General features: G+C 63.4%; 57 protein-coding genes, 1 tRNA gene and 1 pseudogene (1 of these 59 running past the window's edge). 37 read left to right on the plus strand and 22 right to left on the minus strand.

Features of this window, described 5'->3' with window-relative positions:
• Positions 1–286 (plus strand): annotated as a pseudogene (glyA, locus tag LHL23_RS05195) (serine hydroxymethyltransferase); the annotation flags it as partial.
• Between the two features lie 120 nt (positions 287–406).
• Here glyA and LHL23_RS05200 read toward each other — a convergent pair.
• The 4 genes from LHL23_RS05200 to LHL23_RS05215 form a co-directional block, all read right to left on the minus strand.
• Positions 407–694, minus strand: a complete 288-nt coding sequence (locus LHL23_RS05200) for a hypothetical protein (RefSeq protein WP_222478678.1) — start codon at positions 692–694, stop codon at positions 407–409.
• Positions 695–763: 69 nt separating this feature from the next.
• Positions 764–1,441, minus strand: a complete 678-nt coding sequence (locus LHL23_RS05205) for a PspA/IM30 family protein (RefSeq protein ID WP_226429046.1) — start codon at positions 1,439–1,441, stop codon at positions 764–766.
• A gap of 99 nt (positions 1,442–1,540) precedes the next feature.
• Complete coding sequence (locus LHL23_RS05210; protein WP_226429047.1) at positions 1,541–2,131, minus strand: TetR/AcrR family transcriptional regulator; 591 nt, start codon at positions 2,129–2,131, stop codon at positions 1,541–1,543.
• Positions 2,132–2,197: 66 nt separating this feature from the next.
• The gene (locus LHL23_RS05215) at positions 2,198–2,563 is read right to left on the minus strand and encodes a hypothetical protein (RefSeq protein WP_226429048.1); all 366 of its coding nucleotides are present in this window, start codon (positions 2,561–2,563) and stop codon (positions 2,198–2,200) included.
• A gap of 104 nt (positions 2,564–2,667) precedes the next feature.
• Here LHL23_RS05215 and LHL23_RS05220 point away from each other — a divergent pair, with 104 nt between their 5' ends.
• Positions 2,668–3,426, plus strand: coding sequence for an alpha/beta fold hydrolase (locus tag LHL23_RS05220; protein WP_226429049.1), 759 nt, complete (start codon positions 2,668–2,670; stop codon positions 3,424–3,426).
• 6 nt (positions 3,427–3,432) lie between these two features.
• Here the strand turns inward: LHL23_RS05220 and LHL23_RS05225 are convergent, their stop codons facing one another.
• The 3 genes from LHL23_RS05225 to LHL23_RS05235 form a co-directional block, all read right to left on the minus strand.
• Entirely contained in the window at positions 3,433–3,621 is a 189-nt protein-coding gene (locus LHL23_RS05225) for a hypothetical protein (RefSeq protein ID WP_226429050.1), read from the minus strand.
• A gap of 96 nt (positions 3,622–3,717) precedes the next feature.
• A complete protein-coding gene (locus LHL23_RS05230) occupies positions 3,718–4,722 on the minus strand; it encodes a sterol desaturase family protein (RefSeq protein WP_226429051.1) in 1,005 nt (334 codons plus the stop codon).
• 23 nt (positions 4,723–4,745) lie between these two features.
• Entirely contained in the window at positions 4,746–5,504 is a 759-nt protein-coding gene (locus LHL23_RS05235; protein ID WP_226429052.1) for a class II aldolase and adducin N-terminal domain-containing protein, read from the minus strand.
• A gap of 110 nt (positions 5,505–5,614) precedes the next feature.
• Between LHL23_RS05235 and LHL23_RS05240 the strand changes: the two genes are divergently transcribed.
• From LHL23_RS05240 to LHL23_RS05265, 6 genes are all read left to right on the plus strand, one after another.
• The gene (locus tag LHL23_RS05240; RefSeq protein WP_226429053.1) at positions 5,615–6,502 is read left to right on the plus strand and encodes a LysR family transcriptional regulator; all 888 of its coding nucleotides are present in this window, start codon (positions 5,615–5,617) and stop codon (positions 6,500–6,502) included.
• Positions 6,503–6,655: 153 nt separating this feature from the next.
• Positions 6,656–7,357: a 7-cyano-7-deazaguanine synthase QueC gene (gene queC / locus LHL23_RS05245; protein WP_226429054.1), complete on the plus strand. Its 702-nt coding sequence runs from the start codon at positions 6,656–6,658 to the stop codon at positions 7,355–7,357.
• Complete coding sequence (gene queD, locus LHL23_RS05250) at positions 7,357–7,722, plus strand: 6-carboxytetrahydropterin synthase QueD (protein WP_222478657.1); 366 nt, start codon at positions 7,357–7,359, stop codon at positions 7,720–7,722. The genes queC and queD overlap by 1 nt, the downstream gene beginning before the upstream one ends.
• Positions 7,719–8,426 carry a 7-carboxy-7-deazaguanine synthase QueE gene (gene queE, locus LHL23_RS05255; protein ID WP_226429055.1) on the plus strand — a complete coding sequence of 236 codons (708 nt, stop codon included), beginning with the start codon at positions 7,719–7,721 and terminating at the stop codon, positions 8,424–8,426. Before queD ends, queE begins: the two co-directional genes overlap by 4 nt.
• Before the next feature lie 17 nt (positions 8,427–8,443).
• Positions 8,444–8,908 (plus strand): preQ(1) synthase, encoded by a 465-nt coding sequence (gene queF / locus LHL23_RS05260; protein WP_226429056.1) that lies wholly within the window; start codon positions 8,444–8,446, stop codon positions 8,906–8,908.
• Between the two features lie 232 nt (positions 8,909–9,140).
• Complete coding sequence (locus LHL23_RS05265) at positions 9,141–9,827, plus strand: hypothetical protein (RefSeq protein ID WP_222478650.1); 687 nt, start codon at positions 9,141–9,143, stop codon at positions 9,825–9,827.
• Here the strand turns inward: LHL23_RS05265 and LHL23_RS05270 are convergent.
• The 4 genes from LHL23_RS05270 to LHL23_RS05285 all read right to left on the minus strand — a co-directional run bounded on the left by LHL23_RS05270 (position 9,804) and on the right by LHL23_RS05285 (position 12,044).
• A complete protein-coding gene (locus LHL23_RS05270) occupies positions 9,804–10,535 on the minus strand; it encodes a helix-turn-helix domain-containing protein (protein WP_222478648.1) in 732 nt (243 codons plus the stop codon). The genes LHL23_RS05265 and LHL23_RS05270 overlap by 24 nt on opposite strands.
• Before the next feature lie 180 nt (positions 10,536–10,715).
• A tRNA-Leu gene (locus LHL23_RS05275) sits at positions 10,716–10,799 on the minus strand.
• Positions 10,800–10,906: 107 nt separating this feature from the next.
• On the minus strand, positions 10,907–11,509 hold the full coding sequence (locus LHL23_RS05280; RefSeq protein WP_226429057.1) for a tetratricopeptide repeat protein: 603 nt from the start codon (positions 11,507–11,509) through the stop codon (positions 10,907–10,909).
• Positions 11,510–11,573: 64 nt separating this feature from the next.
• Positions 11,574–12,044: an Lrp/AsnC family transcriptional regulator gene (locus LHL23_RS05285; protein ID WP_226429058.1), complete on the minus strand. Its 471-nt coding sequence runs from the start codon at positions 12,042–12,044 to the stop codon at positions 11,574–11,576.
• 125 nt (positions 12,045–12,169) lie between these two features.
• Here LHL23_RS05285 and putA point away from each other — a divergent pair, with 125 nt between their 5' ends.
• The 3 genes from putA (at position 12,170) to LHL23_RS05300 (ending at position 16,986) form a co-directional block, all read left to right on the plus strand.
• The gene (gene putA / locus LHL23_RS05290; RefSeq protein ID WP_226429059.1) at positions 12,170–15,583 is read left to right on the plus strand and encodes a bifunctional proline dehydrogenase/L-glutamate gamma-semialdehyde dehydrogenase PutA; all 3,414 of its coding nucleotides are present in this window, start codon (positions 12,170–12,172) and stop codon (positions 15,581–15,583) included.
• A 53-nt stretch (positions 15,584–15,636) separates the two neighbouring features.
• The gene (locus tag LHL23_RS05295) at positions 15,637–16,407 is read left to right on the plus strand and encodes a rhomboid family intramembrane serine protease (RefSeq protein ID WP_226429060.1); all 771 of its coding nucleotides are present in this window, start codon (positions 15,637–15,639) and stop codon (positions 16,405–16,407) included.
• Positions 16,408–16,617: 210 nt separating this feature from the next.
• A complete protein-coding gene (locus tag LHL23_RS05300; protein WP_226429302.1) occupies positions 16,618–16,986 on the plus strand; it encodes a GFA family protein in 369 nt (122 codons plus the stop codon).
• A gap of 89 nt (positions 16,987–17,075) precedes the next feature.
• Here LHL23_RS05300 and LHL23_RS05305 read toward each other — a convergent pair whose 3' ends face one another.
• A complete protein-coding gene (locus LHL23_RS05305) occupies positions 17,076–17,861 on the minus strand; it encodes an inositol monophosphatase family protein (protein WP_019295568.1) in 786 nt (261 codons plus the stop codon).
• A 191-nt stretch (positions 17,862–18,052) separates the two neighbouring features.
• Between LHL23_RS05305 and LHL23_RS05310 the strand changes: the two genes are divergently transcribed.
• Positions 18,053–19,072 carry an NADP-dependent oxidoreductase gene (locus LHL23_RS05310; RefSeq protein ID WP_222478634.1) on the plus strand — a complete coding sequence of 340 codons (1,020 nt, stop codon included), beginning with the start codon at positions 18,053–18,055 and terminating at the stop codon, positions 19,070–19,072.
• A 97-nt stretch (positions 19,073–19,169) separates the two neighbouring features.
• Here LHL23_RS05310 and LHL23_RS05315 read toward each other — a convergent pair whose 3' ends face one another.
• The gene (locus LHL23_RS05315) at positions 19,170–20,075 is read right to left on the minus strand and encodes a LysR family transcriptional regulator (protein ID WP_174146643.1); all 906 of its coding nucleotides are present in this window, start codon (positions 20,073–20,075) and stop codon (positions 19,170–19,172) included.
• A 98-nt stretch (positions 20,076–20,173) separates the two neighbouring features.
• Between LHL23_RS05315 and metF the strand changes: the two genes are divergently transcribed.
• The 3 genes from metF to LHL23_RS05330 all read left to right on the plus strand — a co-directional run bounded on the left by metF (position 20,174) and on the right by LHL23_RS05330 (position 22,199).
• Positions 20,174–21,043 (plus strand): methylenetetrahydrofolate reductase [NAD(P)H], encoded by an 870-nt coding sequence (gene metF / locus LHL23_RS05320; protein ID WP_226429061.1) that lies wholly within the window; start codon positions 20,174–20,176, stop codon positions 21,041–21,043.
• A gap of 63 nt (positions 21,044–21,106) precedes the next feature.
• Positions 21,107–21,592, plus strand: coding sequence for a PaaI family thioesterase (locus tag LHL23_RS05325; protein WP_222478630.1), 486 nt, complete (start codon positions 21,107–21,109; stop codon positions 21,590–21,592).
• 88 nt (positions 21,593–21,680) lie between these two features.
• Positions 21,681–22,199 carry a DUF2867 domain-containing protein gene (locus LHL23_RS05330; protein ID WP_226429062.1) on the plus strand — a complete coding sequence of 173 codons (519 nt, stop codon included), beginning with the start codon at positions 21,681–21,683 and terminating at the stop codon, positions 22,197–22,199.
• A gap of 94 nt (positions 22,200–22,293) precedes the next feature.
• Here LHL23_RS05330 and LHL23_RS05335 read toward each other — a convergent pair whose 3' ends face one another.
• From LHL23_RS05335 to LHL23_RS05345, 3 genes are read right to left on the minus strand one after another with little or no spacing between them, the layout of a single operon-like run.
• The gene (locus LHL23_RS05335; RefSeq protein WP_226429063.1) at positions 22,294–23,367 is read right to left on the minus strand and encodes a DUF2235 domain-containing protein; all 1,074 of its coding nucleotides are present in this window, start codon (positions 23,365–23,367) and stop codon (positions 22,294–22,296) included.
• Positions 23,345–25,642 carry a xanthine dehydrogenase family protein molybdopterin-binding subunit gene (locus LHL23_RS05340; protein ID WP_226429064.1) on the minus strand — a complete coding sequence of 766 codons (2,298 nt, stop codon included), beginning with the start codon at positions 25,640–25,642 and terminating at the stop codon, positions 23,345–23,347. Before LHL23_RS05340 ends, LHL23_RS05335 begins: the two co-directional genes overlap by 23 nt.
• A gap of 47 nt (positions 25,643–25,689) precedes the next feature.
• Positions 25,690–26,841, minus strand: a complete 1,152-nt coding sequence (locus LHL23_RS05345; RefSeq protein ID WP_226429065.1) for a type III PLP-dependent enzyme — start codon at positions 26,839–26,841, stop codon at positions 25,690–25,692.
• Positions 26,842–26,946: 105 nt separating this feature from the next.
• Here LHL23_RS05345 and LHL23_RS05350 point away from each other — a divergent pair, with 105 nt between their 5' ends.
• Positions 26,947–27,384, plus strand: a complete 438-nt coding sequence (locus tag LHL23_RS05350; RefSeq protein ID WP_226429066.1) for an Lrp/AsnC family transcriptional regulator — start codon at positions 26,947–26,949, stop codon at positions 27,382–27,384.
• A 3-nt stretch (positions 27,385–27,387) separates the two neighbouring features.
• Here the strand turns inward: LHL23_RS05350 and LHL23_RS05355 are convergent, their stop codons facing one another.
• Positions 27,388–28,269, minus strand: a complete 882-nt coding sequence (locus LHL23_RS05355; protein ID WP_226429067.1) for a LysR family transcriptional regulator — start codon at positions 28,267–28,269, stop codon at positions 27,388–27,390.
• Positions 28,270–28,405: 136 nt separating this feature from the next.
• Between LHL23_RS05355 and LHL23_RS05360 the strand changes: the two genes are divergently transcribed.
• The 17 genes from LHL23_RS05360 (at position 28,406) to LHL23_RS05440 (ending at position 45,729) form a co-directional block, all read left to right on the plus strand.
• A complete protein-coding gene (locus tag LHL23_RS05360) occupies positions 28,406–29,407 on the plus strand; it encodes a sterol desaturase family protein (RefSeq protein ID WP_226429068.1) in 1,002 nt (333 codons plus the stop codon).
• Between the two features lie 329 nt (positions 29,408–29,736).
• Positions 29,737–32,808: a valine--tRNA ligase gene (locus LHL23_RS05365; RefSeq protein ID WP_226429069.1), complete on the plus strand. Its 3,072-nt coding sequence runs from the start codon at positions 29,737–29,739 to the stop codon at positions 32,806–32,808.
• A 184-nt stretch (positions 32,809–32,992) separates the two neighbouring features.
• Positions 32,993–33,286, plus strand: a complete 294-nt coding sequence (locus LHL23_RS05370; RefSeq protein ID WP_226429070.1) for a DUF1330 domain-containing protein — start codon at positions 32,993–32,995, stop codon at positions 33,284–33,286.
• A gap of 42 nt (positions 33,287–33,328) precedes the next feature.
• Positions 33,329–33,790: a tellurite resistance TerB family protein gene (locus tag LHL23_RS05375; RefSeq protein ID WP_222478719.1), complete on the plus strand. Its 462-nt coding sequence runs from the start codon at positions 33,329–33,331 to the stop codon at positions 33,788–33,790.
• On the plus strand, positions 33,790–34,230 hold the full coding sequence (locus LHL23_RS05380) for a tellurite resistance TerB family protein (RefSeq protein ID WP_226429071.1): 441 nt from the start codon (positions 33,790–33,792) through the stop codon (positions 34,228–34,230). Before LHL23_RS05375 ends, LHL23_RS05380 begins: the two co-directional genes overlap by 1 nt.
• The gene (locus tag LHL23_RS05385; protein WP_226429072.1) at positions 34,227–35,000 is read left to right on the plus strand and encodes a phosphate/phosphite/phosphonate ABC transporter substrate-binding protein; all 774 of its coding nucleotides are present in this window, start codon (positions 34,227–34,229) and stop codon (positions 34,998–35,000) included. Before LHL23_RS05380 ends, LHL23_RS05385 begins: the two co-directional genes overlap by 4 nt.
• A 135-nt stretch (positions 35,001–35,135) precedes the next feature.
• Positions 35,136–35,915, plus strand: a complete 780-nt coding sequence (locus LHL23_RS05390) for an ABC transporter ATP-binding protein (RefSeq protein ID WP_222478606.1) — start codon at positions 35,136–35,138, stop codon at positions 35,913–35,915.
• A 39-nt stretch (positions 35,916–35,954) separates the two neighbouring features.
• Positions 35,955–36,662, plus strand: a complete 708-nt coding sequence (locus LHL23_RS05395; protein ID WP_226429073.1) for a transporter substrate-binding domain-containing protein — start codon at positions 35,955–35,957, stop codon at positions 36,660–36,662.
• A 111-nt stretch (positions 36,663–36,773) separates the two neighbouring features.
• Positions 36,774–37,658 carry an ABC transporter permease gene (locus LHL23_RS05400; RefSeq protein ID WP_226429074.1) on the plus strand — a complete coding sequence of 295 codons (885 nt, stop codon included), beginning with the start codon at positions 36,774–36,776 and terminating at the stop codon, positions 37,656–37,658.
• Complete coding sequence (locus LHL23_RS05405; RefSeq protein ID WP_222478600.1) at positions 37,655–38,461, plus strand: ABC transporter permease; 807 nt, start codon at positions 37,655–37,657, stop codon at positions 38,459–38,461. Before LHL23_RS05400 ends, LHL23_RS05405 begins: the two co-directional genes overlap by 4 nt.
• 192 nt (positions 38,462–38,653) lie before the next feature.
• Positions 38,654–39,973 (plus strand): glutamine synthetase family protein, encoded by a 1,320-nt coding sequence (locus tag LHL23_RS05410; RefSeq protein ID WP_226429075.1) that lies wholly within the window; start codon positions 38,654–38,656, stop codon positions 39,971–39,973.
• Positions 39,974–40,057: 84 nt separating this feature from the next.
• The gene (locus LHL23_RS05415) at positions 40,058–40,738 is read left to right on the plus strand and encodes a type 1 glutamine amidotransferase (RefSeq protein ID WP_226429076.1); all 681 of its coding nucleotides are present in this window, start codon (positions 40,058–40,060) and stop codon (positions 40,736–40,738) included.
• Positions 40,738–42,096 (plus strand): glutamine synthetase family protein, encoded by a 1,359-nt coding sequence (locus LHL23_RS05420; RefSeq protein WP_226429077.1) that lies wholly within the window; start codon positions 40,738–40,740, stop codon positions 42,094–42,096. The genes LHL23_RS05415 and LHL23_RS05420 overlap by 1 nt, the downstream gene beginning before the upstream one ends.
• 105 nt (positions 42,097–42,201) lie before the next feature.
• On the plus strand, positions 42,202–43,512 hold the full coding sequence (locus tag LHL23_RS05425) for an NAD(P)/FAD-dependent oxidoreductase (protein ID WP_226429078.1): 1,311 nt from the start codon (positions 42,202–42,204) through the stop codon (positions 43,510–43,512).
• A gap of 147 nt (positions 43,513–43,659) precedes the next feature.
• Positions 43,660–44,865, plus strand: coding sequence for a DegT/DnrJ/EryC1/StrS family aminotransferase (locus tag LHL23_RS05430; RefSeq protein ID WP_226429079.1), 1,206 nt, complete (start codon positions 43,660–43,662; stop codon positions 44,863–44,865).
• Positions 44,866–44,959: 94 nt separating this feature from the next.
• Entirely contained in the window at positions 44,960–45,481 is a 522-nt protein-coding gene (locus tag LHL23_RS05435) for a hypothetical protein (protein WP_226429080.1), read from the plus strand.
• A 65-nt stretch (positions 45,482–45,546) separates the two neighbouring features.
• Positions 45,547–45,729: a hypothetical protein gene (locus LHL23_RS05440; RefSeq protein WP_226429081.1), complete on the plus strand. Its 183-nt coding sequence runs from the start codon at positions 45,547–45,549 to the stop codon at positions 45,727–45,729.
• Between the two features lie 98 nt (positions 45,730–45,827).
• On the opposite strand, the gene phaR is transcribed toward LHL23_RS05440, so the two are convergent.
• Positions 45,828–46,385 carry a polyhydroxyalkanoate synthesis repressor PhaR gene (gene phaR / locus LHL23_RS05445; protein ID WP_226429082.1) on the minus strand — a complete coding sequence of 186 codons (558 nt, stop codon included), beginning with the start codon at positions 46,383–46,385 and terminating at the stop codon, positions 45,828–45,830.
• Between the two features lie 197 nt (positions 46,386–46,582).
• Between phaR and LHL23_RS05450 the strand changes: the two genes are divergently transcribed.
• Complete coding sequence (locus LHL23_RS05450) at positions 46,583–47,452, plus strand: NAD-dependent epimerase/dehydratase family protein (protein WP_226429083.1); 870 nt, start codon at positions 46,583–46,585, stop codon at positions 47,450–47,452.
• Between the two features lie 115 nt (positions 47,453–47,567).
• Positions 47,568–49,316 (plus strand): adenylate/guanylate cyclase domain-containing protein, encoded by a 1,749-nt coding sequence (locus tag LHL23_RS05455; protein ID WP_226429084.1) that lies wholly within the window; start codon positions 47,568–47,570, stop codon positions 49,314–49,316.
• A gap of 94 nt (positions 49,317–49,410) precedes the next feature.
• Here LHL23_RS05455 and LHL23_RS05460 read toward each other — a convergent pair whose 3' ends face one another.
• Positions 49,411–49,860, minus strand: coding sequence for a phasin family protein (locus LHL23_RS05460; protein ID WP_222478578.1), 450 nt, complete (start codon positions 49,858–49,860; stop codon positions 49,411–49,413).
• A 131-nt stretch (positions 49,861–49,991) separates the two neighbouring features.
• On the minus strand, positions 49,992–51,794 hold the full coding sequence (locus LHL23_RS05465; RefSeq protein WP_226429085.1) for a PHA/PHB synthase family protein: 1,803 nt from the start codon (positions 51,792–51,794) through the stop codon (positions 49,992–49,994).
• Between the two features lie 133 nt (positions 51,795–51,927).
• On the opposite strand from LHL23_RS05465, the gene phaZ reads away from it, so the two are divergent.
• Together phaZ and LHL23_RS05475 are read left to right on the plus strand one after the other, a co-directional pair.
• Positions 51,928–53,202 (plus strand): polyhydroxyalkanoate depolymerase, encoded by a 1,275-nt coding sequence (phaZ, locus tag LHL23_RS05470; RefSeq protein WP_226429086.1) that lies wholly within the window; start codon positions 51,928–51,930, stop codon positions 53,200–53,202.
• 4 nt (positions 53,203–53,206) lie between these two features.
• Entirely contained in the window at positions 53,207–53,779 is a 573-nt protein-coding gene (locus LHL23_RS05475) for a DUF6151 family protein (protein WP_226429087.1), read from the plus strand.
• Here LHL23_RS05475 and LHL23_RS05480 read toward each other — a convergent pair.
• Both LHL23_RS05480 and LHL23_RS05485 read right to left on the minus strand, forming a co-directional pair.
• Positions 53,770–54,519 (minus strand): alpha/beta fold hydrolase, encoded by a 750-nt coding sequence (locus LHL23_RS05480; protein ID WP_222478570.1) that lies wholly within the window; start codon positions 54,517–54,519, stop codon positions 53,770–53,772. The genes LHL23_RS05475 and LHL23_RS05480 overlap by 10 nt on opposite strands.
• Before the next feature lie 121 nt (positions 54,520–54,640).
• Positions 54,641–54,821, minus strand: partial view of a VOC family protein gene (locus tag LHL23_RS05485; RefSeq protein WP_222478568.1) — the 3' end only. It continues 245 nt past the right edge of the window; 181 of the gene's 426 nt are visible here — the last part of the coding sequence; its start codon lies off the right edge, out of view; its stop codon occupies positions 54,641–54,643.

The following is a 54,821-nucleotide window of genomic DNA, read 5'->3' on the forward strand; positions in this document are numbered from 1 at the left end:
CATCGCCGACAAGGCGCTGGGCCGTGCCCACATCACCACCAACAAGAACGGCATCCCCTTCGACCCGGAAAAGCCGACCGTGACCTCGGGCCTGCGCCTCGGCACCCCTGCCGGCACCACCCGCGGCTTCGGCGAGGCGGAGTTCCGCCAGGTCGCCGACCTGATCATCGAGGTGATCGACGGGCTGGCAGCCAACGGTGAAGAGGGCAACGCGGATGTGGAAGCGTCCGTCCGCGCCAAGGTCGCCGACCTCTGCGCCAAGTTCCCGCTCTATCCGAACCTGTAAGCCCATCCGGGATTGCAAAGGAACCGCCGCGGCCCAGCAGCCGCGGCGGTTTTTGTTTGGGGGCGGCAAGGAAAGCGCCCGTCTGGATAGGCGGGCGCGGTTTCATTCTCCGGGGCTGCTTCAGTAGTCCTGCTTGCTGTCCATCAGCGCGTCTTCCAGCAGTTTTTCATTGCGGGCTTCCTCGATCTTGCGGATGCGGTCCTCGCTGGAGCGGTGGTCGAAACGGTATTTCACCACGTTGATCAGGCTGAGCGTCAGCAGCAGGACTGCCATCCCCCAATAGCCCTTGGTCGCCAGCGGCACGTCAGTCGAGAGCCACAGGGAAATCCCCAGCATCGCATAGGCAATGGCGACGCCAACGGAGTTCAGCAGAATGATCAGTTTGTTGTCGGTGTTGTCGGTATACATGGGTTTTCTCCAGTAAATTAAATAAGTTCAGGTTGGGTCGGCCGGTCGGGCTGGATCCGCAGAGACAGTTCAGTCCTTCGCCCTGAGCCGGCTCAGCACATCTGCAGCGGTGCTGCGGCTGCGGGGGCCGAAGCCCGCGTCGGCCAGATCGTCGGCAATCGTGGTGTTGTTCAGCTCGCCGTCGATCTCGCGCAGGATCTCGCCCTGCTCGAAGGGGTCGTCGCGCTGCAGCACATCGCGGATCAGCGCCTCGGCCTCTTCTGCCGGGCTGTCGCCGCCGGTGTGGCGGCGCAGGCGGCGCTGGAGGTCCTGCTCGCGCCGGGTGGCACGGGCGGCAATGGCGCCCTGCTTCAGATCGGTGATGCGGCGGCTGGCGGTTTCCACCGACTGGCGCAGTTGCAGGATCCGGGTGTCGAGCCGGTCCAGGGTCTGGCGGCGCACCGCCAGTTCGTTCTCCATGTCAGCCACCGCCTGGGCGGCGCTTTGAGCCAGATCGTCGCGGCCGCCTTCCAGCGCCTCACCGGCCCGGGCGATCAGGTCCCGGATGCGCTCCTCCAGGGTGTCTACCTGGCGCTGTTCCGCCCGCTGGCGCTGGATCAGGCTGGCAAGCGTCAGCTTCGCCGCCTTCAGATTGGCGTCCGCCTCGCGGATCTTCTGGGTGATCAGCTCGATCGAATAGGTCTCGCGCAGCTGCTCTTCCGCGCGGGCACCGGCGCCGGTGATCAAGGTCTTCAGAGTGTAGAACATCTTTTCCTCCGCAAACATGAACATCGTTCACAGAGAATCATTTAGCAGCAATATGAACATCGTTCAAGAAAAATATTGAACGATGTTCAAATCTCACTTCTAGCCGATTTGCTCCAGCACCTGGGCGATCATCTGTTCAATGCGCTCCGGCGGCACGCCGGAGATGCGCTGCTCAAGCCCCAGAAGCACGATGCCGTGCACCGCAGAGAACAGCGCCCGCACCATCAGGGACGCCTCGCCCGCATCCTTGTCCGGGAACAGTTCCCCCACAGGCTGGGCGATATTGGCAAACAGGCTATCCAGAGCCTTCAGGTACCAGTCCGGCACCGCGTCCCCGGCGGCCATCCGAAGGTCGAACATCGCCCGCCATAGGTTGGTGTTCTCTACCGCGAAATGCAGGTAGGCGTTGCTCATCAGGATAAGGCGGCGGGTGGGCGGTTCCGCCTCCCGGCCCGCAACCGAGGCCTCAACCGAGGCGCCCAGTTTCTGGAAGGTACGGCCGTTCACCGCCATGATGATCGCAGTCAGGTCGTCGAAAGCGTTATAGATCGCCCCGACCGCACAGCCCGCATCCTGCGCCAGATCACGGGCGCGCAGCGCCCCTGCCCCGTCCCGCGCGATACGGATCTCTGCCGCTTCCACCAGTCTCTGCCGCAGCGCGGCCTTGCGCGCCTCCACCTTGCCTGCCATGGCACCCTGCCTTTGTCTTGAACCGCGTTCAAAATACCGGCAGCAGCCGCGGCGTAAAGCAGGAAATCAGATCAGGCCGCGCCAGCGCAGCACCACCACCAGCAGGATCAGCACGCAGAGGATGGAAAACGCCGCGCTGCCAAGGACGCCCAGCCAGAAGTCCTTGCGCCGCTCAGCCAGGTCAATCTTCTGCAAATGCGCCTTTACCTCGCGGGCGGCACCGCGCAGCGGTTTCTCGTCGACCGTCATTCGCAGCTTGGGATGGTCCAGCAGCGGCAGCGCGGCGGCGAGTTTCATGCCCTGTTTGTAGATCCGGCGCGGAATGCGGCGGCGGACGTGCTTCAGCGCGGCAGCAAGGTCGCCAGATGCGTGCTCGCGCTCCTTCAGGAGGGTGCGGATGTCCTCAATGTCCTGGTCCAGGCTGGCGGCCATTCCGGCACTCTCCCCTCGCTGCGCTGCCCGGCCACCCTAGCCCGCCGCCGGGCCTGCCTCAATGGGGGGTGGCAAGGCTCCGCCTGCGCGGCTATCAAGGCGGCATGCTGAACACGATCACTCATGGCTCTGCCACCGGAAACACCCCGCTCCTGATTGCCCACGGGCTTTACGGCTCAGCCCGCAACTGGGGCGTCATCGCCAAGCGCCTGTCGGATGAGCGGCAGGTGGTTGCGGTGGACATGCGCAACCACGGTGACAGTCCGCGGAAGGACAGCCACACCTATCCAGAGCTGGCGGAGGACCTGGCCGGGGTGATCGCGGCCCACGGCGGACAGATGGATGTGATCGGCCATTCGATGGGCGGCAAGGCGGCGATGATGCTGGCGCTGAACCACCCTGAGGCGGTGCGCAAGCTGGTGGTCGCCGACATCGCGCCGGTCGCCTATGGCCACACCCAGATCCAGTATATCCATGCCATGAAATCGCTGGATCTGGAGACCATCGAGCGCCGCCCCGAGGCCGCCGCAAAACTGGCCGAAGCCGGGGTGGAGCCTGCGCTGCAGAGTTTTTTCACCCAGTCGCTGGACCTGCCGAACAAGCGCTGGAAGCTGAACCTGGATACGCTGGCGGATCAGATGCCGAACATCATGTCGTTTCCGAAGACGGACTCTGCCTGGGAGGGGCCTGCCCTGTTCCTGTCTGGATCGGAGTCGGATTACGTGCTGCCGGAGCACCGCGAGGAGATCCGGGCGCGTTTCCCCAATGCCCGTTTTGCCAAGCTGCCCGGCGCGGGCCATTGGCTGCACGCCGAGAAGCCGCGGGAGTTCGAGGCCGCCGCGCGGGTATTCCTGAACGCCTGACGCCCGTCAGGCGCCGCGGGCATAAAGCTGTTTCGCCACCAGCCATGCCACTGGCAGTGCCAGCACCGCCCCCGCTGCAGCGGCGCCTAGGATGGCCTGTGTGGTGACAAGCCCGGCCGCCAGCACTGCAATCACCCCGGCCCCTGCCAGGCTGCTGCCGATCAGCGAATAGAGGATGGATGTAAGGCGCAACATGGGCTTTCTCCTATGCCTTTGACTGCTTTGCGGTCAGGCATAGAGAATCGAGAATATGTACGCCTTGATCCTGATCAGTTTCCGAAACCCTCAATTCTAGCGAGTGTACATCTGCTTCTTGAAGGCCCGGGTCCGCTCTGTGGCTGCGGCGGAGCCATCGTGGTATGTGCCGAACCACTTGTCGAAGGGAATTTCGGAGGTGCCGTAGTTGCACTCGAAATAGCGGTGGTGCAGCTGGTGGAAGAAATCCCCTGCCTTGGCGGCCTCGGTCTCCTTGGCAATCACCCGCTCGAAGCCAGAGTGCGACAGAACCGGGCTGATCTGCTGGAACATCGCATGGAAGGCCAGATGCAGCGGGTGCGACGGCACGATCAGGTGGATGAAATAGGTGGTGAAGTAGAGCAGGTTTTCATACCAGTGGTTTGAAATCCCCGACCACGGCCCGATGTTGACGTTGCGGTGGTGCACCGCGTGCACGTGTTTATAGAGCCGCGGGTGATGCTCCAGCCGGTGCACCCAGTAGAAATGCAGGCCGGACCACATCGGGATGAACAGCATCCAGACCGCGCACCAGACTGGCGCTTCGGCGAAAGTCACAACCGGCACCCAGCCATTGGCCATCAGCCAGTAAATGCCCCATTGATAGGCTGTCGCCACGGTGATGGCGCTGCCGAGCGTCCACCAGATGTTGTCCCAGACCTGGTTTTTGAAGGTGAAGGTCCCGTTGCCGCGGGACAGGTCGCGCTTGTCGAACTTCTTCTGCATGCCCTGGCCCTTGCGCATGTAGAGCCACCAGTGGAGCCCCCCTGCAACCGTTGCCTGGGGCAGCAGGTTGGCGAGCCAGACCTGCAGCATCCAGCCAGGGCGGAATTCGGCCATCTCAGCAAGCGGCGGCAGCATCCAGGCGTAGATCGCCAGCGCCAGCAGGAAGCAGAGCGTCAGCGATGTGATCTCCATCCAGGCGCCGCGGTACCAGCGCAGGACCGCCGCCGGGCGCGGCGGCCAGCTGAACAGCGGGTTGAGCGGCACCGGCCCCTTGGGGTGGTAGTGCCAGCGTTCGGCTTCGCGGTCGCGTTCTGCGTTGTGCAAAGTTCCGTCCATTATGCCGCCTCCTCTGCTGGCGATCAGGTTGCGTAGTTCGCGCCCTCGTCGTCGAGGATCGCCTTCAGCTCCGCCAGGTGGCGTTCGGCCTGATCCGGGTAGTCGTCCAGCTCCTGCGCGGTTTTCTCGGCAATTTCATCGCTCAGCACCCGCAGCTTCTGGCCGGTTTGCAGGGCGCGGATATAGGTCTCCGCGGCACGCTCGAAGTAATAAAGCCGGTTGAAGGTATCGGCGACGCTGTCGCCGATCACCAGCACGCCGTGGTTGCCCATGATCATGGTTTTGACCTTGGGGTCGCTCAGCATCGAAGCGCAGCGGGCGCCCTCGTCCTCAAACGCCAGCCCGCCGAAATCGCCATCGACCACATAGCGGTTGTAGAAGGTGGCAGTGTTCTGGTCGATCGGCGGCAGGGTGCTGTCGGCCAAGCAGGCCAGCACGGTGGCGTGGATCGAATGCACATGCATCACGCAGCGTGCATGCGGGCACAGCCGGTGGATCGAGCCGTGCAGGCCCCAGGCGGTCGGGTCCGGCGCGTCGGGGCGTTCCATCGTCTTGGGATCGTTTGCATCCAGCAGCAAGAGGTCCGAGGCTTTCACCCGCGCGAAATGCACCTGGTTCGGGTTCATCAGAAACTGGGTGCCGTCCTCATTCACCGCCAGGCTGAAATGGTTGGCGACGCCCTCATGCATGTCCAGCCGCGCGGTCCAGCGGAAGGCGGCAGCCATATTCACGCGCTCCTGCCAATGGGTGAGGTTCGGGCACAGCTCCGCTTGCTTGTTCATCTTGGGCCTCCAAATTCGCTTATCCTAGTGGTGCCAGCCGCAATTCCTGCTGACAAACGATTGATTCAACCGCTATGCATTAATTGAACTAATGCATAGGTCATACATCGATGCCTTCTTCCGGTCCGCCTTCCTCCTCCCTGCCCCCGCTCACCTGGCTGCGCGCCTTTGAGGCCAGCGCCCGGCACCTGTCGTTCACCCGCGCCGCGGCGGAGCTGAACCTGACGCAATCGGCGATCAGCCAGCATGTCCGAAGCCTGGAAAACTTCCTGGGCCGGGAGCTGTTCATCCGCAAAACCCGGGCGCTTGATCTGTCGGAGGCCGGGGCGAATTACATGCCGGTTGTACGCGAGGCCTTTGACCTGATTGCGGCGGGCACTCAGGCCTTTACCGGCGGCGACCAGGGGCGGCATCTGGTCTTGCAATGCAATATGGCCTTTTCGGTGTTCTGGCTGTCACCGCGCCTACCGCGGCTTTATGCGAAATACCCCTGGCTGGTGCTGAACATCGTGACGCCGATCTGGGATCCGGAGCGGCACGCCAGTTCCGCCGGGACCGAAATTCGCTTTGGCCGCCCGAATGACATGTCAGCGGCAGTGCGGCTTACGCGGGACCGGTTTTTTCCTGTCTGCGCGCCGGGCTATCAGGATGGCGAAATTGATTTCAGCACCGCAACGCTGCTGGATTGTGCCGGGGTGACAGGATCCTGGGGGGCGTGGTTCAAATCTCAGGATCTGCCGTTTGACCGAAATCATGAGATCAACCTGGCCTCCACTTACGTGATTGCCATGACAGCCGCCGTGAACGGGGCTGGGATCTCCATGTCCCATGAAACGCTGGCAGGCGGGCTGCTGGAGAGCGGGCAGCTGGTCCGGGCCAGCGATCACACGGCGGAGTTGCTGGAGAATTACTTCCTGATGCCACCGCCCAGCCATGCCAGCACCCCTGCATCGCGGGCCTTTCTGGAATGGCTGAAGGAGGAGCTGCCGCCCGTTTAAGAAGCCCGGCCCGGCCAATTGCCACTTTCAAATTTCTTCAACAAGTCCTGCCGAATGTTCGCAATACGCCCGCGGCTTGCGCCATTCCCGCCATGCTGCTAAATGCGCGGCACCGGTCGCAGCCTACCCGGTCACCAAAACAAGGGTTCAAAAATGAAAACTATCGTTATCTGCTCGGGCGGGCTGGATTCCGTTTCGCTTGCCCATATGGTCGCTGAAGAACATCAGCTGACCCGTCTTGTCTCCTTCGATTACGGCCAGCGCCACAAGAAGGAACTCGACTATGCCGCCGCCGCCGCAAAACGGCTGGGCGTGCCGCATGACATCATCGACATGAGGGGCATCGGCGCCGCGCTTTCCGGCTCTGCCCTGACCGATGACATCGACGTGCCGGACGGCCATTACGAAGAAGAGACCATGAAGGTCACCGTGGTGCCGAACCGCAACGCGATCATGCTGACCATCGCCTATGGCATCGCTGCCGCAAACGGCGACGATGCCGTGGCCACGGCGGTGCATGGAGGCGACCACTTCATCTATCCGGACTGCCGCCCGGCCTTCACCGAAGCCTTTGACGCGATGCAGCGCGCGGCACTCGATGGCTATGCCGACGTGCGTCTCTACACCCCGTTTGTGCACCGCACCAAGGGCGACATCGTCACCGCAGGTGCCAAGCACAACACCCCCTTTGCCGAGACCTGGTCCTGCTACAAGGGCGGCGACACGCATTGCGGGCGCTGCGGCACCTGCGTGGAACGGCGCGAAGCCTTCCATCTGGCAGGCATTGAGGACCCGACCGACTATGCCGACCCGGATTTCTGGAAAGCGGCGATTGCCGCCAAGGATGGCGCCTGATGTTCCGGATCACCAAGGAGTTCCATTTCTCCGCCTCCCACCAGCTGACCCATCTGCCGCCGGACCATCAATGCGCCCGGCTGCACGGCCATAATTATGTCGTGGTGGTGGAGCTGGCGGCGAAGGAGCTGAACAGCGACGGCTTCGTCCGCGACTATCACGAGCTGAAGCCGCTGAAGGAATACATCGACTCGACCTTCGACCACCGGCACCTGAACGACGTGCTGGAGGGGTTTTCGACGGCGGAAAACATGGCGAAGCATTTCTATGACTGGTGCCATGCGCGCTGGCCGGAAGTGGCTGCCGTGAAGGTCTCCGAAACCCCCAAGACCTGGGCGGAGTACCGGCCGGAGTTCCGGCCATGAGCCTGCGCATTGCGGAAATCTTTGGCCCCACCATCCAGGGCGAAGGCGCCCTAATCGGGGAGCCCACGGTGTTTGTGCGCGCAGGCGGCTGCGATTACCGCTGTTCGTGGTGCGACAGCATGCATGCGGTCGACAGCGCCTACCGCCACGACTGGGCGGTGATGGCGCCCGAAGAAGTCATGGCTAAAGTGCGCCGCCTGTCCGGCGGCAAGCCGCTGACCGTCTCGATCTCCGGCGGCAACCCGGCGATCCAGGATTTCGCGCCGGTGATTGCCTACGGCAAGGTCGAGGGTTACCGGTTCGCCTGCGAGACCCAAGGATCGGTCAGCAAACCCTGGTTTGCGGATCTGGATACCCTGGTGCTCAGTCCCAAACCGCCCTCCAGCGGTGAAACCGTGGACTGGAAAGCCTTTGACCAATGCCTTGAGGCGGCCCGTGGCTGCGGACAGGCGGTGATGAAGATCGTGATCTTTGACGACAAGGACTACGCCTGGGCGAAGGCCGCGGCAGAGCGCCACCCGGAGCTGCCGCTGTACCTGCAGCCTGGCAACCCGGAGGTCGACCCGGAACAGCCCGTCGATCTGAACCAGGCCACCGAGCGCCTCTTGTGGCTGATTGAAAAAGTGACCGGCGACGGCTGGTTCACCCCCCGCGTCCTGCCCCAGCTGCATGTGCTGGTCTGGGGCAACAAGCGCGGCGTCTGAAGACAAGGAACCCTGATATGTCTGACAGCATCTACAGCAACCTTAAGCAGCTGGGTGGCGACACCATCGTGCCGCAAAGCCCGGAACAGGCGGAATTGGAGCGCGTCCAGAACCCGCAGGCCGATGTTGCCTACAACGTGCGCTTCACCGCGCCGGAATTCACCTCGCTCTGCCCGATGACCGGCCAGCCGGACTTTGCCCATCTGGTGATCGACTATGTGCCGGGCGAGTGGCTAGTGGAAAGCAAGTCGCTGAAGCTGTTCCTTACCTCCTTCCGTAACCACGGCGCCTTTCACGAAGATTGTACCGTTTCCATCGCCCGCCGCCTGGCGGACTTCCTGGAGCCGCAGTGGCTGCGCATCGGCGGCTACTGGTACCCGCGCGGCGGCATTCCGATCGACGTTTTCTGGCAGACCGGCCCGATGCCCGAAGGCGTCTGGATCCCGGATCAGGGCGTACCCCCCTACCGCGGCCGCGGCTGACACAACCCTAAGGCCCCACCACATGCTTCAGCCCGGCAGCACAGCTGCCGGGCTTTTCTTTTTTAAAACAATCCATGAACCGCCTCCGCGCGTGCTTTGCGACGAATTTCAGCCACACCGGTAAAACAAACAATTTACCGCAAAAGTAGTTTTGAGTTTAGTGATCCTGCACTCCTTGGCTGAAACGGGAGAGTATCCGGGACATCCGGGTGAAAAAAAAACGGGGAACCTGATGAACTCACTGGACTTGGGGAAAGCACTTTCGGGCTATCTGCACACGCTTGCACAGGCCGGGCTGCAGGTGGAAATGTTCACCGATTTTGAGAAGGTGCCGGAAACGGCCGCGGCCACCGGCCGCCAGTTTCAAATGCCGGGATTTGCCATCGAACGGGCCGACCATACATCGAACTCGGCCTTCTGGCTGTTTCTCAAGGAGGGGGACACCTATATTGGCGGCGCAGCTTTGCTGCTGCAGGACCTGGGGCGCGAAACCCTGGCGGACTACCTGATCCGCACATCACGCCACCAGTTCCCCAACGACGCCGGCGGCGGAGTGGAAAGCGTTGCCGAACCGCTGGCACGGGAGGTGAGCGGGCGGCTGGCTTATATCGGCGAGCTGAACTTCCTGCCCGGCCACCGCGGCAGGCGGGCCGAGCGCCTGGAGCCCTTCATGCGCATTCTCCAGGTTCTGGCGATCCAGAAATGGGATGTGGACTGGATCTACGCTTTCATCCCGGACCGCCACATGCAGGCCCGGCTGGATCTTGTCTACGGCTTCAGCCGCGCCATTCCGCGGGCGCAGAAATGGCGCGACCCGGAACCCGAAGTGCGCAGCAGCACCGAATGGTTTGTCGGCTCTTCCCGGCTGGAGATGGAGCACATGCTGCACAGCGACTTAGCCAAAGTTGATGTCCTGTGAGAAGTTGACCACCAGCAGCTTGCCACCGGGCAGATAGACCGGCGCCAGAACACGCCGGTACTGGCGGGTGAACCGCCGCCCGTTCAACAGCTTCACGTCAATCGACGGGTGGGTTATCACCGGCTCGCCCCGGCTGATTGCCTCGCTGTGGGCCATCACCAGGTCGGCGTTCAGCTTTTCGCTGAATCCGTTCAACGTGTTCCGCAGCTGACCGCTGTCGGATATTTCGAAACAAATGGAGGCCAGGCTGGCCGGGCCGGAGCGGATCGGCTGGATGCGGTTTTGTTCCGGGTCTGGCGGGTCGAACATGTCCACCTTGTGCTGCAGCCTGTCGAATCCTTCCAGACGGCCGCTGTTGGCATACCACCAGTCCAGAAAATCCTGCAGCGACACGTCGCAGCCGCGGTACTGGCGGGTCCGCGCTGCCGCCTGCATCCGGTCATTGAGGATCTCAAAGGCTTTCCGCTCCGATTCCCTGCCAGGATGGCCGGGCAGCAGCTCCAGTTCCGCGTTGTCTGACGAGAAATACTGGAACGACACCCCCAGCCCCCGCGCCAGGGCGTCCAGGGTGCTCCATCCGATCTCACGCTCGTGCTTCAGCGCGCTGTTGAAGGTCCCGTAGGGAATGCCGCACTTCAGCGCCGCCTGCCGGTTGGACAGGTTCATATCCGCCAAGAGAGCTGCAATTTTTTCGTGGATCAGCGCCATATGCACAAAATCTTTTACATTCCGCGAAACATCTTGCATAAAACCACTGTTACAGCAACGCAATCCTGCCGTATCACTGCATGCCTCTCCGCAGCCCCTGGGCCCGTGAGACCGCCGAAACCGAAAGCAAGGCCAAGGAAATGCCCGGATACCGGCAGGTGTTGCAGCTGATTTGAGATGTGGTACGGGCGGCGGGACTCGAACCCGCATGGCCGAAGCCGAGGGATTTTAAGTCCCTTGTGTCTACCATTCCACCACGCCCGCGGTGTGCGCCAGCACACGGCGCGATGGCTGCAGGTCTAGCCTCCTGATTTCACGCGGACAATCAGTTTTCGGCAATCCTGCAAATTTTTCGCTTCAGGCGGGCAGCCCTACAACTCAACATCGCCAGCGCCGGGCGGTGCCAGCGGCCCGCCAGGGTCCGCCAAATAGCGTTCCGGCAGCCAGGGGTTCAACGCCAGCGCCTCTGCCAGCGCCTCCCGCGCCTCCCCAAGTCGGGACAGGCCGTAGAGCGACAATGCCCGCCCGCTCATCGCGGCGACATGGCGGGGCGAAAGTTCCAGCGCCCGGTCCAGATCGCGCAGGGCAGCAGCGAAATCCCGGCGCAGATAATGCACAAAGGCGCGCTGGTTGTAGCCCTCGGCATAGTCCGGGCAATAGGCGATCAACTGATCGAAGTCCGCCAGCGCGCCGAGGAAATCGAAGGCGGAGCGCTTGGTCATGCCGCGGTCGAGGATGGCTTGGGCCTGCGCGTTTGGCGCATCAGCCCAATACTCCCACATGCGGTTGGCGATTTCCCGTGCCTGGGACTCGGTTTCCGCCGCCTGCACCTCGGTCAGCAGCGCCTCTAACGGTGTGCTGTGGTCGGGAGCGTCGGGGCATTCCGACGCCTGCACCGGAAAAGCTGCTGCAGCAGCAAGAACCGCAGCACAGCCGGCGAAGGAAAACGGGGCGCGAAGAAAGGCGAACAACATGCCCCATGCTCGCACAATTGCAATTTCAATCAAGTCAACTGGGCGTGCGCACTTGCTGAAAGCCCTACAGCGGCCCCAGCGCACCGTCCTCCTTGACCGCCTGCATCGCCACATAGGTGGAGGTGGAGGCCACATGCGGCAGCGAGGATATCTTCTCTCCCAGCACCGCCCGGTAATCGGTCATCGAACGGGTGCGCACCTTCAGGAGGTAGTCGAAATGCGAGGCCATCATATGCGCCTGCTCGATCTCAGGCAGCCGCGCCACAGCGGCGTTGAACTTGGCCAGCGCCGCCTCGCGGGTGTCATCCAGCTTCACCTCGACAAAGGCCACATGGTCAAGCCCCAGGCGGATCGGGTCCACCAGCGCCCGGTAGCCGGTGATGATGCCCTCCGCCTCCAGCCGCCTGAGCCGGGTTTGGGTCGGGGTTTTCGACAGTCCGATCCGCCGAGCGAGGTCCGCGATGGAGATGCGGCCGTCCTCGCTCAGCACATTCAGAATCGCCCGGTCGAAGCGGTCAAGATCGAAGGAGTTCATTTGGACTTCCCGAGACAAACATTTCACGCATTTGACCTTCTGATACCACATCTTCAGGCGATTGTCCTTTTCGAAAGGGTGTACTCTTAACAAAAGCCCTGCACACCCTTTGTGGAGTTCCCTTCATGACCGCTCAAACCAAGCTGCGCTACCTGATCGACGCCGGCACCTATGCCGATCAAGCCGCGATGCGCGACCAGCTGGTGGCCCAGGCCGCCCTCACCGACGCAGACCGCGAAAAAATCTGCGCCAACGCCGCTGCGCTGGTGCGTGACATCCGCGGCCATTCGGCGCCGGGGCTGATGGAGGTGTTCCTAGCCGAATACGGCCTCTCCACCGATGAGGGCGTTGCGCTGATGTGCCTGGCCGAAGCGCTGCTGCGGGTGCCGGATGCCGACACCATCGACGCGCTGATCGAGGACAAGATCGCACCGTCCGACTGGGGCAAGCACCTGGGCAAGTCGACCTCCTCTCTGGTCAACGCCTCCACCTGGGCGCTGATGCTGACCGGGAAGGTTCTGGACGAGGAACGCAGCCCGATCGGCGCCCTGCGCGGTGCCATCAAGCGCCTGGGCGAGCCGGTGATCCGCACCGCCGTCAGCCGCGCGATGAAGGAAATGGGCCGCCAGTTCGTGCTGGGCGAAACCATCGAAAGCGCGATGAACCGCGCCGCCGGGATGGAGGCCAAGGGCTACACCTACTCCTACGACATGCTGGGCGAGGCTGCCCGCACCGAGGCTGACGCCTCGCGCTATCACCTGGCCTATTCCAAGGCGATTTCCGCCATTGCTGCCGCATGCAACCGCGACGACATCCGCAAGAACCCCGGTATCTCGGTCAAGCTGTCGGCGCTGCACCCGCGCTATGAGCTGGCGCATGAGCACAGCGTGATGGAAGCGCTGGTGCCGCGCCTGAAGGCGCTGGCGCTTCTGGCGAAGGCGGCCAGGATGGGCCTCAACGTCGACGCTGAGGAAGCCGACCGCCTGTCGCTGTCGCTGGAAGTGATCGAGGCGGTGGTTTCAGACCCGGCGCTGGCCGGCTGGGACGGCTTTGGCGTGGTGGTGCAGGCCTATGGGCCGCGCACCGGGCTGGCGATTGATGCGCTGCATGAGATGGCGGAGAAATACGACCGCCGCTTCATGGTGCGGCTGGTCAAGGGCGCCTATTGGGACACCGAGATCAAGCGTGCCCAGGTCGAGGGCGTGGACGGCTTCCCGGTCTTCACCTCCAAGCCGCTGACCGACGTCTCCTATATCTCCAACGCCCGCAAGTTGCTGGGCATGACGGACCGGATCTATCCGCAGTTCGCCACCCACAACGCCCATACCGTCGCCGCCATCCTGCATATGGCCGAAGGGGTCGGCAATGAGCGGTATGAGTTCCAGCGCCTGCATGGCATGGGCGAGACCCTGCACCAGATGGTGCTGGAGCAGAACAAGACCAACTGCCGGATCTATGCGCCCGTAGGCGCCCACCGCGACCTGCTGGCTTATCTGGTGCGCCGCCTGCTGGAAAACGGCGCCAACTCCTCCTTCGTGAACCAGATTGTCGACGACAACGTGCCGCCGGAGGAGGTGGCAGCCGATCCGTTTGCAGCCATTGCAGATGTGACCCGCAAGATCCCGACCGGGCCGGAGCTCTACGCGCCGGAGCGCCCCAACTCAAAAGGTTTCGACTTGGGCCACGCGCCGACGCTGGCAAAAATCGAAGAGGCCCGCGCGCCCTGGCGCAGCCACCAGTGGCAGGCTGCACCACTACTGGCGGGCGACGCCCAGCCGGAGGCCGCCAAGGATGTGACCAGCCCCACCGACCAGAGCGTGGTTGGCACCGTCGCCCAGTGCAGCCCCGAAGATATCGAACTGGCGCTGGCGCTAGCCGACCCGTGGGACGCCCCGGCAGATGAGCGCACTGCTGTGCTGAACAAAGCCGCCGACCTCTATGAGGAAAACTTCGGCGAGCTGTTTGCGATCCTCGCCCGCGAGGCAGGCAAGACCATCCCCGACGCAGTGGCCGAACTGCGCGAGGCGGTGGATTTCCTGCGCTACTATGCGGCCCGCATTCCCGATGCACCGCCTGCCGGCATCTTCTCCTGCATCTCGCCCTGGAACTTCCCGCTGGCGATCTTCACCGGCCAGGTGTCGGCCGCCCTGGCCGCTGGCAACGCTGTACTGGCCAAACCCGCCGACCAGACCCCGCTGATCGCCCACCGCGCCGTGCAGCTGATGCATGAGGCCGGTGTGCCGCGCAGCGCCTTGCAGCTGGTGCCGGGCCGCGGCAGCGTGGTCGGGGCCGCCATCACCTCCGACCCGCGCGTCAATGGCGTCGCCTTCACCGGCTCCACCGCCACTGCCCTGCGCATCCGCAAGGCAATGGCCGACAACCTGCAGCCGGGCGCGCCGCTGATTGCGGAAACCGGCGGGCTGAACGCGATGATCGTCGACTCCACCGCACTGCCGGAACAGGCAGTGCAGGCGGTGATCGAAAGCGCCTTCCAGTCGGCCGGTCAGCGCTGCTCGGCGCTGCGCTGCCTTTATCTGCAGGACGACATTGCCGACAACGTGCTGAAGATGCTGAAAGGCGCGATGGACTGCCTGCAGCTGGATGACCCCTGGCACCTGTCCACCGACAGCGGTCCGGTGATCGACGAGGGCGCCCGCGCAGGCATCCTCGCCCATATCGACAAGGCCCGCGCCGAGGGCCGGGTGCTGAAGGAAATGCGCGCGCCGCAGGGCGGCACCTTTGTGGCGCCGACGATGATCGAGGTGCCCGGCATCAGCGCGCTGGAAGAGGAAATCTTCGGCCCGGTCCTGCACGTTGCGCGGTTTAAGTCGCAGCAGCTGGACCAGGTGATTTCCGACATCAACGCGACCGGCTATGGCCTCACCTTCGGCCTGCACACCCGTATCGACGACCGGGTGCAGCATGTCTGCGACCGGGTGCATGCAGGCAACATCTATGTGAACCGCAACCAGATCGGCGCCATTGTTGGCAGCCAGCCGTTCGGCGGCGAGGGCCTGTCAGGCACCGGCCCCAAGGCAGGCGGCCCGCTCTACCTCAGCCGTTTCTGCGCGCCGGACCGGCAGTCCAGCTCCAGCGGCTGGGAGAGCAGCATCACCGACCTGAAGGCGCCGAGCGGCGTGCCCAGCCAGCCGGTCACCACCTCCCTGCCCGGCCCGACCGGGGAATCGAACCGCCTGACAGTCTCTGCCCGCCCGCCGCTGCTGTGCATGGGTCCGGGCGCCGAGGCTGCGGCGGCGCAGGCCAAAGAGGTCATCAGTCTCGGCGGCACAGCGATTGAGGCGCATGGTCTTCTGGACCTGAGCCAGCTGGAAAGCATCCGGGGCATCGCCGGCGTCATGTGGTGGGGTGATGAAGCCACCGGCCGCGAGATCGAACAGAGCCTGGCACAGCGCGACGGCGCAATTGTGCCGCTGATCCCCGGCAAGCCGGACCGCGCCCGGGTGCTGGCGGAGCGGCACGTCTGCGTCGACACCACCGCCTCCGGCGGCAATGCGCAATTGCTGGGCGGCATGGCCTGAGCTTTCCGCGCTAAGCACTTGACGCTGGGCCGTTTCCGGCCCAGCGTTCCCCCATGTTTCCGATCCGCGACCACAACCCGTCCGGCCGCAGGCCCTATGTCGTCTATGCGCTGATTGCCGCAAATATCCTGGCCTATTTCTACTACACCGCCAGCTATGCCTCGCCCCGGGCGCTTGCCTATTTCTATGACGCCTATGCCGTTGTCCCGGCCGAGATCAGCCACGGCTACGGGTTCGAGACTCTGTTCACCTCCCTGTTCATCCACGGCGGGCTGATGCACCTGGGCGGCAACATGCTGTTCCTGTGGATCTTTGGCGACAACCTGGAAGAGGAGATGGGCCACCTGCCCTTCCTCCTGTTCTACCTCATCAGCGGGTTCGGCGCCGGGCTGATCCACGTGCTGTCGGCACCGGGATCAATGGTGCCCACTGTCGGTGCCTCCGGCGCTATTGCCGGGGTGATGGGCGGCTACCTGCTGATGTACCCCAAAGCGCGCGTTGATATCCTGCTGGTGCTGATCATCTATTTCCGCATCTTCACAATCCCCGCTTTTGTGATGCTGGGCGTGTGGCTGGCGATGCAGTTCTTCGGAGGCCTCGGCGCTGATCCCAACCAGGGTGGCGTCGCCTATTGGGCCCATGCGGGAGGCTTTGCCGTCGGGCTGATCCTGTGCCTGCCCCTGTGGCTGCGCCGCGGCGGCCCGGCGTTCTGGGACCGGACGCATGGAACACCTCCGCATCCGGAGAACGAATATGAGTATTCCGTCAGCCGCATTCCAAAGCTCCCGCGCAAGAAGCGCAATCCGGGACCTTGGGGGAAGTGAGCGGCCTCGCAGAACGAGGTTTCGGTTTCAGTTTTGGAGAGCAAAGACGGCCTGCGGAACCATGGGAACAGGCTACCGATTAAAACGCAGGCCGCCGCCCCGACGGGCATCGGGGTAAGGGAATGGTAGATCCGCTCCGGAGAAGTTTACGGGGAATTATCGAAGGTTTTACTCAATGTTTGCCAAGCAAGGGGAATACCCGTGACAGTATTGAAAGCCACCTGCCACTGCGGCGCCGTTGAGATCGAGGCGGAATTTCCGGAGGGCCTCGCCTCTGCCGCGCGCTGCGATTGTTCCTTTTGCCGCCGCCGCGGGGCGGCTGCCGTGACGACCCTGACCTCCAGTCTGAAGGTGCTAAAAGGGGCGGAGAACCTCAGCCTCTACACCTGGGGCACCCATACGGCGAAGCACTACTTCTGCAAGACCTGCGGCATCTACACCCACCACCAGCGCCGTTCCGATCCCAAGGAAAGCGGCGTCAACTTGGGCTGTATCGAGGGCGCTAATCCGCGGACACACCCGGAGACCTATGGCGAGATCCCGTGGAATGACGGGGTGAACCATCCGTCGGATAAGTGATCCTGCCGACAGGCCGGGCAGCGCCGCCCGTAAAATCAAAAAACGCGGCTCAATGGCCGCGTTTCCGATGCTCAAAGTTCCGGGCGAATTCAGCCGCGGATCACCTTGGCGAAGTTCTCGAAGATCGGCTCGTTGGAGCAGACCACAGAACCGCTGTCGATGATACCTGCTTCCGGGTCGATCGCCTCGGCCAACCCGCCGGCCTCTTTCACGATGATGATGCCAGCAGCCAGGTCCCAGGGGTTCAGGCGGCGTTCCCAGAAGCCCTCGTAGCGGCCTGCGGCCACATAGGCCATGTCCAGCGCGGCAGAGCCCCAGCGGCGCACGCCGGCGCAAGCGGGCATCAGGCGGGCCAGGTCCTGCAAGGTCAGCGGCAGGTCGGCGCGGCCGCCGAACGGCACGCCGGTGGCAAAGATCGACTCGATCATCCGGTGACGGCCAGAGACGCGGATGCGGGTGTCGTTCATCCAGGCGCCCGCGCCCTTCTCAGCAAAGAACATCTCGTCCTTGGCGGCGTCATAGACCACGCCGGCGACGATCTTGCCCTTGTGCTCCAGCGCGATGGAGATCGCCCAGTGCGGCAGCCCGTGCAGGAAGTTGGTGGTGCCGTCCAGCGGGTCGACGATCCAGCGGCGGGTGGGGTCTTCGCCCTCGATCTCGCCGCCCTCTTCCGCGATCCAGCCATAGGTCGGGCGGGCGTTGCGCAGCTCTTCCTTGATGATCTTCTCAGCAGCGATGTCGGCCTTGGAGACGAAGTCGCCCGCGCCTTTCATCGAGACCTGCAGGTTTTCCACCTCGCGGAAGTCCTTCACCAGGGAACGGCCTGCCTTGCGGGCGGCCTTGATCATCACATTGAGGTTTGCGCTGCCAATCATGTCTGCAGAATCCTGTCACGTCGGGGAGATGCCGGGTCAATGCGTGCCTATACGCGCCCTGCCCCCGAATGCCAAGGGGTTATGCCGCAAACTCCACATCCCGCCTGACGCCGCGGCGCGGGGCACGCGGGCGGTTGAAATCCGCCGCCGCCGCGCCCAGTGTTTGGTGCAAACAGAACAAGGAGTGCCCCATGCCCGACCAGATGCAGCGTATCGTGCTGTCCAGCCGCCCCGAAGGCCAGGCCAGCGAGGAAAACTTCCGCCTTGAGACCGTGGACCTGCCCCAGCCCAGCGAAGGAGAAGTTGTTGTAAAGGTTCACTATATGTCGCTGGACCCCTACATGCGCGGGCGCATGAACGCGGGCAAATCCTATGCCCCGCCAGTGGAGATCGGCGAGACCATGACGGCGGGCGGCGTCGGGGAAGTGATCGCCTCGAACAGCCCCGGCTTCCAGCCCGGAGACTTTGCCCTGGGCATGTTCGGCTGGGCCAGCCATGCCTGCGCCAAGGCCTCTGAATTGCGCAAGCTGGATCCGGATATGGCCCCGCTCACCACCGCGCTTGGCGTTCTTGGCATGCCGGGGTTTACCGCCTGGCATGGCTTGGACGCCTATGGCCGCCCGCAGGCGGGCGAAACCCTGGTGGTTGCAGCCGCCACCGGCCCGGTCGGGTCCATGGTCGGGCAGTTGGCCAAGCAGAAGGGCCTGCGCGTTGTCGGCATCGCGGGCGGTGCCGACAAATGCAAGCTGGCAGTGGAGACCTTCGGCTTTGACGCCTGCCTTGACCACCGCGCCTATGCCAGCGCCGAAGCGCTGAGCAAGGCGCTGGCCGCGGAATGCCCGGACGGCATCGACATCTACTATGAAAACGTCGGCGGCAAGGTTCTGGAGGCGGTGCTGCCCCTGATGAACAATTTCGGCCGCATCCCGGTCTGCGGCATGATTGCCTGGTACAACAGCGCCGAGACGGATCTGACGGCCCCGGCCATCTGGCGCTCGGTGCTGACCAAGTTCCTGTCGGTCAATGGCTTCATTATCTTCAACCACTACGACCGCTATGGCGACTTTCTGCGCGAAACGGCCCCCAGGATCGCCAGCGGGGATATCAAATATCTGGAGGATATTGCCGAGGGTCTGGAAAACGCCCCCAAGACCTTCCTGGCGATGATGCACGGCGGCAATACCGGCAAACAGATCGTCAAACTGGTCTGAGCCGCGCGCAGGCGCCTGCCGGATCACGCAACCGCGCGGAGCGGGCACCGGCGCCGGAACGGCGCAGGCCGCTCCGCGCCTCTCCCGGCGGCAGGATCTATTGATGCTGCAGCTTGCGCGCCTCGACCTTGGCCAGCCGGATCAGCTCCTGCATGAAAGGCTTCTCGCGGTCCTCGGTCCGGATTGCCGCATAGAGGCTGCGGGTGATGCCGGATTTGGTCAGCGGCCGGGTCACGTAATCGGAGGAGTATTTCACCTCCCGCACCACCCAGTCCGGCAGCACAGAAACCCCGCGGTTTGAGGCAACCAGCAAGAGGATCACCGCCGTCAGCTCCACCTGCCGGATCGACGCGGGCTCCACCCCGGCGGGGATCAGCAGCTGGCTGAACACATCCAGCCGGGTCTTGTCCACCGGGTAAGTGATCAGATTCTGGCCGATGAAATCCTCGGCCTCGACATAGGGTTTCTCCGCCAGCGGATGCTGCGCCGAGGCGACAAACACGGCGTTGTAGTCAAACAGCTCGATGAAATCGACACCGTTGATGTCTTCCGGATCGGAAGAGACCACCAGATCCACCTCCTCCTTCAGCAGCGCGGGCAGCGCGTCAAAGGCCAGCCCTGGGCGGATGTCCACGTCCACATCGCCCCAGTTCTTGCGGAACCCCTCCAGCACCGGGAACAGCCATTCGAAACAGGCGTGGCATTCGATGGCGATATGCATCCGGCCTGTGTTGCCGTCGCGCAGAGAGGAAAACTCCGCTTGCGCAGCCTCGACTTGCGGCAGGACCTGCTCTGCCAGCCGCAGCAGACGCAGCCCCGCCGGCGACAGCTTCATCGGCTTGGAGCGGCGGATGAACAGCTCCACGCCTGCCTGGTCCTCCAGCCCCTTTACCTGATGGCTCAGCGCGCTTTGGGTGATGTTCAGCTGCTCGGCAGCGCGGGCCAGACCGCCGGCCTCATGGATGGCCTTGATGGTGCGGAGATGGCGGAATTCGATGTGCATTCTATCAGATCGCTCATGTTAATCTTGAGTATTATGAAATTGTCTCACATTGCTGCGCGTGCAACAAGTGTGGACATCAACCTAGCGAGAGACCTGAGATGACGACGCCCAAGATTTCCTTCGAATTCTTCCCGCCGCAAAATCTCGAAGCCTCCTTCCGGCTTTGGGACACCGTGCAGGTCCTCGCCCCGATGGGTCCGCGCTTTGTATCCGTCACCTATGGCGCCGGCGGCACCACCCGCAGCCTGACCCGCGATGCGGTGGCCACGCTGCACAATTCCTCCGGCCTCAATGTGGCGGCGCATCTGACCTGCGTGAACGCCTCCAAGGCGGAAACGCTGGAAATCGCCGACCAGTTCGCCGAGGCCGGCGTGAGCGAGATCGTCGCCCTGCGCGGCGACCCGCCCAAGGGCGAAGGCAAGTTCACCCCGCATCCGGAAGGTTTTGCCAATTCGGTGGAGCTGATCGAGGGGCTGAAGGCGCGCGGCGACTTCAGCATCAAGGTCGGCGCCTACCCGGACCGCCACCCCGAAGCTGCCGATCAGGCCGCTGACGTTGAATGGCTGAAGCGCAAGCTGGATGCCGGCGCCGATGAAGCGCTGACCCAGTTCTTCTTCGAGGCAGAGACCTTCTTCCGCTTCCGCGATGCCTGCGAGAAAGCCGGGATTGACGGAGCCAAGCTGACGCCCGGCATCCTGCCGATCGAGAACTGGAAGGGCGCGCGCAATTTTGCCAAGCGCTGCGGCACCGTCATTCCCGATTGGGTCGAACATGCCTTTGACAAGGCGCTGCGGGACGGCCGCGAGGAGCTGCTGGCGACCGCCATCTGCACCGAACTGTGCTCGGATCTGCTGGAGGGCGGCGTGGACAAGCTGCACTTCTACACGCTGAACCGGCCGGAGCTGACCCGCGACGTCTGCTTTGCCCTGGGGGTTACCCCCAAGGTGTCGCTTCAGAACGTGGCGTAAGCATTGCGCACACCGGCACGCGGTTTCTAATGACGGGGACTTCCCGCCAAGGACCCGCGTGCCATGTTCTATGCCAAACAGCCTGCCGACCTTCTGACCATCGATCAGATCACCCGGATTTCCGGGCTCGACTTCATGCAGGGTATCCTGGACGGCCGCCTGCCCGGCCCGCCGATTGCCGAGACGCTCGGCTATCACCTGCACAGCGTGGAAGACGGCCAGGTGGTGTTCCGCGGCACGCCGGATTTCCATGTCTGCAACCCGATGGGCACCGTGCATGGCGGCTGGTACGGCACGCTTCTGGATAGCGCCATGGCCTGCGCGGTGATGACCAAGGTGCCCTTGGGCGCGGTCTACACAACGCTGGAATACAAGATCAACATCCTGCGGCCGATCCCGCTGGGCACCACCATCGACTGCACCGGCAGCATTGACCATGTCGGCCGTTCCACCGGTGTGGCGCATGGCGAAATCCGCGGCTTGGAAGACGGTAAGCTCTACGCGACCGGCTCCACCACCTGCATTGTCATGCAAATCGCCCCGCGCTGATCCCGCTGCTGTCCACCAGGGTCTTGCCTGCCGCAGCTTGGCTGCTATCTTTCATGCAAGTATCTGAAAAACTGCAGAAAGGCTGATCATGCCGCCAAACAGTCTGGCCCGCGCCGCCACTGCCCGCATCCAGGTTTTGGCCCCGGCGAATGAGCTGGATTTCCTTGATACGCAATCGCTGGTTCTGCCGGTTGAGGTCACGCCGCTTGAGGCCTGGAACATCATGCATTCCCAGCCGCTGCCCGGCATGAAACTGGCTTTCCGGCTGCGCGACGCCATCTCTGCGCTGTTCGGGGTCAGGCGCATCGGTGGTTTTTCCGGCCAGCCGCACAAGGATGTGGCAGTTGGCGACAAGCTGGACTTTTTCCTGGTGGAAGCGGTGTCGGCCAGGGTACTGACCCTTACCGTGCGGGACCGGCATCTGGATGTGATGACTTGCGTCACCTGTAGCAGCGGCGTGCTCAGCATCACTTCATCGGTGAAGACACATAACCTGTTCGGCCGCATCTACATGCTGCCGGTCCGCCCGGCGCATAAGCTGATCGTTTCGCTGTCGCTGAAACGGCTGCAGCAGGAACTGCATCAGCGGAGGAAAGCCGGGACCTAGCGTAGTGGCTTCTGCCCGTTGCCGAGCCGCGCCAGAGGAAGTCAGACTGAGAGTTTCTTGCCTGCCGCGATGCGCAACCGCCCAAAAAGTATCTTCACGTCTTGGAAAACATGGTCAGCCACCCGCTGGGCTGTGTATCCTCCCTGCCGACATCGACGCTGCTGTGCAGGCGCTCGCTGGCATCCAGCCCGACCCGGCGGCGGCTGCGCAGCAGGAAGATCTTGGCCCAGCCCTGCCAGGTTCCAACCGAGGGCGCTTTGGGGTCCACCGGAAAGCGCATACGCCAGTCGCTGGGCAGCGGCAGGCCGCGCTCCTCGGCCTTCTCCAGCATCCAGATCAGAGAGACATTGGCCAGCGGCCGCGCGTCTTCAAACCCGCCCAGCTGGCCGCCCACATCGCCATGCGCGCCGCGGAACCAGACCTGCTCGACATGCCCGTTCCAGCCCTTGGGGCAGTCCCACAGAACCGGCTTGAACACGTCGCGCGTCTCATCCAGCGCCAATGCGTGGTAGCCGCTCTTGATGTGCGGACCAAGTGTGTGGTTGTGGAAATTGTGCTGCCGTTCCGCCCAGCGCCACAGCAGCGGCAGGCGCAGGCCCAGCGCCTTCACCGTGTCCCAGACGCCGACCATCTCGATCTCGACCTCTTCGTGGCAATGAGCGGCGGTAAAAGCCGCGCCAGCCTGAGAGCGCCCGTTCAGCCGGTAGTGCCGGTAGGCAGTGCGGATGTGGCGCACGGTGGCATGTTCGGGTTTCAGCAGGCCGATCCGGTCGATCACCCCTGCCAGGGAGCGCACCGCATAGGCACCGCGGGAATAGCCAAACAAATAGATTCTGTCGCCGGGCCGGTAACGGGAGGCAAGGTAGCCGTAGGCGCGGCGGATCTGCCGGTTGATGCCGCGCCCCATCATCACATCCGGGGCGCTGCCCCAGCCTTTCCATTGCACGCCGGATTCATAGAAGACCGACACCTGGCCGCTCATTTCCCGGCACAGGCGGAACAGCTGGCCGGGGTGGGTTTCATGGCCTCTTTCCAGCGTCGACATGGTGCCATCCAGGATGATCACATGGGCCTGCGGCCCGCGCAGCTTGGTTTCCCCGGAATGCTCCGAGCGCAGCGGCCGCCCAAGCCACCCTAAAACCCTTCTACTCAGCTGCCTCAGAAACATCTCTAAGCACTTCCCAAATCCTCAGCGGGGTGAATGGCATGTCCACCTGCCGCACGCCGCGGTCCCAGACCGCGTCCTGCACCGCGTTTGCGACTGCTGCCAGCGCGCCAACGGTGCCCGCCTCGCCGCAGCCCTTCATCCCCATCGGGTTCTGTGTCGAAGGCACCGGCTCGGAGGTAAACCCAATCATGGGGACGCCGCTTGCCCGCGGCAAGGCATAGTCCATGAACGAAGCCGTGAGCAGCTGCCCGTCCTGATCGTAGACAACCCGCTCCAGCATGGCCTGTCCCAGCCCCTGCGCCACCCCGCCATGCACTTGGCCTTCGGCCAGCATCGGGTTGATCAGATTACCGAAATCGTCCACTACAGTGTAGCGCTCCACGTCGGCTTCTCCAGTCTCCGGATCGATAACAATTTCGGCAATATGTGCGCCGTTCGGAAACGAGCGGCCCGGCAGCCGGGCCCGCGCCGCGTGACGCTGCAGATCGAGCCGCCCTTGCGCGCGGGCCATCTCTGCCGCTTCCAGCATAGTGGGGGTCAGGTTGGATCCCGGCGCCCGGAAGGTTTCACCGTCAAATTCAACGGCGTCTTCCCCTACCCCCATCTCTTCGGCCAGGAACGGGGTAAAGGCGGCAATCATGGTTTCCACTGCCGCCAGCGTGGCATTGGCCTGTGTGGTGACGGAGCGCGAGCCGCCGGTGCCGCCGCCCTGGGCGATGCGGTCGCTGTCCCCCTGGATCACCTGGATGCTGTCCGCCGGGATACCGCTCTGGTCGGCCAGGAACTGGGCATAGACAGTTTCATGCCCCTGCCCGTTGCTCTGCGTTCCGACATAGATGTTCACCCGGCCATCCTCCAGAAACTCCACTTCCGCGCCTTCTGAAGGATCGCCCAAAATGCTTTCGATATAGTAACAGACCCCGACGCCCCGGTACTTGCCGCGTTTACCATTTTCCGCGCGGCGGGCAGCGAATCCCTGCAAGTCCGCCTCCTCGGCGGCGCGGCTCAGCACCTTGTCGAAGTCGCCCACGTCATAGGTCTCCCCGGTCACGGTGCCATAGGGAAACGCTGCAGGCTGGATGAAGTTCCGCCGCCTCAGCTCCAGCGGATCGACGCCCAGCTCGCGGGCGGCGCGGTCCATCACCCGCTCCAGCACATAGATCGCCTCGGGCCGTCCTGCGCCGCGGTAGGCATCGACCTGGGTGGTGTTGGTGTAGATCCCCTCCACCTGCAGCCAGGCGGTTTGGATATCATAGACACCGGCAAGCACCCGGCTGAACAGCTGGGTCTGGATCGCCTGCGCAAAATGAGAGTTGTAGGCGCCGAGGTTGCAGCGGGTGCTGACCCGGTAGGCGGTGATCTTCAGGTTTTCGTCAAACGCCAGTTCTGCCAGCGAGGTCAGGTCGCGGCCGCCGTTGTCGCTCAGCATCGCCTCGCTGCGGTCCGACATCCAGAACACCGGACGGCTCAGCACGGTGGCGGCATGGGCCACCGCAAAATACTCGGGGTATGGCATTGCCTTCATGCCGAAGCCGCCGCCGACATCCGGCGTCGTTACCCTGATATCAGCCTCATTCAGCCCCAGCTTGGCCGCCAGCTGGGTCTTCATGCCCCAGACCCCCTGGCCGCCGAAGGTGAAATGCAGCCGCCCCTCCTGCCATTCGGCAAAACAGCCGCGCGGCTCCATCGAGCTTACCATGATCCGGTTGTCCTCGACCTGAAGCGCCACGGTATGGGCGGCGCTGCGAAAGGCCTCGGCCGTTGCCGCCTCGTCCCCCGTGCCCCAGTCAAAGGCCCGGTTGTCCGGCACGCTTTCATGCAGCGGCTCGCCGCCGGGCATCAGGTCCAGCTTGACCGGCAGGTCGTCGATCTCCAGCTCGATCAGTTCGCCCGCGTCACGGGCCTGGTTCAGCGTCTCGGCAACGACAACAGCAACCGGCTCCCCCACAAAGCGGACCCTGTCGCGGGCCAGCATCGGGCGCTCCGGCGACGCCCCGCTGCTTCCATCGCGGTTCTTGACCGTGGTGCCGTCCATCGACACATCGATGCCCGCAGCCTCAAGCTCAGCCAGGGTGATCACCGCGTGGACACCCTCGGCCTCCAGCGCATCCTCGGTATGCAGCGCGGTGATCAGCCCGTGCGCCACCGGGCTGCGCAGCACCCAGGCGCGCAGGGCGCCTGCTGGGGCGGCGTCTTCGATGTAGTTGCCCTGCCCGGTCAGGAAGCGCACGTCCTCGACCCGTTTAACCGGCTGGCTTTTTCCGAATTTGTCCATGCTCGCCCCCTGTCCGCGCTGGCTGGTTTCCGGGGGCGAGACTAACGTCAGCGGGCGGGCTGTCCAGCCAGCTCGATCACCGTCGCCACGTCAGACAGGCCGTAGCCGTTGAACTGCGTGCTCATCGCAGAGGAATAGGCGCCAAGCCCCGGGAACAAAACATAGTCCCCAGTCGCCGCATCGCAAGGCAGCGGCAGCCCGTCCGGCAGCCGGTCCAGGCTGTCGCAGGTCGGGCCGAACACCACACGCGGCTTGCGCTCGCCTGCCCGGTGGGTGCCATCGCCCGCAACAACTTCCACACGGCCCGGAAGGCCCATGTCGCGGATATCGACCAGCCCGCCATAGATGCCGTCGTTGAGGAACACCACCTCTCCCGCCTTGCGCATCCCCTTGATGCGCGCCGCCAGGGTGAAGCTTTCAGAAACCATTGCCCGGCCCGGTTCGCATATCAGCTTAGGCTTGTCTGCGCCAAAGGCCGCATCCGCCGCCTGTCCGATAGCGGCAAAAACCTTTTCCAGATCCGGTGCCACGCCATCGCGGTTGGCGGCAAAGCCGCCGCCGACGTTCAGCCGCGCGATCTGCACGCCGGCCTGATCAATGATCCGCTTGGCAGTGTGGACATATTCGACCCAGGCGCTTTCGTCCTCGCACTGGGTGCCGGGGTGGAAGCACAGCGCCGGGGTCCAGCCGCGGGCGGCGACCTGTTTCAGCAGTTCCACCGCCTCCTCCGGTTCAGCGCCGAACTTGCTGCCGAAGTCATAGGCCGCACCCGCAACCGGCAGGGCAAAGCGCACCGCGATTTCACAGGAGCGCGGCACTGCGTCCAGCTTCTCCAGCTCGCTCAGCTCATCCACCGACCAGCTGGCGACGCCGTGCTCGATGCCTGCGGCGATCTCCGCCTCCGACCGCATCGGGTTGTTGTAGTGCATCACCGCGTCGGGGCTGGCCGCGCGCACCGCCTCCATCTCCGCAGGCGAAGCCACGTCAAACGCCGTGATCCCCGCGGCCACCAGATTGGACAGAACCGCCGGGTGCGGGTTTGCCTTCACCGCGTATGTCACCAGCCCTGGAAACCCCTCACGGAACCGCCGCGCCACCTCATGCAGGACCCGCGGCGAGAAATACAGGATCGGATGATCCGGCGCGCTGCGGGCCAGGTGGGATTCAGGCGAAAGCCATAGCGGGGGAATCTGCTGCATCGGGTAACCCTCATTCGTTTTACATATTTTCCGTGAATTTTTCGTCGATTCCGGTTGGCACATTGACTATAGTGACGAAAACGGCCGTCACATCGAAGGCAATTCATGCAAACCGACGAAACAGATCAGCGCCTTGTCACTCTCCTGCGGGAGAACGCCCGCCGCCCGGTGGCGGAGCTTGCCCGCCACCTGGGTCTGGCCCGCACCACTGTTCAAGCGCGGATCGAGCGGCTGGAAGCGACCGGAGTAATCACCGGCTACACGCTGAAAACCTCCGCAGCTGCCCGCCCGCCGCTGCAGGCTACGGTGCTGATGTCGATCGAGCCGCGTTCCGGACCGGAAGTGCTCGCCCGCCTGCGCAGCCTGCCCGGTGTTGAGGTGGTGCACACGACCTCCGGCCGGTTCGACCTGCTGGCGCAGGTGGTGGCGCAAAGCACGGCTGAGCTGGATGAAACCATCGACAGAATCGCCGAGGCCCGCGGTGTGCGCTCCTCCGAAAGCCTGATCCACCTGGCCACCAAGCTGGACCGGACCGGACAGTAAGATTCAAACGGTTGCCACGTAATCCAGCAGCCAGTCCCGGAACAGTTTTGCTGCAGGACGCATGGCGCCGCGGTCTGGGTAGATCAAATGGTAAGCCTCCCGCCCCGGCACTTCGACCTCCGGCAGGCAGCACACCAGCCCGCTGGCCTTCACCACAGCATCCGAAGCCGGGGCGCGTGCCAGCGCGATCCCCATCCCCTGCGCCGACAGCTCTGCCGCCATCAGCGAATTGTCGGCAAAGAAATAACGTGCCTGACCGTGTGACAAACGCAGGCTTTCAAACAGCTGCACCCAACTGGCCCTGTGAGTGGACACCTCGATCAGCGGAAAACGGAACAGATCCTGCGGTGAATGGATTTGCGCCGCCATCTCTGGCGGGGCCACCGGATAGAGCACTTCGCGCAGCAGTTCGTCACCCTCGGTCCCGAACAGCGACGGGTTGCCAAAAACGATCTGCAAGTCGGTGAACTGGTTGGCAAAATCCGAAGCCATATTGCCGGTGCTGAGGGCCAGGCTGACCTGCGGATGCACGGACTGGAATTCCGGCAGCCCCCGCGCCAGCACCCCATGCGCAAACAGCAGCACCGACTGCACGAACAGCCGCTGCTCGCGGCTTTCCCCGAACAGGCCGGTGGTGGCGGTTTCCAGCATCAGAAGCGACTGCTGGACCGAGGGCAGATAGGCCCGACCGGCCTCTGTCAGCGTCACCGCGTGGGCGTGGCGGTGAAACAGCGGCGTGCCCAGCTGCGTCTCCAGCGCCTTCACCTGCTGGCTGACGGCAGCGGCCGACATGTTCAGCTGCGCCGCCGCACGGGCAAAGCTTTCAGTGCGCGCCGCGGCCTCAAACACGCGCAGCCAGTTCAGGGAGGGAATCCGGGTCGCCATGCAGCAAGGCTAAGCAAAACTTATTCTCACCGGCAAGACATACCGTGCTGGGATTTTCCGCCCCTCCCCTAGGGTTCATGGCAGCGAACAGACCCCGCGGCAGCAGCCGCACCACCAGCCAGATGAGAGACGAGACATGACAGGTCCCGCCAATGCGCCGCGCCCCAAGCGCAAGATTTGGAACTTCACCCCCGCGCTTCCGATCCAGACCTCCCCCTATTGGGACTGGCCGATGAAGCCCTTGGCCTCAATCAAATACCTGCTGCAAAGCTGGAACCCTTTGGCGCTGCGGGCGCTGTTGCTGGTCTTTGCCGTTATCACCTGGAATTTCTTCACCCCGCCGCTGGACCGGATCGCGACGCTCAGCTGGGACTGGGTGGCTGAAATCTGGTTCCGCAATTTCTGCATCCTGATGGTGGTGGCCGGCGGGCTGCATCTGGCGCTGTGGAAATTCCGGACCCAAGCAGACGAATACCGTTATGACATGCGCCCGATGATGAAGGGCGCCAAGGTGTTCACCTTCAAGAACCAGGTCTGGGACAACATGTTCTGGACCCTTGGCCCGGCGCTCACCTTCTGGACCTTCTGGGAAAGCCTGATCCTGTACGCCTATGCCAACGGCTGGGTGACGATGATCACGCTGGAGGAAAATCCCGTCACCTTCGTCCTGATGACCATCTTCATCCCCGTATGGGCGGGCTTTCACTTCTACTGGCTGCACCGGCTGCTGCATGTGGGCGTGCTTTATACCAAGGTGCACGCCTGGCATCACCGCAACATCAACACCGGCCCCTGGTCCGGCCTGGCGATGCACCCCGTGGAGAGCTTCTTTCTGATGTTCGACACCATGATTTTCTTCCTGCTGCCGGGGCATCCGGTACTGGCGATCTTCCTGCTGTTCCACCACGGCATCGGCGCGCCGACCTCGCACGCAGGGTTCGAGCATCTGAAACTCGGCAACAAAGCCAAGTTCCTGGTCGGCGATTTCTTCCACCAGCTGCACCACAGGTTTTTCGACTGCAACTACGGCACCTGGGAAACCCCCTGGGACGAATGGTTCAACACCTTCCATGACGGCACTGAAGAGGGCAACGAAATGGTCAAGGAACGCCGCCGCAAGATCTGGAGCGCAGGCTGAAGCGGGGTGAGCTAAAGCCCTCCTGCAACCCGATTGCACGGTAGCTGGAATCGTGCGCCCGGCCCATACCGCGGAATGCGCGTCAGCAGGGGCCGGGCGTCTTTGACTGCGGCGCCGGAACCGGGCGCCTGAAACTCTATCCGCCCCGCAGACCTGCGCGGCGCATGGTGAAGTTAAAACGCAGCACCCCGGCCATGGTTCCAAAAAATGCGCCTGGGCGCATCGCCGCACCTGCCCGCCCGCTGCTGCGCCGCTGGGACTTTCCCTTTGCCGCCCCTTTCGGTAAGGGATAGCGCGACCCGAAATTACACGCACGCAGGACCTAGCGCATGGCGATGGAAAAGACATTCAACGCGGCCGAAGCCGAGAGCCGCCTTTACAAGGCCTGGGAAGAGGCCGGCTGTTTCAAGGCAGGCGCCAACGCCAAGCCGGAAGCCTCCACCTATTGCATCATGATCCCGCCGCCCAACGTGACAGGCGTCCTGCACATGGGCCATGCCTTCAACAACACGCTTCAAGACATTCTGATCCGCTGGAAGCGTATGCAGGGCTTTGACACCCTGTGGCAGCCCGGCACCGACCATGCGGGCATCGCAACGCAAATGGTGGTGGAGCGCGAGCTAGCAAAGAACCAGCAGCCGTCGCGCCGCGAGCTGGGCCGCGAGAAATTTCTGGAGAAGGTCTGGGAATGGAAGGAAAAATCCGGCGGCACCATTGTTGAGCAGCTGAAACGCCTCGGCGCCTCCTGCGATTTCTCCCGCACCGCCTTCACCATGGCAGGCGCCCAGGGCGACACCCGCACGGGCCACGAGAACTCCCCCAATTTCCACGACGCCGTGATCAAGGTGTTTGTGGAGATGTACAACAAGGGGCTGATCTACCGCGGCAAGCGGCTGGTCAACTGGGACCCGCATTTCGAAACCGCGATTTCCGACCTTGAGGTCGAGAACATCGAGGTTGCAGGCCACATGTGGCACTTCAAGTACCCGCTCGCGAACGGCGCCACCTACACCTATGTGGAGAAGGACGAAGACGGCAACGTCATCCTCGAGGAGGAGCGCGACTATATCTCCATCGCCACCACAAGGCCCGAGACCATGCTGGGCGACGGCGCGGTGGCTGTGCACCCCTCGGATGAACGCTATGCCCCCATCGTTGGCAAGCTGTGTGAAATCCCGGTCGGCCCCAAGGAGCACCGCCGTCTGATCCCGATCATCACTGATGAGTACCCGGACAAGGATTTCGGCTCCGGCGCCGTGAAGATCACCGGCGCGCATGACTTCAACGACTATCAGGTTGCCAAGCGCGGCGGCATCCCGATGTACCGCCTGATGGATATGCGCGGCCAAATGCGGGCCGACGGCGCGCCTTACGACGAGGCCGCGGGCATTGCCATGGCGGTGGCCAAGGGCGAGCAGACCCTGTCTGAGAACGAGGCCGACGCCATCAACCTGGTGCCGGACGACCTGCGCGGGCTGGACCGGTTCGAGGCACGCAAACTGGTGGTCGAGCAGATCACCAGTGAAGGCCTGGCGGTAATGCACACCGTCACCAAGACCGATCCGGAGACCGGCGAAGACGTTGAGGTGCAGGAGCCTTACGTCGAGAACAAGCCGATCATGCAGCCCTTCGGCGACCGCTCCAAGGTTGTGATCGAGCCGATGCTGACCGACCAGTGGTTCGTGGATGCGGAAAAGGTTGTCGGCCCGGCGCTGGATGCAGTGAAGAACGGCGATGTGAAGATCCTGCCGGAATCGGGCGAGAAGACCTATTACCACTGGCTGGAAAACATCGAGCCCTGGTGCATCTCTCGCCAGCTGTGGTGGGGTCATCAGATCCCGGTCTGGTACATCCCCGGTGAAGAGGACTGGTACCCGATTTGCGCCGCAACCGAGGAAGAAGCGCTGGAAAAGGCGCGGCTTCAGTCCGTCGAAGGCACCGAATTCCGCATCGTCACCGACCAGCATGAGGCGGCGAAGATTCTGGCCGAACAGGTCAAGCTGATGGATGTGCAGGACGAAGGCGCCATCCGCAGCTTCGACGGCCCGATGCAGGTGCCGATGTTCCGCGACCCCGACGTTCTGGACACCTGGTTCTCCTCCGGCCTCTGGCCGATCGGCACGCTGGGCTGGCCGGACGTCACGCCGGAAATGCAGAAGTACTTCCCGACCTCGACCCTGGTCACCGGTCAGGACATCCTGTTCTTCTGGGTCGCCCGGATGATGATGATGCAGCTGGCGGTGCTGGACGAAAGCCTGCCGGTCAAGGAGCGCATCCCCTTCGACACCGTCTACCTGCATGGCCTGGTACGCGATGCCAAAGGCAAGAAGATGTCGAAATCCACCGGCAACGTGGTTGACCCGCTGGAAATCATCGAGGAATTCGGCGCCGACGCGTTGCGCTTTTCTTCGGCTGCGATGGCGGCGCTCGGCGGCGTGCTGAAGCTGGATATGGAGCGCCTCAAGGGCTACCGGAACTTTGGCACCAAGCTGTGGAATGCGGTGAACTTTGCCCATTTCAACAACGTCTATGACCCGGAAGTGCCTGCCTACGCCTGCCCCGACGCCAAGGCCGCGGTGAACCAGTGGATCATCGGCGAAACCGCCAAGGTCCGGGTTGAGGTGGATGCGGCGCTGGAAGCCTACCGTTTCAACGACGCGGCCAATGCGCTGTATGCCTTTGTCTGGGGCAAGGTCTGCGACTGGTATATTGAGCTGTCGAAACCCCTGTTCGGCTCAGAGGATGAGGCAGTGATCGCCGAGACCCGCCAGACGCTGGGCTGGGTTCTGGATCAGTGCATGATCCTGCTGCACCCGATCATGCCCTTCATCACCGAGGAGCTGTGGGGCAACACCGCCAAGCGCGAGAAGATGCTGGTGCATGCCGAGTGGCCGACCTACGGCACCGAGCTGGTCAACGCCGAGGCCGATGCTGAGATGAACTGGGTGATCACCGCGATCGAGAACATCCGCTCCACCCGCGCGCAGATGCATGTGCCGGCAGGCGCCAAGATCCCGATGGTGGTGACCGAGTTCTCCTACCAAGCGCGCAGCGCGTGGGAGAAGAACGAGGCGATGATCAAGAAACTGGCCCGCATCACCGCGCTGGAGCAGGTGGAAAGCTTCCCCAAAGGCTGCGCGTCCGTGGCCGCGCCCGGCGCTTCCTTCGGCCTGCCGCTGGCGGATGTGATCGACGTGGACGCCGAAAAGGCCCGCCTGGAAAAAACCCTCGGCAAACTCGCCAAGGAGCTGGGCGGATTGCGCGGGCGGCTGAACAACCCGAAATTCGCGGCCTCCGCGCCGGAAGAGGTTGTGGCGGAAGCCCGCGAAAACCTTGCCGCGCGCGAGGAGGAGGAAGCCAAGGTCAAGGAAGCGCTGGCACGCCTGGCCGAGATTGCCTGACCTCCAGGGTTTCCGATAAACTGCAAACGCCCGCCCCTTGGCGGGCGTTCTGCTTTCAAGCGCAACCCTTTGAAACCATGCAGGTTTTCGGCATACGGGGAATTTCCAGGCAACCGCCCCATTGTCTTTGCCGCGCTTTTGTATCAGCCTGCCCGCAACCACAACAAAAGGGAGGCTGCAGCTCATGCCCAAAGGATACTGGGTGGCCCATGTGGATGTGCACGACATGGAGCGCTACAAGGATTACATCAATGCAAACGGGCCGGTCTTTGCCGAATACGGGGCGAAGTTCCTGGTGCGCGGCGGCGGCCGGGAAGTACGCGAGGGCCAGTTCCGCGCCCGTACCGTGGTGATTGAATTCAAGGATTTCGAAACCGCAAAAGCCTGCTATGATTCAATGGCCTATCAGGACGCCAAGGCGCTTCGCGATCCGGTCTCGGCGGGTGATATGCAAATCATTGAGGGCTATGGCGAATAACCCCGCCTGCCCTGCTGCTGTGTCTGAGGTCTGCTGATGCCCCTGCTCAAGAAGTTCTTTCAAGCTTTCCGCCCGTCCGAGCCGCCCGCACTGCCGGACCCGGATGCCGAGCTGGCGCTGGGGGCGCTCCTGGTGCGGGTGGCGAAGGCGGACCGTGAATACCAGCTGGAAGAGATCAGCCTGATCGACCGCATCCTGGCACGGCTCTACCAGCACAACGCGATCGAGGCCGCCAAGGTGCGCGCCACCTGCGAGAAGCTGCATGCCGCAGCGCCGGAGACCGACACTTTCGGCCGCCTGATCCGCGAGACCACGGGCCTCGAAGAGCGTCTGGCGGCACTGGATGCCCTGTGGGAAGTGGTGCTGGCAGACGGCACCGAACACGCGGGCGAAGTCACCATCATCGAGGACGCACGCAAGGCCATGGGGCTGTCTTATGCCGACAGCGAGAAGGCCCGTGCCCGCGCGGTAAAGAAATTCAGCGGCACCGCGGAGGACAGCTGATGTTCAAGGAACTGCTGAACCGGCTGCTGGAGCCGGCGCCTGCGCAGCTGGACGACGAAGGCGCCCGGCTGGCGCTGACCGCGCTGCTGGTGCGGATTGCCCGCTCCGACCACAATTACTCCGAGGTGGAGAAGGACCGCATCGACCGCATCCTGACCGCCCGCTTCGGGCTGGACACCGGCGGCGCGCTGATCCTGCGTGAACAGGCAGAGGCGATGGAGGCAGAGGCACCCGACACCGTGCGTTTCACCCGGGCAATCAAGGATGCGGTGGCCTATGAGGACCGCACCGGCGTGATCGAGGCGCTGTGGCAGGTAGCTCTGGCGGACGGCCGCCGGGATGCCAATGAGGACGCGCTGCTGCGGCTGTCCTCCAGCCTGCTGGGCGTTTCAGACGTGGACAGCGCCAAGGCGCGCAAACGGGCAGAGGCCGCGAAATGATTGCACATCTCGGAATGTACGACCGCCCGGAAACCGCGGCGGCCAATGACAGGTTCTGGACGGAGATCCGCAAGCACCTGAGCGGCGGGCCGGACCAGCTGACCCGCGGCGCCGATTTCTGGGAGGTGTGGAAATCCCCCGAGCTGCTTCTGTCGCAAACCTGCGGCTGCCCGTACCGCACCCGGCTTTACGGCGAGGTGGAACTTGTGGGCACCCCCGATTACGGCCTGCCCGGCTGCGAGCCCGGCTATTACAACAGCGTGTTTGTCGCCCGGCAGGAGGATGCGGGCCAGCCGCTCGCTGCCTTCGCGGGGCGCCGCTTTGCCTATAACGAAGCGCTGTCGCAATCGGGCTGGGCCGCACCGATGGTGCATCTGCACGAGCGCTCCATCTTGCCCGGCGCACTGGTGGAAACCGGCGGCCACCGGCTGTCTGCCGAGGCGGTTGCAGACGGCCGGGCAGACTTTGCCTCCCTCGACGCGCTGACCTGGGAAATGATCAAGGAATACGACGGTTTCGCTGCCGGTCTGTGCGAGGTAGAGCGCACGGACCCGACGCCTGCGCTGCCCTATATCACCGCCTTTGGCAGAGACACGGATGAGTTGTTCACGGCCATCGAGGCAGCCATCCGCGTGCTGGATGAGGACAGCAGAGCCTGCCTGCGTCTCAAGGGGCTGGTGCGGCTCACCCCCAGCGATTACCTGGCGGTGCCGACCCCGCCCGGCCCGGTGCTGACGGAGCAGCGTATCCGCGCGGCGGAGCTGACGTAGCGCCCCCTTCCGAAATGGGCCGGTTAACCCGCCATTTTGACACCTGAGGTGCCAGCTTGTGCGGTTTGAACGTTGCATTCGGTCTTTTTTTCGGTCCAATAAGAACGAATTTCCACTCACAGGGACAAAGACACCTTGACCGATACAACGCCCGTTCTGCAAATCCGCGGCCTGCACAAATCCTATGGCGAGCTGGAAGTGATCAAAGGCGTCGACATCACCGCCAAGAAGGGCGATGTGGTGTCGCTGATCGGATCTTCGGGATCGGGCAAATCGACCTTGCTGCGCTGCTGCAACCTGCTGGAAGACAGCCAGGAGGGCGACGTCCTGTTCAAGGGCGAGCCGATCATCTGGGCTGGCAAGGGGCTGGCGCGCCGCCCGGCTGATGCCAAGCAGATCCTGCGCATCCGCACCAACCTGTCCATGGTGTTCCAGCAGTTCAACCTGTGGGCCCATATGACCATTCTGCAGAATGTGATGGAGGCGCCGGTCACCGTGCTGGGCCGCGACAAGGCCGAGGTTGAGGAGAAGGCCCGCTATTACCTGGACAAGGTCGGCATCGGTGACAAATGCGACGTCTACCCGGCGCAGCTGTCCGGCGGCCAGCAGCAGCGCGCGGCGATCGCCCGCGCCCTGTGCATGGAGCCCGAGGCGCTTTTGTTCGACGAGCCCACCTCTGCCCTGGACCCGGAACTGGAGCAGGAAGTGGTCAAGGTGATCAAGGATCTTGCCGCCGAAGGCCGCACCATGCTGATCGTGACCCACGACATGAAAATGGCGGCAGATGTGTCCAGCCATGTGGTGTTCCTGCACCAGGGCCTGATCGAGGAAGAGGGCACCCCGGACGAAGTCTTTGGCGGCACCCGCTCCGAACGGCTGCGGGCGTTCTTGTCGTCGACCCGCCACGAGCAATAATAACGAAACCAATAACCAACCAAAAATGGGAGTAACTTGATGAAATCACTGATCCTTGGCACCGCCGCCCTGGCGCTGACCGCGGGCATGGGCCTGGCGGACACTGTGCGCCTGGGCACCGAGGGCGCTTATGCGCCGTGGAACTTCGTCAACGACGCCGGCGAGATCGACGGCTTCGAGCGCGAGCTGGGCGATGAGCTGTGCAAGCGCGCCGAGCTGACCTGCGAGTGGGTCAAGAACGACTGGGATTCGATCATTCCGAACCTGGTCTCCGGCAACTACGACACCATCATCGCCGGCATGTCGATCACCGACGAGCGCGATGAAGTCATCGACTTCACGCAGCCCTACACGCCGCCGGATCCGTCCGCCTATGTTGCCCAGTCCGCTGACGTCGACCTCGAAGGCGGCGTGATCGCGGCCCAGGCCACCACCATCCAGGCGGCCTTCATCGCTGAGCAGGGCTGGACCCTGGTCGAATTCGCGACCCCGGAAGAAACCGTCGCGGCCGTGCGCAACGGCGAAGCCGACGCGGTTCTGGCAGACAAGAGCTTCCTTGATTCCGTGCTGGGCGACGACCTGGTGATGCTGGAGCGCTCTGAATCGCTGGGCGGCGGTGTTGGCATGGGCTTCCGTGAATCGGACGCAGAGCTGCGCGGCAAGTTCGACGCGGCGATCCAGTCGATGAAGGACGACGGCTCGCTGAACGAACTGATCGCCAAGTGGGAAGTATCCTCGCAGTGGTAATCTGATCCTGTTCCAGGATCTTGCAGGCCCGCCGCTGCGGCGCGCGGGCCTCATTCATTCTCTTCCGCGGCACTTGGCGGCGGGCACGACCGGAGAAAGACAGGCGCTTACATGTTTTCCTACTGCACGGACCCATCCACGCTTGAGGGGCTGAGCTGGCTCAGCTGCTATCTGACCACCGGCAAGCATGTGAACCTCTACATCTCCGTCTTCGTGGTTCTGACCCTGCTGGCCATCACTGCCCCGGTTGCGCTCCTGTTCGGCTTTGGCGCCGCCAGCGCAGCCCGATCGCGCATCCTGCCGCTGCGCTGGTTCGGCAAGGGCTACACCAGCATTGTGCGCGGCGTGCCGGACATTGCCTTCTTCCTGTTTTTTGTCATCGCGCTGGACCAGGCGTTTGAGTGGATGCGGCACAAGGTGAAGTGCCCCGACTGGGACCAGCCGATCCGTCAGGGCATCGACTTTGTGGTCTGCGACGCGGCCAAGCTGCCACTGTCCACATCGCCCCAATGGGTGCATGAAACCTACGGCTTCTTCCTGGCGGTTTTGACCTTCTCCATCGTTTTCGGCGCCTTTGCCGCCAACGTTCTGTACGGCGCCATGCGCGCGGTGCCGCGCGCCCAGATCGAAACCGCAGAGGCCTATGGCATGACCCACCGCCAGGCGTTCTGGCGCATCCTGGTGCCGCAGATGTGGGTTTTTGCGCTGCCGGGCCTGTCAAACCTGTGGATGGTGCTGATCAAGTCCACGCCGCTGCTGTTCCTGCTCGGGGTCGAGGACATCGTTTATTGGGCACGCGAACTGGGCGGCACCAAGGCTGCCAAATTCACCGACTACCCGCACCCGAACTGGCACGTCTGGTACTTCGCGGCCCTCTTGGTGTTCTACCTGTGCTTCACCAAGGTTTCCGAGGTTGTGCTGGACAAGATCATGACCCGGCTAACCAAAGGCCAGGCCACCGCAGCGGGCGAAGCACAAAGAAAGGCCGCGGCATGAGTTGCGTTGAAACAATCCAGGCCTATGCCTTCCGCTCTCTCGGCTTTGGCGAACGGCTGCTGCCGCGCGGCGAATATACCCTGTGCGAGCATTTCACCCTGATCGGCTCCGGCCTGATCTGGAACGTCTACTTTGGCGCGCTGGCGCTGGCGACCGGCTTTTTCCTGGCGGTTGCCCTGGCGGTGGGCAAGTCCAGTTCCAACCCGCTGTGGCGCAAGCCGGCCGAGTGGTTCATCTTCGTGTTCCGCGGCAGCCCGCTGTTCATCCAGTTCTTCTTTGCCTACGCCTGCTTCCTCAGCCTGAAAGGCGTCTCCAGCTTCTTCGATCCGTTCACTTCGGCCTGGCTCGGGGCGCTGATCGTGCTGTTCTGCAATACCGCTGCCTACTCGGGCGAGATCTTCTACGGGGCGCTGTTGTCGATCCCCAAGGGCGATATCGAGGCCGCCGATGCCTATGGCATGACCGGCTGGAACCGCTTCCGCCGCATCACCTTCCCGACCATGCTGCGGCTGGCCTGGCCTGCCTACACCAACGAGGCGATCTTCCTGTTCCACGCCACCACGCTGGTGTTCTTCTCCGGCTTCCCGGCCTGGCGGCAGCAGGGCGACGCGCTCTATTACGCCAGCTATTTCGCGGACAAGACCTTCAACCCGTTTGTCCCCTACCCGATCCTGGCCTTTTACTTCATCCTGCTGACGCTGCTGATCATTTCCCTGTTCGGGTTTGTGAACCGGCGGCTGAACAAGCATCTGCCACAGGAACGCCGGGCCAAGCCCAGGCTGAAGATCAGCCTGATCCGCTGACATCAGATGGCTCCTTCGGGAGCCATTCTTTTTTGGAATGCCGGCCGCAGCAGGTTTTCCGCCCCCCGCCGCCTCCAGCAAATTCCTCCCAAAACCGGCAGCAAGGGCGCTACCTCAAACTTTTGATCAAATTATCTTGGCGAATGGATTTCTCTGCGCTAGGGTTGGCACAACGAATTCATGGAGCCCCAAATGGACCTGCCCGGACTGAAGACAATCCGCATTGCCGCCTGTGACATGAACGGCCAGATGCGCGGCAAGCGGCTGCCCGCGAGCCAGGCCGGCAAGCTGGACAGCGGCGGCGCGCGGATGCCGGTTTCCGCTCTCAACGTCGACCTGTGGGGCCGCGATGTCGAAGACAGCCCGCTGGTCTTCGAAACCGGCGACGCCGACGGCGTGATGCTGCCCACCGAACGCGGCCCGGTGCCGATGCCCTGGCTCAAGACCGCCTCGGCGCTGGTGCCGATGGCGATGTACTGGGAGGACGGCTCCCCCTTCCTGGGCGACCCCCGCCATGTGCTGGGTGAGGTGCTGTCGCGCTACACCGCGCGCGGCTGGACCGTTGTCGCCGCGACCGAGATGGAGTTCAGCCTGCTGGACGACAGCGGCGCCCGCCCGGCCCCGCCGATCGACCCGCTGACCGGCCGTGAACTGGATCAGCAATCAGTGCTGTCGATTGCCGAACTGGACGCTTTTGACGAGTTCTTCTCCGATCTCTACGACGGCGCAGAGGCGATGGGCATTCCCGCACAGGACGCCATTTCCGAGGCCGGCCTGGGCCAGTTCGAAATCAACCTCCACCATCAGGAAGCCATGCGCGCCGCGGATGATGCGTGGCTGTTCAAGGCCTTGGTCAAAGGCCTTGCGCGCAAACACGGTTTTGCCGCGACCTTTATGGCCAAACCCTATGCTGAAGAGGCCGGCAACGGCATGCATGTGCATTTCTCGGTCGAGGATCAGGACGGCAACAACATCTTCGATGACGGCAGCGAAAAGGGTTCCGACCTGCTGATGCACGCAGTGGCCGGCTGTCTGGCGGCGATGCCTGCCAGCTCGCTGATCTTTGCGCCGCATGGCAATTCCTATGACCGGCTGGTGCCTGGCGCCCACGCCCCGGTCAGTGCCGCTTGGGCGTATGAAAACCGCACCGCCGCCATCCGCATTCCCGGCGGCAGCCCCAAGGCGCGCCGGATCGAGCATCGGGTCGCAGGCGGCGACATCAACCCCTATCTGATGCTCGCCACGGTGCTGGGTGCGGCCTTGGCCGGGATCGAGGACAAGATGCAGCCGCCCGCTCCTTCCGACGGCAACATCTACGAGATCGAGGGCCTGCCGCAGCTGGCCTCCGACTGGGAGACTGCGATCAACTGGTTCGACACCGATCCCCTGATCGCCCGCATTCTGCCTGATCTCGCCATCCGCAACCTTGTGATGACCAAGCGGCAGGAGCTGAAAGGCTTTGCGGAACGCCCCAGGGAGAGCCATTGGCTGTCCTGGCTGGAAGCGGTATAAAGCCGCTTTGCCCGAGGCTCCCGCTAGGCTCTTGCCCGCTCAGGCATCCTCGGCTAGGCTTAATTTGATCAAATTTGGTGACTCATGAAAATCGGCATCCTGCAAACCGGCCACTCCCCCGAAGACCTGTTCGGAGACTTCGGCGATTACGACGCCATGTTCCGCGACATGCTGGACGGCAACGGGTTTGAGTTTCAGACTTGGGCGGTGGTGGACGGCATCCTGCCGGACGGCCCTCAGGATGCCGACGCCTGGCTGATCACCGGCTCCAAGCATGGCGCCTACGAGGACCACGCGTGGATCCCGCCGCTGGAGGAGCTGATCCGCGCCATCCATGCGCGCAAGCAGCCGCTGGCCGGAATCTGCTTCGGCCATCAGATCATCGCCCAGGCGCTCGGCGGCAAAGTCGAGAAGTTCGAGGGCGGCTGGGCCGTGGGCCCGGTCACCTATCAGGTGGACGGCAAGGACCTAACCCTGAACGCCTGGCACCAGGACCAGGTAGTGAAGCTGCCCGATGGCGCCCGCGTGATCGGCGGCAATGATTTCTGCCAGAACGGCATTCTCGCCTATGGCGACCACATCATCTCCTGGCAGCCCCACCCCGAATTCCCCAATGCCTTCGTCGGCGGCCTGATCGAAAAACGCGGCCGCGGCGTGGTGCCTGACGACCTGCTGGACCGTGCAGCCGCTGAGCTGGACACCCCCGTGGACAACCAAGACATCGCAACCTTCCTCGCAGATTTTTACAGGAAAGAGAGGACCTAATGTCAGCCTGGCTCGACACCCTTCCCGAAGCAGCAAAAGCCTATCTGGAGGGGCGTCGTCTCGACGAAGTCGAATGCGTTATCTCGGACCTTCCCGGTATCGCCCGCGGCAAGGCGGTACCGGCATCGAAATTCGCGAAAACCGATTATTTCCATCTGCCCGACAGCATCTTCTACCAGACCATCACCGGGGACTGGGCCGATGCCGCGGACGAGGACGGCTGGATCGAAAAGGACATGACCCTGAAGCCGGACATGTCGACGGCCACGGCGGCGCCCTGGACCGGCGACTGGACCCTGCAGGTGATCCACGATGCCTATGACAGGCACGATCAGCCGATCCCCTACAGCCCGCGCAACGTCCTGAAGCGCGTGGTGCAGTTGTACCGCGACCGGGGCTGGAAGCCGGTTGTGGCGCCGGAGATGGAGTTCTTCCTGGTCGCGCGCAACATCGACCCGGCCAAGGAGATCGAGCCGATGATGGGCCGCTCCGGCCGACCGGCCGCGGCGCGCCAGGCCTATTCGATGACCGCGGTGGACGAATTCGGCCCGGTGATCGACGACATCTACGACTTTGCCGAAGCGCAGGGGTTCGAGATCGACGGCATCACCCAGGAAGGCGGCGCCGGCCAGCTGGAGATCAACCTGCGCCACGGCGACCCGGTCAAGCTGGCGGACGAGGTGTTCTACTTCAAGCGCCTGATCCGCGAGGCGGCGCTGCGCCACGACTGCTTTGCCACCTTCATGGCCAAGCCGATCGAGAATGAGCCCGGTTCCGCCATGCACATCCACCATTCGATCCTGGATGTTGAGACCGGCCAGAACATCTTCTCCGGCCCGCAAGGCGGCGAGACGGATGCCTTCTACAACTTCATCGCCGGTTTGCAGAACCACCTGCCCGCCGGTCTGGCGGTGATGGCGCCCTATGTGAATTCCTACCGCCGCTACGTGAAGGACCACGCCGCGCCGATCAATCTGGAATGGGCCCGCGACAACCGCACCACCGGCATCCGCGTGCCGCTGTCGGGGCCGGAAGCGCGGCGGGTGGAAAACCGCATCGCCGGCATGGATTGCAACCCCTACCTGGGCATCGCTCTGTCGCTGGCCTGCGGCTATCTCGGCCTGGTCAACGAGGAACGCCCGCGCAAGCAGTTCAAGGGCGATGCCTATGAAGGCGACGGCGATATCCCGCAGGTGATGGGCCAGGCGCTCGATCTGTTCGACGAGGCCACCGAACTGCACGAGGTGCTGGGGCCGGACTTCGCCCGCGTCTACTCCATTGTGAAACGCGCGGAGTATGAGGAGTTCCTGCAGGTGATCTCTCCCTGGGAGCGCGAGCATCTGCTGATGAACGTGTAAACCTCCGGCGCTGCGCCCCGGTGCAGCGCCAGTGCAATTGAGTATTTTCAGAAAGATGAAGTGCAGGCCGTCCGAGAGGGCGCCTGCTCCCGAAAGAGGTGCGTTATGGGGTTGAACCTGCTCTATTCCAATGACCAGAAGGGTGAATACCCGGACAGCTGGTATGCGGCGACGGCCATCCCGGTGGAGCGCTTTGCCGCCCTCGAGGGAGAGGCAAAGGCAGATGTCTGCGTTGTCGGCGGCGGCTATACCGGCCTGTCGGCCGCCTTGCATCTGGCAGAGGCCGGCCTCTCCGTCGTGCTGCTGGAAGCGCAGCGTGTGGGCTTTGGCGCATCGGGGCGCAACGGCGGCCAGCTGGGCAGCGGTCAACGCATGGACCAGGAGGGGCTTGAGGCGCTGATGGGCGAGCCTGAGGCGCAGAAGCTCTGGCAGCTGGGCGAGGACGCCAAGGATCTGGTGAAATCGCTGATCGCCCGCCACGGCCAGGACTGCCATCTGAAGCCCGGCGTCGCCTGGACTGCGTTCTCGGAGAAGGAAGCGGCGGAGCTGCATGAATACGGCCGCCACCTGCAGGACCGGTACGGTTACGGCCAGATCGAGATGCTGGACAAGAACGCCTGCTGGGCGATGTGCCCGTCGCCTGCCTACAAGGGCGGCATCCTGGATCATGGCGCCGGCCATTTGCATCCGCTGAACTATGCGTTCAGCCTGGCCCGCGCGGCCGCGGCTGCCGGGGCAAGGATCCACGAGGGCAGCGAGGTTCTGGATATCCAGGAAGGCGCCAGGCTGCGCATCCGCACCGCGGGCGGCACCGTCTCTGCGGAGCATCTGATCCTGGCCTGCAACGGCTATCTCGGCGGGCTCAACGGCCAGGTCGCAGCTCGGGTGATGCCGATCAACAATTTCGTGGTGGCAACCGAACCGCTGGGAGACGACGCCGCCCGGGTGCTGGCCCGCGACGTCGCCGTGGCGGATACCAAATTCGTGGTCAATTACTTCCGTCTCAGCCACGACAAGCGGCTGCTGTTCGGCGGCGGCGAAAGCTATGGCTACCGTTTCCCTGCGGATATTCAGGCAACCGTCCGCAAGCCGATGACGGAGATTTTTCCGCATCTGCAAGACGTGAAGATCGACTACGCCTGGGGCGGCACCCTGGGCATCACCATGAAGCGGATGCCCTATCTGGCCCGGCTGGCGCCCAATGTTCTGACGGCTTCCGGCTACTCAGGCCACGGTGTCGGCACCGCCACCCATGCAGGCCAGCTGATGGCGCAGGCCATTCAGGGGCAGGCCGAGGGGTTTGACACCATGGCCCGCGTCCCCGCCCCGCGCTTCCCCGGCGGGCCGCGGATGCGCTCGCCGCTCCTGGTGCTGGCGATGACCTGGTTTGCCCTGCGCGACCGGCTGGGGGTCTGACCCCCCGCGGCGGCGGCTGGTTTCCGCGCAACTCCGCAACAATTCTGTGAAATTTTGCCGGGCGCGGGAAATTCCGCCGCGTCCGGGCTTGGCATCTTGGGAAGTTAGTTTTACATTTCCTGAAGCAACTATTCAGGATTTTGAAATATGGCCCTGCCGCCCAACGTTCATGACGCTGAACCCATCCCCGCAGCCGCCCGCGAAGCCATCGACGCACTGATGCAATCGGGCGACCTGTTCCGCTACACCGCGCCCCAGGATGCGCCGGTCACGCTGCTGGAACAGGAATACGCGGAACTGCTGGGCAGCAAGTATGCGCTGGCGGTCTCCTCCTGCTCGGCTGCTCTGTTCCTGTCGCTGAAGGCGCTTGGACTGCCCCGCGACGCGCGGGTGCTGATCCCGGCCTTTACCTTTGCCGCCGTGCCCTCCTCGGTCGTGCATGCAGACTGCGTGCCAGTGCTGTGCGAAGTGGGTGAGAATTACCGCATCGACATGGATGATTTCGAGGCCAAGCTGGACGGCGTTCAGGCGGTGATCATCAGCCACATGCGCGGCCACACTTCCGACATGGATGCAATCATGGAACTGTGCGATGCCCGCGGCATCCCGGTGGTCGAGGACGCGGCCCATTCGCTGGGCACCACCTGGAACGGCAAGAACATCGGCACCATCGGCAAGGTCGGCTGCTTCTCCTTCCAGTCCTACAAGATGGTGAACGCCGGCGAAGGCGGCATTCTGATCACCGACGACGCCGACCTGATTGCCCGCGCCGTGATCATGTCCGGCGCCTATGAGCACAACTGGAAAAAGCACAAGGGCCCGCATGGGGAAAACACCCCGGACCTGGAACAGGCTTTTGCCAAGTGGCAGAACCAGCTGCCGCTTTATAACCTGCGGATGAGCAACCTGTCCGCCGCCGTGATCCGCCCGCAGCTGCCGGAGCTGGCGCGCCGGGTGCGCGACGGGCTGGCCAACCACGACTATGTGGCCGGAAAGCTGAACGCCTCGCCGTTCTTCGACGTGCCCGCGCCGCTGGCCCCGGAACGCCGCGCGCCGGATTCGATCCAGTTCAACCTGATTGGCCTCAGCGAGGCGCAGACCCGCGACTTCGCCGCCGCGGCAGAGGCAAAGGGCGTCAAGGTGCAGGTCTTCGGCCTGTCCACCGACAATGCCCGCGCCTTCTGGAACTGGCAGTTTCTGCGCGATGTTCCCGAGCTGCCGCAGACCCGTGCGATGCTGATGAAGGCGTGCGACGTGCGCCTGCCGGTGCGCCTCAGCCGGGCTGAGCTGGACGTGATTGCCGGCATCCTGCTGGCGGCGGTTGAGGAAACCACGGGCAAGGCCGCAGCCTGAGAACGACCGGTGCTTTAGCAAGTTACCGCCCCGGCCCCGCGCCGGGGCTTTTTCGTTATTGCAATCCTGGCTTGTGCCGTCCACGGTGCCGCCCATGAAAACCCCGTCCAAGTTCAAGCGGCGCCCGGCAACCGCGCTGGTGGCCATGGCAAATTCCTTGAGCATGGGGGATGACGTCCCCGAGGATGAGCTGAGCCAGATCATCAACGCGGTGGTGCTGAACCGGGCGGAGCGGGCCGCGCTTCTTGCCGCCATACGTGCTTCAAATGACCCGGACAGCGGCCTAGCCGTGGCAGATCTGCTCACGGCCTTTGCCACCGAAGCGGCTGAAGCGGAGGCCCAGGCCCGCGACGCGGATCAGGTCATCGGCCAGTGGGCACAGCGGCTGGCCGCCGGCGCGCTGCTGGCAAGCTTCGGCGCGGCCATTGCCGGCACGCTAAGCGGCGGGCTGGCCTTTGGCCTCACCCTCCTGTCGTTTTCGGGTTTTGTCTTTGCCACCGCCTCCCGGATCGGCGGCCGGGTGAAAATGCGCCGCCGCGCGCAGGAACGTGAAAGCGCCGACAGCCTTGCCCGCCACGTGCTGGAAGCAGGCAAACTCAAGCCGGATGGCAAGTGATATGGAATTTTCAGCATTCCTCCCCTATATTGGCAGTGCAACCGGAGAAACGCATGTTTGAAGCCATGGGACTTGAGACTGTCATCGTCAGCACGATCATCGGCGCCTGCGCCCTGTCTTTTGGTGCCAGCGCCTATCTGTTCATGCGCGCGCGCCCGGCGCCCGAGGCGAAGGATCTGGACAAGATCGTGAAAAACGCCCCCTACCACCGGCTGCACAACGTGCTGAAGGTCGAAGCCGGCTCCTGATCTGCAGAAGCATCTGACCGCGCATCAAAAAAAAGCCCCCGCCGAACCGGACAGGGGGCTTGTTTGTGGGCTTGGCTGCCAGCCCCGCACGCTGAAGCTCACTTCATTTTCGACAGCTTCTCCTGCAGCGCCGCAAGCTGCTTCTTGATGTCGTCCAGATCTTCGCCGCTGCTTTCGGATTTCTCCTCCTCAGCCGCACCGCCAGTCCAGCCTCCGGCGCCGAAACCGCCGGTCATCGCCTTCAGGAACGCCTCCTGCTGCGCCTTCATCGCCTCGAACCCCGGCATTTTGGACATCGGGTTCATCGCGTTCATGTTTTCCATCATCTTCGACTGGCTTTCGCGCAGCATGTCAAAGGAGGTCTGCAGGAACTGCGGCATCACCCCGCCGCCCGGCACCATGTAGCTGCGCACCAGATCGTTCAGCACATTGACCGGCAGCACATTCTCGCCGCGGCTCTCGTGCTCGGCAATGATCTGCAGCAGATACTGGCGGGTCAGGTCGTCGCCGGTCTTCAGATCGACGATCTGCACTTCCCGCCCTTCCCGGATGAACCCCGCGATGTCTTCCAGCGTGACGTAATCGCTGGTCTCGGTGTTATAGAGCCGCCGACTCGCATACCGTTTGATCAGCAAGGGTTTGTCCTGCTCTGCCATGTGCTCCCTCCCCGGTGATGATGCATTGCAGCGAAGCCTATGCCAGTGCAGAACAAAATGGAAGCCTTGCCGTGTTTTCCGCAACATTTGTTCTTCACCGGGCTTCTGCACATGCATCCATCGCGCTTGACCTCAACCTACCTTGAGCTTTTACAGAGAATCCCGCAACAGAATCTGCAGCGGGAGGCTCCACGGCAATGAAGGTCCTTATCCTGGGCGGCACCGGGTCCATCGGCACCGCCGTCACCCGAGAACTGGCCATGAACGGCCACCAGGTCACCGGCCTCAGCCGGTCGGCGGATTCGGACCGCAAGCTTGAGGCCCTGGGCGCCCGGCCCCTGCGGGGCGATCTGCGCACGCCGGGCGCCTGGGTGCGCGAAGCGGCCCGTGCAGACGGGCTGATCCAGCTGGCCGCAACCTTCGATGATGACATGGCTGAGGCCGATACTGCGGCCATCACCGCCATCCTGCAGCAAGCCGCGCTGGGCCCGGCTCCGCTGCGGATGATCTACACCGGCGGCTGCTGGCTTTATGGCGCCACCGGCAGCCGCATTGCGGATGAGGCCAGCCCGATGCGGCCGATAAAGCCCTATGCCTGGATGCAGCGCAACGCCCGCATGGTTCTGTCCTCCCCGGCCGTCTCCGCCGCGGTGATCCACCCGGCGATGGTCTACCACGCCGGGGGCGGCGCGTTTTCCCGATACCTTGACGCCGCCCGCGCTGACAGGCCGTTCGAGATCTGGGGCAGTATCGCCACCCGCTGGCCTCTGATTCATCGCGAGGATCTGGCACGCGCCTACCGGCTGCTGCTGGAAAACCAGGATCTCACCGGCCATTTCAACGCCAGTGCCGAAATCGGCGTGCCGGCAGCAGAAATCACCCGCGAGATCGCCCGCCGCCACGGCCACGATGGCGGCTATCTGGTGCGCAGCCTGAAACATGTCCTGATCAAATACGGCGCTTGGGCCGAAGGGCCGGCCCTGGACCAGCAGATGGGCTCTTCCAAACTGCGCTGCCTCACTGGCTGGCAGCCGAAGTTTTCCAGCTTCCGCGATGCGCAGTTTTGAACCAATGCTGCAAACCGCTGAAAAAATGTGCTCTCTGCCGCATCATTAAATCACCGCAAAATCCTCAATATGATATAATACGTGTCAGGTCTTTGAGTCTGTGGTGGCAGGAAAGATGGCTGACCAAGGGGACAGACAGAGACAAGCTGCCATACTGATTGCCGACGTGGCTGGATTTTCCGCGCTGGTCGAGACCGGCGAGGCGGAAGCTGTCGCCGCGGTCCGGAAGCTGTCGGACCAGATCATCGTGCCCGCCGCTCAGCAGTATTCCGGCCAGCTTGTCAAAACACTGGGGGACGGCTTCCTGCTGGAGTTCCCGACCTCCCTGCAGGCTGTGAAGGCCGCTCTGCTGATATCAAAGAAAACCAATGTCCGCAGCGCCGGCCAGGCCGGCCCGCACCTGAGCCTGCGGATGGGCATCCACACGGGCAACATCATCGCAGCCGGCGGCGACCTGTTCGGCAATTGCGTCAACATTGCCGCCCGCCTCGAAAGCCTGGCAGGGCCAGGCGAAATCTGTGTCTCCGGCACGGTTCAGGCGCAGGTCCGCGGCCGGATCAATGCAGCCTTCGACGATCTGGGCCTGCAGGTTATCCGCAACATCTCCGATCCGGTGCGGATTTTCCGCATTTGCGAAAACGCCATGCCGCGGCTGGAAGCGGAAGGCCCGGCCTACGATGTCTCCGTGGCGGTGCTGCCCTTCCTGAACATGTCTCCGGCTTCAGAAGCAGCAGAGAGCCTGGCAGAAGCGCTGACCGAGGATGTCACCATCGGGCTCTCCCGTTTCCGCGAACTGCGGGTCATCTCCCGCACCACCGCACTGCGGTTTGCCGCCAGCGCCTCCGAGACATCCCTGGCGGCGGTCGAACTTGGTGTCCGGTATCTGGTCGAGGGCACGGTGCGCCAGCTGGTGGGCAAGCTGCGGGTCAGCGTTTCCCTGGCTGATGGTATCAACGGAACGTCGCTGCACAGCGAACAATACGACCGGGCTGCAGCCGACAGCCTCAGCCAGGAGGACGCGCTGGCCGGGCAGATCACACAGACCCTGGCCGGGCAGCTTCAGGCCACCGCCAAACGGAAATCCGCCGAGCTGGGCGCCCGCGGCGGGCCTGTGACGTCGCGGGAACTTGTGCTTCAGGCCAAGGCGCTCTTGCTGGACACGCGGGAGGCACTGCTGAAATGCCGGAAACTCTATCAGCAGGCCTGTGACAGCGATCCAGGCAATGCCTCTGCCTGCTGCGGGCTGGCACTGACCTATCTGGTGGAATGGATGAGCGGTTGGGGCCAGTCCCCCGAAACAACCCTGGACAAGGCGTTTCCGCTGCTGCGCCGGGCGGCCCGCATCGACCCGCTGGACAGCGTCGCCCAGCGGCGGCTGGCTGTCATGCACCTGTTCAAGGGGGAGTTTTCGCTGGCGGAGGACCATTTCCAGCGCGCCCTGGCGCTGAACCCCAATGACACCGACGCCATGGCCTTCCGCGGCCTGTCCCTTGTTTATCAGGGCAAGCATCACAAAGCGCTGGCCGAACTCGACCAGGCCACTTCCCGCAACCCGTTCCACCCGACCTATTTTCACTGGTTCAAGGGGCTGGCCCTCTATATGTGCCGGGAATACCAGCCAGGCGTCACCGAAGTGAGAAAGGCCGTCGGGCTGTTTCCCGGCTTCCCGGCCCCGCGCCGCCATCTGGCCGCCTGCTACGGGCAGCTTGGGGATACACAGGCCGCCGCCCAGGAGGCCGGGCGGATTCTGAAACTGGAACCCGGATTTTCCGTGTCGCGGATCAGCGAGACGCTGCCCTTCGCGCATAGCGAGGATCTGGAGCATTACTGCGACGGGCTGCTCCGCGCGGGGCTGCCGGAGTGATCCCTGAAATGCAAAAGGACAGGCCTTGCGGCCTGCCCTTCTTCACGTTCCGGCTCCGTCAGGGAGGAGAGCGAGGGCCGGTTCGTGGTTGTTCTTACTTGGCAGCTGCCGAAGCTTTTTTCGCTGCGGAGGTCACCTCTTCGGTGGCCTTTTTCACAGCAGCGGTTGCTTCTTCGGTTGCGTCTTTGCCAGCGGCCATCAGCAGTTCGACGGTGTCCATCTGGACTTTCTTGGCGATCTCAGCAAAGGCAGCCATGTTTTCGGCAGCCACTTCGGCAGAAGCGGAGGCGAAATCGGTTGCGGCCTTGGCGTAGTCGGCCGGCTCTGCCTTGACCTTGGAAACGTCGCCCAGTTTGGCGATGGTTTCTTTGGTCCACTTGTTCGAGATCTCGGCGGATTTGCCGGCAGCGTCCAGCGCAACGGCGGACAGCTTCTCGTTCAGGGCTGCGGTGTTCTTGAACGCGTCTTCGACGGCTTTAGTGTCAACCGGGAATGCGCCCATGAAGTCTTTCATCATCGCGGTGAAGTCTTGGGTCTTTGCCATAGTTCTAATTCCTCAGAAAGCTGCAGCAGGACCATCCTGCGCTCTTAGCATGAGGGGAATATGCACGCTGCACCGCAGCATTTCAAGAGTTTTGATGCTGCGGCGCAGAAAAAAATTCTGCGCCTGCAAAATCAACGGTTTGCCTTCACCTTCACATAGGATCCCGGGGCCGGCATCAAAGACGGATAGCCCGAATCCCCCACGTCGCGGGCGGGAACCTGCTTGCCGGACCGCTTCTTCAGCCAGTCATTCCACCGCGGCCACCAGGACCCCTCATGGTATTCGGCGCCTTCCATCCAGGCCTCGCAGTCGCCTTTCAGGTCGTCGTTGATGTAATGGCCGTACTTCTTCTTGCTCGGCGGGTTGACGATGCCCGCGATATGGCCGGATTCCGACACGATGAAGCTCTTGCTGCGCGACCCCATCTGCTGCACCCCGCGGTAGCAGTCTTTCCAGCGGGCGATGTGGTCGGTCTCGCAGGTGATCGCCATCAGCGGCACATCCACTTCGCTGATATGCAGCTTGTGGCCCATCAGCTCGAACCCCTCGCCGACAAACTCGTTGTTCTGGCACAGGCCGCGCAGGTACTGCACTGCCATCCTGCCCGGCAGGTTGGCACCATCGCCGTTCCAGTAAAGAAGATCGAAAGCGGGCGGCGTCTCGCCCATCATGTAGCTTTTGACCGCAGGGCCGTAAATCAGGTCCTTGGAGCGCAGGAACGACATGGTCCGCGCGATCACCCAGGACCGCAGCAGCCCCTCTTCCTCCACCTGCGCCTCGATGCCGTCGACAAAGTCATTCTGCAGGAACGGCGTGAACTCGCCCTGGTCGCCGAAATCGGTGAGGGTGGTAAAGAAGGTCGCCGACTTCACCGACTTGTCGCCGCGCTGCTTCAAGAGCGACAGCGTCAGGCTCAGCGTGGTGCCCGCGATGCAATACCCAACCGCGTTGACCTGCTTGACCTTGCAGATCTCCTTGGCCTTTTCGATCGCGGTCAGGAAGCCCTCCTGGATGTAATCCTCCATCCCCACATCGGCATGGCTGGCATCCGCATTGACCCAGGACACCACAAACAGGGTGTAGCCCTGCTCGGTCACCCATTTGATCAGGCTGTTCTGGGCCTTGAGGTCGAGAATGTAGAATTTATTGATCCACGGCGGGAACAGCACGATCGGGGTTTCATGCACGGTTTCGGTCACCGGCTTGTACTGGATCAGCTCCATCATCCGGTTGCGGTAGACCACATCCCCCGGCGTGGTGGCGATATTGCCGCCCAGCTCAAAGGCGCTCTCGTCCGCCAGCCGCACCACCAGCTCGCCGTTGTTGGCCTCTAGGTCGGTGACCAGGTTCTCCAAACCGTCGATCAGCGACTGGCCTTCGGTTTCCACTGCCTTCTCCAGCGCATCCGGGTTGGTTGGCAGGAAATTGGTCGGCGCCATCATCTCGATGATCTGATCGGCAAAATAGGTCAGCCGCTGCTTGTCCTTGCGGTCTAGGTCCACCGCCTCCTGCACCGCCTTGCGGATCGCATCGGCGTTGGTCATGTACTGCTGCTTCACAAAATTGAAGTAGGGATTGCTGTCCCACAGCGGATTCGTAAAACGGCGGTCCTTGGGGCCGCCGTCATCCGTGCTGTCCGATTTTCCTGCCAGGGCTTTCTGCGCTTCAGCGAAATTCAGCACAGACTTGCTCCAGTACTCGACCTGATGCTCCAGAAACTTGGCGGGGTTTTGCACCGCTTCCGCCCAATAGGCGGTTGCTGCGCGCGCATAAAGCTCTTGATTCGGACCGTCCAAAGCCGGGTTATGCGGCACCTTCCGGGACATGACATCGGCCAGACGCTTACTTAATTCCTCAACGCGAGTCATGTTTTCCTTAAGCTTTTCAACGCTCTCGGAATTGGCTGCTGCGGATAATTCGTCACTAGTTGTCATAAAAAGGAATCCCTCATAGGCTTTCTGCTATGCAGAATACTATTCTGCAGAAATTAGGGCAAAGCGGCGATTGGTCCGATGTTCCGGAATTTCCGGTGACGTTACGCCGGGACGGATCGCGAAGGAGGCAGGCATGCGATACATGATGACCTACGACCTGATGGAGACCGTCCGGAACACCAACCAATGGTTGGGCGCCACGGCCCTCTCCATGGCATCTTACCCCGTCTTTTCCGCCTTGCCAAACCCTGCGCTCAGCTGGATGGCGGCCTGGGGCGAAGTGACGGAACGTACTTACCAGCGCATGGTGGTGAAACCGGACTGGGGTGTCCGCACCTTCACGTGCGAGGACGGCAAGGACCACCTGGTGGACATCACCACAGTGGTGGAGCGCCCGTTCGGCGATCTCATCCACTTCAAGGTCAACGGACGGGAGGAACAGCCGCGCAAAGTGCTGCTTGTTGCCCCGATGTCCGGCCATTACGCCACCCTTCTCCGCTCTACCGTCAAGAGCTTGCTGGTGAACTGTGAAGTCTATGTGACGGACTGGCACAACGCCCGCGATATTCCTGTTTCCGCAGGAAAATTCGACGTCGAGGACTACACGCTCTACCTGGTGGATTTCATGCGCGAGCTGGGCCCTGACACCCATGTGGTCGCGGTCTGCCAGCCGGTGCCGCTGACGCTGGCCGCCACCGCCTATCTGGCGGAGCAGGACCCCAAGGCGCAGCCCTCCTCGCTGACGCTGATCGGCGGCCCGGTTGATCCTGACGCAACCCCGACCGAGGTCACCGATTTCGGCCGCCGCGTCACCATGGGCCAGCTGGAGGAAACCATGATCCAGCGCGTCGGCTACAAGTACAAGGGCGTCGGCCGCAAGGTCTATCCGGGCCTTCTGCAGCTGGCCTCCTTCATGTCGATGAACGGCGAACGGCACTCCAAGGCCTTCATGGACCAGATCCAGCGGGTCTCCCGCGGGGAGGCCTCGGATCACGATGCCCACAACCGCTTCTATGACGAGTACCTGGCGGTAATGGACATGACGGCAGAGTTCTACCTGTCCACCGTCGAACGCATCTTCAAGAAGCGCGAGATCGCCCGCAACGAATTCGTGGTGAACGGCCACAAGGTCGACTTTTCCAAGATCACCGATGTTGCGGTCAAGACTGTCGAAGGAGCCAAGGACGACATCTCCGCCCCGGGCCAATGCATCGCTGCGCTGGATCTCTGCACAGGCCTGCCGGAAGAGAAGAAGGCCAGCCATGTGGAGCCGGGCGCCGGCCATTACGGCATCTTCGCGGGCCGCAGCTGGCGCAACAACATCCGCCCGCTGGTGATCGACTTCATGAACGCCAACAGCCGCAAGAAGCCGGGCCGCAAGGCTGCAAACAAGAACACGGCAGCCTGACCGCATGGCGGACGGGCTGCCGTTTTCCTGCAATTGCGGGGCATTGCGCGGCGAAGTTTCGGCAGCCGGCATCAAGACCGGCACCCGCGTGGTGTGCTATTGCGCCGACTGCCGCGCCAATGAGCTGTACCATGGCCAGCCCGACCCGGCACCGGATCCGGTCGACCTGTTCCAGCTGTCGCCCGATACCATCACCATCACTCAGGGGGCGGAGCATCTGAAGGCGCTCCGCCTCGGCCCCCGCGCCCCCCTGCGCTGGTATGCATCCTGCTGCGGCACCCCGTTTGCCAATACGCTGGCCAAGCCCGGCCTGCCCTTTGCCGGCATGCGCTCCGATCTGTTCCAGGACAAATCTGCCTTGGGCAAGATACGCGCCAAGGCCTTCATCCCCGCCCCCGGCAAGCAAGCCCGCACCAAGGGCGGCGGCGCCATGGCCTGGGGCATCCTCAGCCGGATGATCACCGCGCGCCTGTCCGGCCGCTGGAGGGAAACACCGTTCTTTGATGCCGGAACCGGCAAGCCGGCGGCGGAGCCGCAGCTGATCAGCAAAACAGAGCGCGCCCGGCTTTATCCCTGAGCGCAAAGATCCGGCGCAGCCACAGGCTCCGCCAGCCAGTGCAGCAGCGCCCGATTCACCGCGTCCGGCTGCTCCAGCACCGGGAAATGGCCCGCATCAGGCAGGATTTCCAGCCGCGCCCCCGGCATCAGCTGCGCCAGCAGGTCCAGCTTGGCCGGCGGCACCAGCGTGTCATGTTCGCCGCCCAGTACCAGCGTGGGAACATGCACCCGCCGCATCGTGGCCTGCTGATCCGGCCGCCGCTGCAGGGCGCGCGCCTGCGCCACGTACATCTCCGGCCCCAGTTCCACCCCCATCCGGCAAAACAGGTTGTGCACTTCCAGCCGCAGGGGCCCGGGTGCAAGGGCTTCCATCGGCAGCGTCTCCCGCAGCACGTCCTCCAGCCGCCCGGCACGCGCCGCGACGATCTGCGGCTCCCGGCTGGCGGCCTGATCCGGCGTCTCGGCCAGCGGGCTGGCCCCGATAATGCACAGGCGGCTGATCCGTTCCGGCGCCCGGCGCACCAGCTCCATTGCCACAATGCCGCCCATTGAAAAACCCGCCAAGGCAAAGCGCGGCGGCAGATGGCTCAGCATCCGCGCAGCAATCTTCTCCACCGTGTCGCCGCCGGCCAGCGGCAGCACCATCACCGGCATGCTGCCGGAGAACGTCCTGACCTGAGCGTAGAAAATACGGCCGTCGCACATCATCCCCGGCAGCAGAACCAGGGGTTCGCGGCACGGTTGCTGGTCATAAGGCATGTCCTGCCCTCGCGGTTTGCCTCCCACCCGTGCCTCAACTGTGCGGGCGGCAAATCCGCGGATCAAGAAAAACCGGCCTGCAACGCCAATTTACAGGAAAGCTGCCGCCGCCGCGCCACGCTCAGTAGCCGTTCCAGCGGAACGCGCCATCCTCTGCCAGCGGCGAGAACGGGTTGAAGGCGATCTCCCACACATGCCCGTCCGGGCTGCGGAAATAGCCGTGGTGGCCGCCCCAGAACACATCCTGCGCAGGCTTCAGGATCACCGCCCCGGCGGCCTCCGCTGCCGCCAGCAACTGCGCC

This window comes from Leisingera sp. McT4-56, assembly GCF_020514995.1.
Classification (GTDB): domain Bacteria; phylum Pseudomonadota; class Alphaproteobacteria; order Rhodobacterales; family Rhodobacteraceae; genus Leisingera; species Leisingera aquaemixtae_A.

Bases quoted from the DNA above. Each gene is read 5' to 3' on its own strand.
- LHL23_RS05240 (WP_226429053.1), top strand. From the start codon at position 5,615: ATGCCTTCTTCCGGTCCGCCTTCCTCCTCCCTGCCCCCGCTCACCTGG.
- LHL23_RS05430 (WP_226429079.1), top strand. From the start codon at position 43,660: ATGGCCCTGCCGCCCAACGTTCATGACGCTGAACCCATCCCCGCAGCC.
- LHL23_RS05420 (WP_226429077.1), top strand. From the start codon at position 40,738: ATGTCAGCCTGGCTCGACACCCTTCCCGAAGCAGCAAAAGCCTATCTG.
- phaR (WP_226429082.1), bottom strand. From the start codon at position 46,385: ATGGCAGAGCAGGACAAACCCTTGCTGATCAAACGGTATGCGAGTCGG.
- LHL23_RS05475 (WP_226429087.1), top strand. From the start codon at position 53,207: ATGGCGGACGGGCTGCCGTTTTCCTGCAATTGCGGGGCATTGCGCGGC.
- LHL23_RS05455 (WP_226429084.1), top strand. From the start codon at position 47,568: ATGGCTGACCAAGGGGACAGACAGAGACAAGCTGCCATACTGATTGCC.
- LHL23_RS05230 (WP_226429051.1), bottom strand. From the start codon at position 4,722: ATGGACGGAACTTTGCACAACGCAGAACGCGACCGCGAAGCCGAACGC.
- LHL23_RS05305 (WP_019295568.1), bottom strand. From the start codon at position 17,861: ATGATTGGCAGCGCAAACCTCAATGTGATGATCAAGGCCGCCCGCAAG.
- LHL23_RS05435 (WP_226429080.1), top strand. From the start codon at position 44,960: ATGAAAACCCCGTCCAAGTTCAAGCGGCGCCCGGCAACCGCGCTGGTG.
- LHL23_RS05385 (WP_226429072.1), top strand. From the start codon at position 34,227: ATGATTGCACATCTCGGAATGTACGACCGCCCGGAAACCGCGGCGGCC.
- LHL23_RS05270 (WP_222478648.1), bottom strand. From the start codon at position 10,535: ATGGCGCTGATCCACGAAAAAATTGCAGCTCTCTTGGCGGATATGAAC.
- LHL23_RS05310 (WP_222478634.1), top strand. From the start codon at position 18,053: ATGCCCGACCAGATGCAGCGTATCGTGCTGTCCAGCCGCCCCGAAGGC.
- LHL23_RS05480 (WP_222478570.1), bottom strand. From the start codon at position 54,519: ATGCCTTATGACCAGCAACCGTGCCGCGAACCCCTGGTTCTGCTGCCG.
- LHL23_RS05335 (WP_226429063.1), bottom strand. From the start codon at position 23,367: ATGTTTCTGAGGCAGCTGAGTAGAAGGGTTTTAGGGTGGCTTGGGCGG.
- metF (WP_226429061.1), top strand. From the start codon at position 20,174: ATGACGACGCCCAAGATTTCCTTCGAATTCTTCCCGCCGCAAAATCTC.
- LHL23_RS05295 (WP_226429060.1), top strand. From the start codon at position 15,637: ATGTTTCCGATCCGCGACCACAACCCGTCCGGCCGCAGGCCCTATGTC.
- LHL23_RS05380 (WP_226429071.1), top strand. From the start codon at position 33,790: ATGTTCAAGGAACTGCTGAACCGGCTGCTGGAGCCGGCGCCTGCGCAG.
- LHL23_RS05370 (WP_226429070.1), top strand. From the start codon at position 32,993: ATGCCCAAAGGATACTGGGTGGCCCATGTGGATGTGCACGACATGGAG.
- LHL23_RS05340 (WP_226429064.1), bottom strand. From the start codon at position 25,642: ATGGACAAATTCGGAAAAAGCCAGCCGGTTAAACGGGTCGAGGACGTG.
- LHL23_RS05425 (WP_226429078.1), top strand. From the start codon at position 42,202: ATGGGGTTGAACCTGCTCTATTCCAATGACCAGAAGGGTGAATACCCG.
- LHL23_RS05460 (WP_222478578.1), bottom strand. From the start codon at position 49,860: ATGGCAAAGACCCAAGACTTCACCGCGATGATGAAAGACTTCATGGGC.
- LHL23_RS05465 (WP_226429085.1), bottom strand. From the start codon at position 51,794: ATGACAACTAGTGACGAATTATCCGCAGCAGCCAATTCCGAGAGCGTT.
- LHL23_RS05395 (WP_226429073.1), top strand. From the start codon at position 35,955: ATGAAATCACTGATCCTTGGCACCGCCGCCCTGGCGCTGACCGCGGGC.
- LHL23_RS05415 (WP_226429076.1), top strand. From the start codon at position 40,058: ATGAAAATCGGCATCCTGCAAACCGGCCACTCCCCCGAAGACCTGTTC.
- LHL23_RS05220 (WP_226429049.1), top strand. From the start codon at position 2,668: ATGCTGAACACGATCACTCATGGCTCTGCCACCGGAAACACCCCGCTC.
- LHL23_RS05200 (WP_222478678.1), bottom strand. From the start codon at position 694: ATGTATACCGACAACACCGACAACAAACTGATCATTCTGCTGAACTCC.
- LHL23_RS05355 (WP_226429067.1), bottom strand. From the start codon at position 28,269: ATGGCGACCCGGATTCCCTCCCTGAACTGGCTGCGCGTGTTTGAGGCC.
- queE (WP_226429055.1), top strand. From the start codon at position 7,719: ATGAGCCTGCGCATTGCGGAAATCTTTGGCCCCACCATCCAGGGCGAA.
- LHL23_RS05280 (WP_226429057.1), bottom strand. From the start codon at position 11,509: ATGTTGTTCGCCTTTCTTCGCGCCCCGTTTTCCTTCGCCGGCTGTGCT.
- LHL23_RS05215 (WP_226429048.1), bottom strand. From the start codon at position 2,563: ATGGCCGCCAGCCTGGACCAGGACATTGAGGACATCCGCACCCTCCTG.
- LHL23_RS05345 (WP_226429065.1), bottom strand. From the start codon at position 26,841: ATGCAGCAGATTCCCCCGCTATGGCTTTCGCCTGAATCCCACCTGGCC.
- LHL23_RS05265 (WP_222478650.1), top strand. From the start codon at position 9,141: ATGAACTCACTGGACTTGGGGAAAGCACTTTCGGGCTATCTGCACACG.
- LHL23_RS05440 (WP_226429081.1), top strand. From the start codon at position 45,547: ATGGGACTTGAGACTGTCATCGTCAGCACGATCATCGGCGCCTGCGCC.
- LHL23_RS05235 (WP_226429052.1), bottom strand. From the start codon at position 5,504: ATGAACAAGCAAGCGGAGCTGTGCCCGAACCTCACCCATTGGCAGGAG.
- phaZ (WP_226429086.1), top strand. From the start codon at position 51,928: ATGCGATACATGATGACCTACGACCTGATGGAGACCGTCCGGAACACC.
- LHL23_RS05405 (WP_222478600.1), top strand. From the start codon at position 37,655: ATGAGTTGCGTTGAAACAATCCAGGCCTATGCCTTCCGCTCTCTCGGC.
- LHL23_RS05365 (WP_226429069.1), top strand. From the start codon at position 29,737: ATGGCGATGGAAAAGACATTCAACGCGGCCGAAGCCGAGAGCCGCCTT.
- LHL23_RS05285 (WP_226429058.1), bottom strand. From the start codon at position 12,044: ATGAACTCCTTCGATCTTGACCGCTTCGACCGGGCGATTCTGAATGTG.
- queF (WP_226429056.1), top strand. From the start codon at position 8,444: ATGTCTGACAGCATCTACAGCAACCTTAAGCAGCTGGGTGGCGACACC.
- putA (WP_226429059.1), top strand. From the start codon at position 12,170: ATGACCGCTCAAACCAAGCTGCGCTACCTGATCGACGCCGGCACCTAT.
- LHL23_RS05400 (WP_226429074.1), top strand. From the start codon at position 36,774: ATGTTTTCCTACTGCACGGACCCATCCACGCTTGAGGGGCTGAGCTGG.
- LHL23_RS05410 (WP_226429075.1), top strand. From the start codon at position 38,654: ATGGACCTGCCCGGACTGAAGACAATCCGCATTGCCGCCTGTGACATG.
- LHL23_RS05330 (WP_226429062.1), top strand. From the start codon at position 21,681: ATGCCGCCAAACAGTCTGGCCCGCGCCGCCACTGCCCGCATCCAGGTT.
- queD (WP_222478657.1), top strand. From the start codon at position 7,357: ATGTTCCGGATCACCAAGGAGTTCCATTTCTCCGCCTCCCACCAGCTG.
- queC (WP_226429054.1), top strand. From the start codon at position 6,656: ATGAAAACTATCGTTATCTGCTCGGGCGGGCTGGATTCCGTTTCGCTT.
- LHL23_RS05205 (WP_226429046.1), bottom strand. From the start codon at position 1,441: ATGTTCTACACTCTGAAGACCTTGATCACCGGCGCCGGTGCCCGCGCG.
- LHL23_RS05350 (WP_226429066.1), top strand. From the start codon at position 26,947: ATGCAAACCGACGAAACAGATCAGCGCCTTGTCACTCTCCTGCGGGAG.
- LHL23_RS05450 (WP_226429083.1), top strand. From the start codon at position 46,583: ATGAAGGTCCTTATCCTGGGCGGCACCGGGTCCATCGGCACCGCCGTC.
- LHL23_RS05315 (WP_174146643.1), bottom strand. From the start codon at position 20,075: ATGCACATCGAATTCCGCCATCTCCGCACCATCAAGGCCATCCATGAG.
- LHL23_RS05225 (WP_226429050.1), bottom strand. From the start codon at position 3,621: ATGTTGCGCCTTACATCCATCCTCTATTCGCTGATCGGCAGCAGCCTG.
- LHL23_RS05325 (WP_222478630.1), top strand. From the start codon at position 21,107: ATGTTCTATGCCAAACAGCCTGCCGACCTTCTGACCATCGATCAGATC.
- LHL23_RS05210 (WP_226429047.1), bottom strand. From the start codon at position 2,131: ATGGCAGGCAAGGTGGAGGCGCGCAAGGCCGCGCTGCGGCAGAGACTG.
- LHL23_RS05360 (WP_226429068.1), top strand. From the start codon at position 28,406: ATGACAGGTCCCGCCAATGCGCCGCGCCCCAAGCGCAAGATTTGGAAC.